32 protein-coding genes (2 of these 32 only partly in view) are annotated in these 57671 nt (G+C 58.7%); 16 read left to right on the forward strand and 16 right to left on the reverse strand.

Translation table 11 applies throughout. The features are described 5' to 3' along the window. Together LJX92_RS05325 and LJX92_RS05330 are read right to left on the reverse strand one after the other, a co-directional pair. Positions 1–510, reverse strand: partial view of a siderophore-interacting protein gene (locus LJX92_RS05325; RefSeq protein ID WP_103733390.1) — the 5' portion only. 258 nt of this gene lie to the left of the window's left edge; the window shows 510 of its 768 coding nt (coding positions 1–510); the start codon lies at positions 508–510; the stop codon falls past the left edge of the window. Then, positions 507–1016 carry a PadR family transcriptional regulator gene (locus LJX92_RS05330; protein ID WP_005785185.1) on the reverse strand — a complete coding sequence of 170 codons (510 nt, stop codon included), beginning with the start codon at positions 1014–1016 and terminating at the stop codon, positions 507–509. Before LJX92_RS05330 ends, LJX92_RS05325 begins: the two co-directional genes overlap by 4 nt. 493 nt (positions 1017–1509) lie before the next feature. Here LJX92_RS05330 and LJX92_RS05335 point away from each other — a divergent pair, with 493 nt between their 5' ends. The 5 genes from LJX92_RS05335 to LJX92_RS05355 all read left to right on the forward strand — a co-directional run bounded on the left by LJX92_RS05335 (position 1510) and on the right by LJX92_RS05355 (position 7208). Then, entirely contained in the window at positions 1510–2007 is a 498-nt protein-coding gene (locus LJX92_RS05335; protein ID WP_032877593.1) for a CS1 type fimbrial major subunit, read from the forward strand. A 108-nt stretch (positions 2008–2115) separates the two neighbouring features. After that, positions 2116–4638 (forward strand): CS1-pili formation C-terminal domain-containing protein, encoded by a 2523-nt coding sequence (locus tag LJX92_RS05340; RefSeq protein ID WP_228309380.1) that lies wholly within the window; start codon positions 2116–2118, stop codon positions 4636–4638. 19 nt (positions 4639–4657) lie between these two features. Further along, a complete protein-coding gene (locus LJX92_RS05345; RefSeq protein ID WP_032877589.1) occupies positions 4658–5902 on the forward strand; it encodes a hypothetical protein in 1245 nt (414 codons plus the stop codon). Positions 5903–5961: 59 nt separating this feature from the next. Then, the gene (locus tag LJX92_RS05350; protein WP_148853375.1) at positions 5962–6720 is read left to right on the forward strand and encodes a molecular chaperone; all 759 of its coding nucleotides are present in this window, start codon (positions 5962–5964) and stop codon (positions 6718–6720) included. A 5-nt stretch (positions 6721–6725) separates the two neighbouring features. Further along, entirely contained in the window at positions 6726–7208 is a 483-nt protein-coding gene (locus tag LJX92_RS05355; protein WP_078820401.1) for a CS1 type fimbrial major subunit, read from the forward strand. Here LJX92_RS05355 and LJX92_RS05360 read toward each other — a convergent pair whose 3' ends face one another. The 4 genes from LJX92_RS05360 to LJX92_RS05375 form a co-directional block, all read right to left on the reverse strand. Then, on the reverse strand, positions 7209–12389 hold the full coding sequence (locus LJX92_RS05360; protein ID WP_228309381.1) for a dermonecrotic toxin domain-containing protein: 5181 nt from the start codon (positions 12387–12389) through the stop codon (positions 7209–7211). A gap of 207 nt (positions 12390–12596) precedes the next feature. Next, positions 12597–17675, reverse strand: a complete 5079-nt coding sequence (locus tag LJX92_RS05365; protein ID WP_228309382.1) for a dermonecrotic toxin domain-containing protein — start codon at positions 17673–17675, stop codon at positions 12597–12599. Between the two features lie 83 nt (positions 17676–17758). After that, complete coding sequence (locus LJX92_RS05370) at positions 17759–20851, reverse strand: transglycosylase domain-containing protein (protein ID WP_228309383.1); 3093 nt, start codon at positions 20849–20851, stop codon at positions 17759–17761. Positions 20852–20931: 80 nt separating this feature from the next. Continuing rightward, positions 20932–25968 carry a hypothetical protein gene (locus tag LJX92_RS05375; protein WP_228309384.1) on the reverse strand — a complete coding sequence of 1679 codons (5037 nt, stop codon included), beginning with the start codon at positions 25966–25968 and terminating at the stop codon, positions 20932–20934. Positions 25969–26419: 451 nt separating this feature from the next. On the opposite strand from LJX92_RS05375, the gene LJX92_RS05380 reads away from it, so the two are divergent. The 3 genes from LJX92_RS05380 to LJX92_RS05390 all read left to right on the forward strand — a co-directional run bounded on the left by LJX92_RS05380 (position 26420) and on the right by LJX92_RS05390 (position 35384). Continuing rightward, positions 26420–27841 (forward strand): amino acid permease, encoded by a 1422-nt coding sequence (locus LJX92_RS05380; RefSeq protein WP_078820379.1) that lies wholly within the window; start codon positions 26420–26422, stop codon positions 27839–27841. 258 nt (positions 27842–28099) lie between these two features. After that, the gene (locus tag LJX92_RS05385) at positions 28100–30124 is read left to right on the forward strand and encodes a M3 family metallopeptidase (protein WP_228309385.1); all 2025 of its coding nucleotides are present in this window, start codon (positions 28100–28102) and stop codon (positions 30122–30124) included. 85 nt (positions 30125–30209) lie between these two features. After that, positions 30210–35384: a dermonecrotic toxin domain-containing protein gene (locus LJX92_RS05390; protein WP_228309386.1), complete on the forward strand. Its 5175-nt coding sequence runs from the start codon at positions 30210–30212 to the stop codon at positions 35382–35384. A gap of 54 nt (positions 35385–35438) precedes the next feature. Here the strand turns inward: LJX92_RS05390 and LJX92_RS05395 are convergent, their stop codons facing one another. Beyond that, the gene (locus LJX92_RS05395; protein ID WP_148853368.1) at positions 35439–36578 is read right to left on the reverse strand and encodes an OpgC domain-containing protein; all 1140 of its coding nucleotides are present in this window, start codon (positions 36576–36578) and stop codon (positions 35439–35441) included. Positions 36579–36800: 222 nt separating this feature from the next. Here LJX92_RS05395 and LJX92_RS05400 point away from each other — a divergent pair, with 222 nt between their 5' ends. Genes LJX92_RS05400 through LJX92_RS05410 form a run of 3 tightly spaced genes read left to right on the forward strand, consistent with a single transcriptional unit; the run spans position 36801 to position 39704 of the window. Continuing rightward, the gene (locus LJX92_RS05400; protein WP_032877571.1) at positions 36801–37175 is read left to right on the forward strand and encodes a GtrA family protein; all 375 of its coding nucleotides are present in this window, start codon (positions 36801–36803) and stop codon (positions 37173–37175) included. Continuing rightward, on the forward strand, positions 37172–38146 hold the full coding sequence (locus LJX92_RS05405) for a glycosyltransferase family 2 protein (protein WP_032877569.1): 975 nt from the start codon (positions 37172–37174) through the stop codon (positions 38144–38146). Before LJX92_RS05400 ends, LJX92_RS05405 begins: the two co-directional genes overlap by 4 nt. Next, complete coding sequence (locus LJX92_RS05410; RefSeq protein WP_228309387.1) at positions 38133–39704, forward strand: glycosyltransferase family 39 protein; 1572 nt, start codon at positions 38133–38135, stop codon at positions 39702–39704. Before LJX92_RS05405 ends, LJX92_RS05410 begins: the two co-directional genes overlap by 14 nt. Positions 39705–39740: 36 nt before the next feature. On the opposite strand, the gene LJX92_RS05415 is transcribed toward LJX92_RS05410, so the two are convergent. From LJX92_RS05415 to LJX92_RS05425, 3 genes are all read right to left on the reverse strand, one after another. Next, positions 39741–42005 carry a glycoside hydrolase family 3 N-terminal domain-containing protein gene (locus tag LJX92_RS05415; RefSeq protein ID WP_323134843.1) on the reverse strand — a complete coding sequence of 755 codons (2265 nt, stop codon included), beginning with the start codon at positions 42003–42005 and terminating at the stop codon, positions 39741–39743. A 78-nt stretch (positions 42006–42083) separates the two neighbouring features. Further along, positions 42084–42368 carry a putative quinol monooxygenase gene (locus LJX92_RS05420; protein ID WP_032877566.1) on the reverse strand — a complete coding sequence of 95 codons (285 nt, stop codon included), beginning with the start codon at positions 42366–42368 and terminating at the stop codon, positions 42084–42086. 12 nt (positions 42369–42380) lie between these two features. After that, positions 42381–44000, reverse strand: coding sequence for an FMN-binding glutamate synthase family protein (locus tag LJX92_RS05425; protein ID WP_078820385.1), 1620 nt, complete (start codon positions 43998–44000; stop codon positions 42381–42383). A gap of 238 nt (positions 44001–44238) precedes the next feature. Here LJX92_RS05425 and LJX92_RS05430 point away from each other — a divergent pair, with 238 nt between their 5' ends. Both LJX92_RS05430 and LJX92_RS05435 read left to right on the forward strand, forming a co-directional pair. Further along, entirely contained in the window at positions 44239–45117 is an 879-nt protein-coding gene (locus LJX92_RS05430) for a hypothetical protein (RefSeq protein ID WP_228309388.1), read from the forward strand. Between the two features lie 178 nt (positions 45118–45295). Further along, the gene (locus tag LJX92_RS05435) at positions 45296–45565 is read left to right on the forward strand and encodes a type B 50S ribosomal protein L31 (RefSeq protein WP_078820386.1); all 270 of its coding nucleotides are present in this window, start codon (positions 45296–45298) and stop codon (positions 45563–45565) included. A gap of 20 nt (positions 45566–45585) precedes the next feature. On the opposite strand, the gene LJX92_RS05440 is transcribed toward LJX92_RS05435, so the two are convergent. Genes LJX92_RS05440 through LJX92_RS05455 form a run of 4 tightly spaced genes read right to left on the reverse strand, consistent with a single transcriptional unit; the run spans position 45586 to position 51644 of the window. After that, positions 45586–46965, reverse strand: a complete 1380-nt coding sequence (locus LJX92_RS05440) for an ATP-binding protein (protein WP_032877560.1) — start codon at positions 46963–46965, stop codon at positions 45586–45588. Continuing rightward, positions 46962–48779 (reverse strand): DAHL domain-containing protein, encoded by a 1818-nt coding sequence (locus LJX92_RS05445; protein WP_228309389.1) that lies wholly within the window; start codon positions 48777–48779, stop codon positions 46962–46964. Before LJX92_RS05445 ends, LJX92_RS05440 begins: the two co-directional genes overlap by 4 nt. After that, positions 48776–49744, reverse strand: a complete 969-nt coding sequence (locus tag LJX92_RS05450) for a cytochrome-c peroxidase (RefSeq protein WP_103733401.1) — start codon at positions 49742–49744, stop codon at positions 48776–48778. The genes LJX92_RS05445 and LJX92_RS05450 overlap by 4 nt, the downstream gene beginning before the upstream one ends. Before the next feature lie 25 nt (positions 49745–49769). Continuing rightward, the gene (locus LJX92_RS05455; RefSeq protein WP_228309390.1) at positions 49770–51644 is read right to left on the reverse strand and encodes a putative bifunctional diguanylate cyclase/phosphodiesterase; all 1875 of its coding nucleotides are present in this window, start codon (positions 51642–51644) and stop codon (positions 49770–49772) included. Between the two features lie 217 nt (positions 51645–51861). Between LJX92_RS05455 and LJX92_RS05460 the strand changes: the two genes are divergently transcribed. Genes LJX92_RS05460 through LJX92_RS05470 form a run of 3 tightly spaced genes read left to right on the forward strand, consistent with a single transcriptional unit; the run spans position 51862 to position 54088 of the window. After that, the gene (locus LJX92_RS05460; RefSeq protein WP_032877556.1) at positions 51862–53175 is read left to right on the forward strand and encodes an HD domain-containing phosphohydrolase; all 1314 of its coding nucleotides are present in this window, start codon (positions 51862–51864) and stop codon (positions 53173–53175) included. Then, entirely contained in the window at positions 53172–53585 is a 414-nt protein-coding gene (locus LJX92_RS05465; RefSeq protein ID WP_032877555.1) for an NUDIX hydrolase, read from the forward strand. Before LJX92_RS05460 ends, LJX92_RS05465 begins: the two co-directional genes overlap by 4 nt. Further along, positions 53582–54088 (forward strand): GNAT family N-acetyltransferase, encoded by a 507-nt coding sequence (locus tag LJX92_RS05470; RefSeq protein ID WP_032877554.1) that lies wholly within the window; start codon positions 53582–53584, stop codon positions 54086–54088. Before LJX92_RS05465 ends, LJX92_RS05470 begins: the two co-directional genes overlap by 4 nt. 413 nt (positions 54089–54501) lie before the next feature. Here LJX92_RS05470 and metR read toward each other — a convergent pair whose 3' ends face one another. Beyond that, positions 54502–55419: a transcriptional regulator MetR gene (metR, locus tag LJX92_RS05475; RefSeq protein WP_005785216.1), complete on the reverse strand. Its 918-nt coding sequence runs from the start codon at positions 55417–55419 to the stop codon at positions 54502–54504. A gap of 78 nt (positions 55420–55497) precedes the next feature. Then, positions 55498–57671, reverse strand: the end of a protein-coding gene (locus LJX92_RS05480) for a dermonecrotic toxin domain-containing protein (protein ID WP_228309391.1). 3397 nt of this gene lie beyond the right edge of the window; the window shows 2174 of its 5571 coding nt (coding positions 3398–5571); its start codon lies beyond the right edge, outside the window; the stop codon is at positions 55498–55500.

The following is a 57671-nucleotide window of genomic DNA, read 5'->3' on the forward strand; positions in this document are numbered from 1 at the left end:
TTCAATCACCGCAAGCACCTTGCGCCCAGCGGGCAACTCCTCCAGACGCCGCGCAATGGCGGGCAGGGCAGTTTCGTCGCCGATCAGCAGGTAGCTGTCGAAAATGTCCGGCACGATCATCGAGCCCCGTGGCCCACCGATATACAGGTGCTGCCCGACCTGCGCCTGCTCGGCCCAGGTGGACGCAGGGCCATCGCCATGCAGCACGAAGTCGATATCCAGCTCGCCGGTTTCCAGGTCGTAGCGCCGTGGCGTGTAGTCGCGCATGGCCGGTTGCGGGCCGTCGCCCTTGATGGCGAACGTCGGGCTTTCAAGCGCTGCTTGCTCGGCGGCGTTCTGCGGGAACAGCAGTTTGATGTGATCGTCGCTGCCCAGGCTGATAAAGCCCTCCAGCTCAGGCCCGCCCAGTGTGATGCGGCGCATGCGCGGGGTGATGTCCACCACCCGCAGAACTTCCAGGCGGCGGCGTTTGATTTCGTGGGTCACGCGATGAATGGCTTGTGTGTTCATTGGTCTGTCCCGTCGGCAATGGCTTGAGCGGTGCGATTGAGCAGCGCCGCGACACGAATGATTTCTTCCGGGCTCCAGTGCCCGTTGTGCGAATGCAAGGCGTGGCGCAGGTTGTGCACCGCCTCATGGATCTGGGGTGGGCGGTCGTGGCCACGCAGCGAGCGCTTGCTGACATCCAGGCGCATGCGCACGCCATCCAGGGCAACGGCTTGTTCGCTTAAGAAGAGACGACCGGCGTCGGTGATTGTGTAGCGTTTTTTTCCACCATCGGCGTCGCCGCTGATCAGCTCGCTCTCTTCAAGAAAGGTCAGGGTGGGGTAGATCACGCCGGGACTGGGGCTGTAGGCGCCGTCGAACAGGCTCTCGATGCGGCGGATCAGGTCGTAGCCATGGCAAGGTTGCTCGGCGATCAATGACAACAGCAGCAGCTTCAGGTCGCCGGGGGCGAATACCCGTGGGCCGCGGCCGCCGCGTTTTTCAAATTCGCCGCGATGCTCGTGTTTCATGCGCAAGTCCTCTGAACAGGTTTAGATATAACTTAAGATATATCTTTGCTGAAATGGTAGTCCTTGGCGACCAACGGTCAACGGGGTAGGCACGGGTTTCGGTCATAAGTGAAACAAGTCCGATTGGATCTTTTCTATTTATAGAGTTATAACTTTAATTAGAGTCATGACTCGAATTCTTATCTGGCTCGTGGTTGTGCAGGCGCTTTTGAGTTAGTGTGGTCTGCGTCTTACAGTAACTTCCTTATCGTGTTTTTAAGTGTGTAGCCTGTTTCCTACGGATACTTTTAAAGTTTTGGCGAAATGCCATCTTTTTCGCTCGACTCCTGTTTACAAGGGCTACGCTCATTTTAGAATGCGCCTGCATACCTGCCTCTAGTTTCGATTGATCATTGTTTGGCATTGCTTGTTCCAACTAATCGGCAATGTAATTCGTTGTTAGGGATCTCCTTGGCAATGAACCAATCAATGTTGTCAACTACAGGTATTGACCATGTTCAAGAAGTTTGCTGTTGCTGTTCCCCTGGCTGTTCTGGCGCTGTCTTCCTCGGTAACCGCTATCGCTGCCGGTGAAGCCAGCCACACCGTCAACCTCAAGGCAAACATCCCGACCACCGTGTTCCACGCCCAGCCGCGTGATCCGAACTGGGGCCGTGACGAGACCATGACCTACAACCTGGTCAGCGGTGAATTGGCTCCCCTGAGCGCCATCTACGACATCAAGAACACCAACGGTTCGGTTGCCGCCTACATCGAAGGTGGCCCGGCGGTGCTGTTCAACGGTGATGCCGCGCAGAACATCCCGGTTACCACCACCCTCAACGGGGTGACCCTCACCGGCACGCCACAGGAAGTGGTCAACGAAGCCGACTCCACCCCAGGCGTGGGTGCGGAAATGCGCATCGCTGCCGCCAAGCCTACGGCGACTCAGCGCGGTGCCTACACCACCACCATTCCGGTGGTATTCGACGCCGTACTGCCAGCCCTGTGATGCCAATGAGTGCCTGTTAATCACGGGCATTCACTTGCAGGTCGGCTGATTCCCTTCTCTGTCCGCCGACCTGGTTTTTTTATCTCTTGGCATTCAGGGTATCCGTCCATGTTTCCGATGACGCCTATCGCGGTTGCGCTTGCGCTGTTGATGTGTACGAGTGCGCTGGCTGCACCCGCTGCCTCCGGCGCTGCAACCCCTGGCAGCTTGATTACCCAGGCCCAAGGCCTGCCCGCAGGTTTCAGTGATCACTTTTTCGACGTGCCGTTGGCGGTGCGTGTGGACCTTGACCAGCAACCGCTGGGCGAGGCTCTGATTGTGCTGTCACGGGATGATCGCGTGACCTTGCTCGAATTTACCGACACCGGCGACAGCAAAGTCCCGGCCGCTACCCGTGATACCTGGCAAGCCGTGTTGGAAAAAGGCGTGGCCCTGGGCGCCTGCACCCAGGCCTGCCCGGAAAAAATGATCTCGGCGTTCTACAACCTGGAAAACTCCCAGTTGTCGATCCTGACCCAGGACGTCGAACGCAGTGACGACATTCCGCGTTTCTATGACCAGCCCGAAGGCGGCAGCCTGGGGCTGATCATTAACAACCAGCTCAACCTCAACGGCAGCCAGGAAGACAGCCTGGGCGGTCGCTATGGCTTGCAAGCCAGTTCCAGCGTGGGTAACTGGAGCCAGGTATTCAACCTGCAACTGGCGCGTCAGAGTGGCGACAACGAACCCATGCGCCACGCGATTCACGAGCTGTACACCCAGCGCGAACTCGAAGGGCAATTTTTCCGCCTGGGTCACTTCACCCCCAATTCCGACGGCCTGACCCGTCAACTGCGCAGCTTCGGCGCCAGCCCCGATACGGCGTTGGGTCTGATGTACGGCAGCTCCGACAGCCTGGCCATTAACAATTCCAAGCCCAGCGTGTATCCGATCTACGTTACCGCCAACCGTCAAGCGGCGGTGGAGATCTACCGCAACGGCTTGCTGATCAATACCCAGGCGGTAGCGGCAGGACTGCAAACCCTCGATACACGGCCACTGCCCGGCGGCATCTATGAAGTGGAAGTGCGCCTGGTGGAAGACGGCCTCACCACCAGCACCACCCAGGAGCTGGTGTACAAGCCCAGTAACTGGCGCAACGCCGAAGACCGCTGGCGCTACAACCTGTTCGCCGGGCGCGAGACCAAGTTGTTCAGCAACTGGGACGAACAGGCTTCGGGTGCAATGACGGCCGGTGCGTCGCTCAACTATCTGGTACACCCGCGCGTGATCCTTGGCCTGTCGGCCCGCCAGGTGCGCGAGCAACTCCAGTACGGCGGGTCGATGGACTGGACGGTGGCCAACAACACCAGCGTCTATGCCAACCTGTACCAGACCCAGGAACATGGCACCGGCATGGACCTGCAAGGGCTCTACACCTTGGGCTCAACCAACCTGGTGTTCAGCCATAACCGCAGCTGGCTAGACACGCGTGACACCTACGAAACACTGCCGGACGGTACGCGTCTGCGCCGCAATACCTTCGTGGGCGAGGCCAGCAACACCGCGTTGTCGGTCAACCACCGCCTCGACGCGAAAAACACCCTGAACATGCGCCTGTCCCACAGTGAGGGCAATATCGAGGGCGCGGGGTTGGACCTGGGCTGGAGCCGCCACGACAACCTGTTCGGCAGCGATGCCAACTGGCGCTTCTCGGTGTTCGATCGGCCCGGTAGCGCTGGCACCAACGATGCGCGCAATCGCGGCGTGGACGTGAGCGTCAGCATGAACCTGGGCCGCGATGGCCGGCAGATTTCCGGCAGCATCGGCACCCGTACCGCCCGTGATGGCGGGCGCGACAATAACGCTTCGGTGACCCTGCGCCAGGACCTCACCGACCACGCGCTGCAAAGCGTCTCGGCGACAGCGATCACCGATACCTATGGTGTCGGCCTGTCGGGCATGGCCAGCTTCAATACAGACGCGTTCAGTGGCGACGGCTTTGTGCAGCGCAGCTCCTTCAATGGCGACCTGAGTGGTGGTTTGAACCTCAACAGCACCTTTGTCGCCGGTGCCGGCAAGATGCTGCTGAGCAGCCAATACCAGGGTAACGGTGCCGGGATGATCATCGACGTGGAAACCGACCTCGATGAAATCGCTCTGCGCGCCGACGACCTGGGCGGTGGCGGCGCCATCTTGCGGCCCGGGCGCAACTACGTGCCGGTCTCGGCCTACAAGAGCAGCAGCGTGAGCTTCGATTTTGAAGGCAATCACCCGCCCGCCGCCAATATCCAGCCGACCCGCGCCAGCTATCACCTGAACAAAGGCGGCGTGGACTACCGGAAAATCACCGTGATGAAAACCGTCACCGTGCTCGGCCGCTTGTTGGATGAACGTGGTGCACCGCTCAAGGGCCATCACGTGATCAACCATGCCAGCCGTGGAGTCAGCGAAGTGGACGGGTTCTTCTCGATGGAAATGAGTTCCAGCGCACCCACCTTGCAAGTGCGCTACCAAAACCAGTTGCTCTGTCAGTTCCGCCTGGATCCTGCTAACGCACCGAATGAAAGTGACGTGTTGATGATCGGCGATTTGCGCTGCACCAAGGACACGCTCGCAGAAGCGACCCACAACGCCGAAACCGCTGGTTGATGGCATGGACTGGATTTTTATGAACGTGAAAAACGCAACAAGAACAGGCTTGAAGCAGTGTGCGTTCGCGCTGGCGCTGGTCAGCATGAGCCTGCCTGCGCATGCGCTGGTGCAAAACATCACGGCGGTGTTTCGTCCTGACCCGTCGAACCCGATGGTCAACAAGTTTCAGAACACCACGCCCCACAGTGGCGTGTGTGCGTGGCACGTACCAGCCAGGTGTGAGGCGCTGAATACCTTCAGTATTCGTGATCCGGCATTCAGGGCAAACTCGGTAGAGCCGATCGAGGCCAACCATGAAGATCCGCGAAAAGGCGCCTATTTCAAAGTGCCTTCATCTTGGCGTGATGTGCAGGTGACCCATGTCGGGACGGGTGAGGTTGAAACCGTTCAAATGCGCATTGCGGGTATTGGTACACGTTGGGATGTGCCGCGCCCTCCTGGCGTCAGCGGGTGGGCCAACGGAGGGACCGGTTGGAGCTACCTATGGACGTACGGTGCGCCTCCCTGCCAGGGGGTTAACTACTTGGCGGCATCCGCCAATTTCGCACTGTTTTTCTGGATCGTCCCGGAGGGCGTGGGGGCTTGTACGGTAAACCCGGGCACCACTTTTCCGCGCTTGGCCTACAACCACTTGGAGTACGGCTACGAACTCAAAACCCCTAACCCGCTAGGCATGGCCAGCGGCGAATACCGGGGCTCCCTGACTTACAGCATCGGGCCGGGCGGGGATTTTGATTTCGGTGACGTGATGGCGTCGACTGAAAGCGCCCTGACTTTCAATTTTCAATTGTCGGTGGAGCACGAGCTCAAGGTTGATCTCCCGCCGGGCGGCAACCGTATCGAGTTGCTACCCGAAGGCGGTTGGCAAGCCTGGCTCAACCGTGGGCGCCAGCCAGCGCGGTTGTTCCGTGACCAGACCTTCGTCATTTCCGCCAGTGGGCGTTTCAAGATGCAGCTCGAATGCAGCCTTGCGGTGGGCAACACCTGTGGCTTGCGCAACGGCGCGGGGGACCAGGTGCCGTTGCAGGTGGCTGTCAGCCTGCCATTTGGCATGCAGGACCAGGCCGGGCAAGCCGTCAACAAGCTGCCCCTGCGCCTGGATGGCGTGGGCACCGAGCTGTTCCAGCCGGTATTTTATGTGAACAACCGCTCCGGAAAACTGCACTTTGAAGTCGAAAGCGGCGACGTCAAAGACATGCTCGAGCATCCGGGCAGCACCTATTCGGGCGTGGTCACGGTGATCTGGGATTCAGAAGTCTGAGTGGGCACTGGCCGTATATCAGCCGTTGGCTGGGTTCAATCTATAAGGCGTAATCAAACATGAAACATGCAGTGTTAGCGGTGGGGCTGTTCCTGATGTCGTTGGGTGCTCATGCGGGGCCGGCGATCAACGTTGGGGTGGTCTATGACTATCTGGACGGCGACCGCAGCTCTTACCTCAAGCGGGTCTACAACGGCGGCACCAGTACCGCGTTTATCAAGGTCAATGTGCTGGAGATCGTCTACAACGCCGACGGCACGTCCCGGGAAGTGCCCGTCGCGTCGATGACCGACGCCAAAGGCAGCACCACCAATCGCGACGGCCTGATGGCCAGCCCGGCGCGCCTGATCGTACCGGCCGGTGGGCGTCAGGGCACACGGTTGCTGTACATGGGCGAACGCGACACCGAACGTTACTTTCGTGTGCGCTTCATCCCGGTGGTACCGGAAAAGGAAGATGACTTTGCCGTGACCGATCAAGAGCGTGCCGAGTACAAAGACGCGCTGGCGGCCGGGGTCAATGTCATGGCGGGCTACGGCACGGTGTTTTTCGTCAGGCCCAAGGACACCCGTTTCGATACGCAAATCAGCGAGACCAGCAGCCAGTACACCCTGCGTAATGCGGGCAACAGCGTGGTGGTGCTCGATGAGTTCCGCGATTGTTCGGTGGCGAAAAAGACCGACTGTGAGGCCACCACCAAGCACCACATCCTGCCCGGTCGCCAGTTGGTGCTCGAGAAAAAGCCGGAGCGCCAGTTCAACTTCCAGATGATCGAGGGCCGCAACAAAAAACCGATGTCGGTCAGCAGTAACGGGTGATGACTATGTTCAAGCAACTAACGGTACTGGCGGTACTGATGGCGCCTGTGCTGATGGGCGAACGGGCGCTGGCGTTCCAGGAGCGCCACACGTTTGATGTGTCGGTGACCATCCCGATCCATGAGGCTTATGTGCTGCCCTCCGAGCCCGACTGGATTGGGCAGGACCAGGTGCTGGCCTGGGATCTGGCGACTGCCCGGCTGGGACGCCTGCGCAAGAACTTCGACGTGAAGAACATCAATGGCGGGGTGGCCGCGCGCCTGGGTGATACGCCTTACCTGTTGAGTGGCCGCAACCGTATCGAACTGCAGGTGTTGTTCAATCGGGTGCCGCTGACGCTGGATTCGACCCTGGTCCTCAGCGCCGACGAGGCACGTGCCGGCCGCCGCGCCGAGCTGGAAATTGCCGCCATCGAACCGGCGGACGGTTACAAGGGCGGCGAGTATTACGGCACGGTGCACCTGTTGTTTGATTTTCCGGCGCCTTGATCAAGTCCGGTTCCTGCGGGTCCCCGCGCGGTTCAAGGCCTCGCGGGTCAGGTCCCGCAGCCACTGTGTGTGACGGTAGCCCAACTCGTTGAGTGTCGTATCGAACAGGGTTGAGCTCATGGGATCACCGGATAACACGCTGCTTTCGTCCAGCTCCAGCGCCTGTGCCAAGCTGCGCAGTTTTTCCCGCCGGGGTTCCTGATCGGCCTCGGGCAGGTCTTGCGAGTCTGCGTATTGCTGTTGCAGCGCTTGCAGTTCGTCGAGTTGAGCATATTTCAGGTCGAAGGCGGTGTCATTGTTCCATTTGGCGGTGGGGTTGTGCTGCTCAAGGTAACGCTCCCAGCCGTTGTCCAGCAGCATCTGATTCACCAGCCCGTCACCTTCTTCAAGCCTGGCGACTGCGTTGGCAACTTTCTCGATCTGTTCGGGTGTCACGTCAGCCAGGGTACGATAGGTCATATGGGTAGATAACCACGGTAGGTCCAGTCGGTCTGCCAGTGTGCTGCGATAGGCCAGATGAATGCCCGCCTCATCGACCTCTCCATGTTCGCCGTCGACGACCTGCGACCATAGCCGCTGCCCCTTCCCCCCCTGTTCTTTGGGTTTGAGGCGCTGGGCGATATCTTCACCAATGGCTTTGCCCATGTAAGCATCGCGCGCGGCTCCACGGGCCAGTACCACCAGCCTGGCCTCCAGTTCCTGTGGCGATGTGCTGGTCCGATAGGCTTCGCTGGCGAGTACTTCGATGCCCAGTTTCTGAAAGATCAGCGCGCCCGCATCGGGGCACAATCCAGGGTAGCGGGTATCCTTGAACACGCGGTCGCGTAATTCGCTGTCGGCTTCCACTGCTCTGAGCAGGCGCCAGACTCTCTGGCTCAGTTCAGGGTGATTGCTCTGGTAGGCCAAGCGGTCCTCCTCGGCTTGAAACGCATCCGGCTCCTCAAGGGACTTGATCACTTCAAACAAGCCCTGGGAGCCCGGCTCTTTTTCAATCTCATCCCAGAGTTGCCGGTGGCGTTCAACCTCTTCAGTCTTGATGTAGGTGAGCCAGGGCGTGCTCTCGCCTTTGGGGGCGTAGAAGCGCAGCGGGTCCAACCCCACGGACTCGCGGTATTCGGCGAGCAAGTCTTGAAAGTCCGAGGTGAGCTTGCCCTGGTCCAGGCGTGTACGAGCAATGATGTCGGCATCATCCGAGCCTGGCGCCACATGGGGTAACTGGGTGATCGGGTTCTCGCTCAGGTCCAATTGGAACCCCCGTGGCCGGGATTGGCCCACCAGCCCGGCAGGCCAATCCTTGATGTGTGTGTCGCGCAGGTTCAGCAAGGTCAAGTTTGGCATCTGGCTGATATCCGGCGGTTGCCCCAATGGGTTGCCGGCCATCTCAAGTTGTTTGAGGCGCTTGAGGCGTTTGAGCGTGGCAATGGCCGAGTCATCCAGCACCAGAGCATTTTTTTCCAAGTGTAATCGCCGCAGGCGTTTGAGGTTGCCGAGAGTCTCGGGTAACTGGGTGATGCGGTTATGGCTCAGGTCGAGGTCGCGCAGATGAGGGAAGTTGTTCAGGAAGGCGGCGTGACTGTCTGCAAAATCGCAACCGCGCAGGTCCACGTCGCTGATGTGGTTCAGCGGCACGCTAAGGGTAGGTAGCTCATCGGGCATGTTGGTGTTGAATAAATCGAGGGCGATGCCACCTCGGTGTTCGAAACTCTCGTCCAGGTGAACAGTCAGGCCATTGCTCCAGCCGTCGTAAAGACGGATTGCTACTACGGCCCGACGCTTGCGTGCTTCTGACTCCAATGGCGTGCCTTCCCAGCGGGTCGGGCCTTTGATGTAGGTATCGAGCTGATGGAATAACTGTTGTTTTTGTGCCTCCATTTGCGTCAGCGTTTGCTCGCCTTCAATTGTTCCCAGCGTGTTTGATAAGCGGCGAATACCCTCTCTGCTCATGGCGGGAAGTAGCTGTTTGATGCGCTCCTCAATGGTTTTTGGTTGCATGTCGTAGCTGTCGGTGCGGCTCATTTTGCACGATGCGCCTCCACCCAGAAGTACCTCGACCTCTGGGGCGGGCTGCCTGCTCACAGGCGGTTCGGCCAACGCCTGGCGTCGCTCGGACGGTGTCTGATTGTGCTCGATCACCCATTGCCTGAACCGTTCACCTTCGCCGACGGCATAGGGCGGGGTGCGCTGCGGAACCTGCGCCAGGGTCCAGAGCACAGACTCGTACAGATCGGCTGTGTGATTCAGCGACTTGGGTTCGGCATCGAATACTTCATAAGCCCCTTGAGCGTTACGCACCAGGGTACGTACCTGGGGTGCATCGTGTTCACCGACACTACAGCGCAGGGACCCAGTGGGGCTGTTGTCACGTATATCGATTTTCAGGCCGCTGAATGAGTCGCTATGCAAGCGCAGGGTATTGAGTACCAACCGTTCGCTTTGCGCTGACGGTTGCAGGGGAGGGTAAAGCCCTTCGACTGCACGGCAGGCCTTGTTGTCGAAGGACAGTTCTCGAGCCAGGCCCTTGAGGCGCAAGGGCAGGCGCTGTTCGTCCGTCATTGCCTTTAATTCTTCAGGCCATGCCTGTTTGAGCAAGGCGTTGGCGCTGCTCAGCGGCAGCTCGGGAAAGGTCTGGCGTAGCAGGGCTATGTGCGGATCGCTGCTGGCTTGGCCCAATTGATAGTGACTGCTGGCAATGTGGCCGCCAAAGCCATCGACGTAACTGGCTAATTTGTCGCGCAGTGCCTGGGCCCGTTGTGCCTTGGGCAAGGTTTCGCCCAGCAGCGTATTGACCTGCTGTTCTTCGAGAAAACCCAGCACACGCTCCGGCAGTTTTGCCGCCATCACGTCGGCCAGGCTGATGGTCAGGGTATTGGCCGGCAGGGCGGTGGCATCGCCATACTTGCGCGAGTCGCCGCTCAGGTCGCTGTTGTGAAACACCTCCAGGGCTTTGCTTGGCGGCCAGCCGGGGAGTTCTGTGACGGCCTGTTCGAACCAGTAGGAATACGGCTCAAGTACCTGACCTGTGCGTATCCTGCCCGCCGATTCTTCGGCAAATCGGCCGGCGCGAAAGCGTTCGAGGGTATCGACCAGCAACGGCGGAGACGGTTGGTTGTGCACATACATATAGCGTAGATGGTCGGGCTCGCTGCCACTGATGATGCGGATCTGTTCGAGCTGTTCGGTGGTGAGCGTATGGGTGGCGGAGCTGATACGGCGCATCAGCGTGTGCTCGTCCCAGCTGCGCGGTTGTTCGCCTTCATGCACCCAGGCACCGTTGCCATTGAAGCGTACTTTCGGTCGGTAGGCTTGCGGCCGGTTGGGGTGCACGATCCGGTGGTGGGTCAGGTGCGGATCCGGCTTGACCTGATAGTGTTTGTCAGCATGTACCAGCCAGTGTTTTTGAGCATGCTGATACAGGCCTTGTGCGTCTGGCTCAATGCCTTTGGGCAGGCTGATGCTCTGCTGGTAAGGCGAAATATCCGGGTTCCACAAGCGTTGTTCGCCGCTGGCAAGTTCCACTGGGCGCAGGCTCTCGACGAATGGCGATAGCTTGAGGGTGAGGGTCTGGCCGACAGTTCCTGCCGCCGCCCAAGCCCCCAACTGCACCACCGCCTCCACTACCTCCATGACGTGACCGATGGCTTCCAGCCCTTTGCCCTGTGCCCAGTCAACGATGCCTTCGAACACATCGTTGGCCACCTGGTAGGCGGTGTAGGCGAGCATCAGCTCCCCCAGGAATGGCACGAATGGGGTGACCACCAGTAGCGCGGCATTAAAGATGTCCGACAGGATCTTGCTCAGGTTGTCCCACCAGGCCCAGCGTGCCATCAGGTCTGCATAGGCGGTGGTGATGGCAATTTCCCGGGTATCGTTGACGATCTTGTTGAGTTTGACCCGGTACAGGTAATGCCACAGCGTATCGGGCTCGGAGCGGCCTGAGGGCGGGCGGTTCTGGTAATCGTCAAAGATGTTTTGCACGCTGAAGTGCAACTGCGGCGTGTCGACCTTAAGGGTTTGCCAGCTGGGGCCGTTGTCGGTGCGTGCCTTTTGGTGCCACTGCACTTTGTACAGGCGGCTTTGCAATTCAGCGAAAAAATGTCCGCGTTGTTTGTGGTCGATAAATTGACTGAAGAACTGGCGGTAGGTCGCCTTGTTCGGCGTTTGGCCTGTTGCATCGAGGGGCGAGGGGTTGTCGCGCAATTGGCGCGTCAACTCGTTCATGAACGCGACCGGCGAGGCGTATTCCTTCAACGGATGCTCGGGGTCCTCGGGGATATAGGCAATCAAGCGTTCGATGTGTTTGTCGCGGCCTTGGGGCGCAGCAATCAATAGGACACCGCTCAACCGGGCATCCAGCAGGCTCAGGTTGTAGTAATCCACCGGTATGCCACCCAGGGATGGGGTGGGCTTGCCTTCGACGATATCAAAGAGCAAACGCCTCGCATCGGCTTTGATGTGCTGCTGTGCAAAGGCGATGCAGGCTGCATTTTTAAGCGAGGCTTTGTCGCAGGCAATCACTTTGAGCCGTAAGGAATCGGCCTGGACCGGATTGCTGAAGCCCAGGGTACTCAATAACCGTGTCTGGTATTGCCGGCCGATATCGAGCGAGCGGCACAGGTTTTTGAAACCCAGTGCCGTCAAGGGTTGACCACTGGTGCCGGAGGTCAGCGTCAGGATGTTTTGCTGGCCACGAGCGTCGACGCGGGACAAGAACGCATAGTCGGCAAACTGCTCACTGGCGCAAAAGTTATGCAGTGCGGCATCCAGCAACGACACGGTTCGGCTGGTCACACCTTTGTGCACCCCAATGACCCACCAGCTTTTCTTGGCGGGGGCATAAAGACGGATAAAGGTGTTTCTCACATCAATGTTGCCGTATTCCCGTAAGGCTTTTTTGAGCAGGCGCTCGGCGAATGAATACACGTCCTTCATGTATTTGAGTTGTTCATCCAAGGCGTTCCTGGCTGCCCAATGTTCGGCCATCGCCTCTCTGGGGGCAGGGTCTGCAGGCGCGTCCACAGCCTTGAGGCGGGTATAGACATAAGGGCTGGCGCCCCGCGCTGCGCGAACGCGTGTCAGCGTGGCAGTGCGGAGCCAATCCGGAATTGCACGCTGGATAAAGTCAAAATGAATACCCTGGCTGGCGTGGCTCGCAGCGTGTAGGTAGGGGCGTTCGAGTAACATGGTTTTGATGCCTTTAAGTGAACAGTCGGATGATCAACCCGATCTACACTAATCACCCTCACGAGGAGGGCAGGCCTACATAACCACTACATCGCCCTTGCTGCTGACGCACCGTCTGAGGTCGGTGGTGCCGGGTTGCGATGGAGGACCGATATGCCCCTCAACGCTCATGCTGAAGGATGAGCCATTGTGCAATGGGAGTGAGGGTTAAAAACCGGCGGCAACCATGGCCTCGCGGGTCAAGCGGCGGCCCAGTTCCTGTTCGTCGTAGAAACTCTTGAAAAACAGGCTCAAGTACCGTTCTTCCGTCATAGGCTCGCCGGTCAGGACTTGCTCATGGGGGACATTCAGCGCGTCTGCCAGGTCGAGCAGACGCTGCCGGAGTTGGGTACTGGTGGTCGAGCTCTTGCGCTCCGGTGGCAGTTGTTCATGGGCGGCCCAAGCGTTTTGAGCCAGGCGCAAGTCGTCGATGCTTTCACTGGCCTGTTCATGCTGGCATTTGATCTGTCGGAACGCCTCGGGACGGGTATTGAGCAAGTAGTCGCTCCAGAAAGACTGCTCAAGCATCTGGTTCACCAGCCCGTCGCCTTGCTCCTCCTCGATGACCTTGTCGTAAGCATTGGCCAGCTGCCAGTCTGCGACATTGCCGGCATCGCGGTATAGCATGTGGTCCGCCAACCAAGGCAGATCCAGGCGTTCCTTCAGTCCGGTCTGGTAGGCGCTGTACACTTCGACTTCATCCAGAGTGCCCGGAACACCGTCGACGACATCGGTGGTCAGCCGCAAAGAGGGGCCTTCGCTGCCATCCTCATTGAGTGTGGGGGTGTTGAGGCGAGTCTGGATGTCTTTCCTGGCGATCTGGTTGACCTTGTCCAGCCGGGCCTTTTGCTTGGCCAGCCGTACCAGCGCACCGGTCCGGGCTTGAGGGGTAGGCTCGCGCCAGGCCTCCAGCTTCATGGCTTCGATACCCATGGCGTTGAACAGCTGGGCGCCCGCATCGGCGCAGTGGGTCGGCATGGCGCTCAGGTTGAACAGCGCCGTGCGGGTTTGTTCGTCGCTGTCGGCGGCCCTTAGCAGACGCAAGACATTGGTGCGCAATTGTCTGAGGTTTTGGTTGTAGCGCAGCAGGTCGGCCGGGTCGTGGACGATGTCGGGGGTGGGTTGTCGCTGGCTTCTGATGACTTCAAAAAAACCCTGTGAGCCATGTTCCCGTTCGAGATCGTCCCAGATTTCCTGCCATCCCTGGCGTATTTCGGGTGTCAGGTGTTCGAGCCAGAATTGACTGTCCAGCTCGCCTCGGGGGGGATAGGTGCGATAAGGATCCAGACCCGCGGCGCGCCGGTAACTGACCAGTCGATCCTCGGCGTCGCGCTCCAGCTTGTTGTTGTCCAGGCGTGCGCGTGTCACCAGTTCGGCTTGCACCGAGCCGGGTTCGACGATCGGTACTTGGGTGATCGGCGTATTCAACAAATTCAGGTTGAAGTCGGGCGAGCGCGGCAGCTCGAGCAGCCCTATGGGCCAATCGCGGATTTGCGTGTTGTTGAGCGCCAGTATGCGCAGCTCCGGCATGCGGCTAATGTCCGCCGGTGTGACCAGGTGTTCATTGTGCGAGAGGATCAATACCCTCAGGTGGTGCAATTGCCTGAGGTGTTCCAGGTTCTGCGCACGCCAGCGAATCGGGTTTTCGGACAGGCCCAGATGGGTGAGTCGACGCATACCGCTGAGGGCCGATGGAAAAGTCTTCAGGTGCTTGCCGGTGATATCCAGCATACGCAGGTTAGGGAAATTGTGCAGGAACGGGCTGTCGGCGTCAGTGAAGTCGGTGCCTGCCAGGTTGAGGTTGGTGATGTGGTTCAACGCGGTGTCCAATCGAGGGAAGTTTTGCAAAAACCCGTAGATGGTTTCTCCACGCAGGTCCAGTTCGCTACCCACTCGACGCTCGCCGAAATCCGTTTCGTAGCCCTTGGACGATTGCTCCCAACTGCTTTGTATGAGCGCAGTCACTCGCTTCCTGAACAACTGCTCCGGGAGTGTTGCGCGACGTCTGTGGGTACCGGCAGCCGGTAGGTCCTGCCAATTTTTGAGGGCGCGGAGCAGGTCTTTTTTCTGGGTTTCAAGCTCCGTGAGTAGACGCTGTCCCTCGGCCGAGTCCAGCGACAGGGCGTAGGCCGCTACATCTTCTTCGCAAAGCGTCGGATAAAGCGACTTGAGGCGCTCGTCTACGCTGGCGCGCCCCAGCCTACGGCGCAGGGCGCTGAACATTGGCTTTTGCAGCAGATGTTGGGTCTCCAGGGGGGCGACTGTGAAGACCGGCGGTTCGGCCAACACGGTGCGGCGTTCGGCGGGTGGTTGCAAGGTGCGTGTGAGCCACTGGCGCAACGCCTCGCCATCACCCGGCGCAAAACCCAGGGTGCCAGGGGGGACGGCTTGCAGCACGGCTTCATACAGGTCCCAGGTATTCTCGACGCCGGCTTTGTGAACTGCATATCGCCCTGGTGCTGTGCGTACCAGCAGCGTCTCGGTCGCTGCCTCGTCCGGACCGACATGGCAACGCAGTTGCCCGTTCGGCACTTGCTCGCGGATGCTCAGGCGCAGGTTGGCGAACGCGTCACTGTGGATTCTCAGCGCGTTGAGCAGCAGCCGTTCGGTATCGGGTGTGGGCGCGTTGCCCGGGTAGAAACCTTCGTAGGCGTGGGTGGTTCGCGCTTCGAACTGTAATTCCCGGGCCTGATGCTTGAGCCGTAGCGGCAAACGCTTCTCGTCATTCATCAACTGCACTTCCGCCGGGCGGGCCTGGTTCAGTATCACTTGGGTCAGGGTGTCGGGCAGCTCGGGGAACTGGCGTTGCAGCAGTAACCCGTGGGCGCTTTTTGACTGGCGTTTGAAACCGTACAGGTGCTCGAAGATGTCCTCCTTGCGTGTGGTGATGTAGCGGCTCAGCTGTTCACGCAGGATTTGCACCCGCGCGTCATTGTCGGCGGGCAAGGGCTTGTCGAGTAGAGCGGTAAGCTCGGTTGTGTCCAGAAAGTCTACGACTCGTGGGATTAGCCGGCCTGCCAATAACGCTTCACGGCTGATGGCCAGCGTCGATTCCTGAGTTGCCTGCATTGCGCCATGGTGCATCGGCTCGCCGCTCAGGTCGGCGGCTTCGAACACCGCGACGGCTTTATCGGCCGGCCAGCCAGGCATTCGCGTTACCATGTCGGCGGACCAATAGGCGGCTTCACCGTTGTCGGCGGAGGGTTCGCTGAGAGCGTCGATCTGCTGCCGCAGTTCCAAGCGATTCAGGGTATCGGTCAATAGCGGCGGCGGGGCCTGGTTTTCGGCGTACATATGCCTCAACGCGCCGGGTTCGGTACCACTGATATCGTATAACTGTTGCAGGCGTGCAGGTGGCCAGGTGGCGGTGATGGGGCTCAGGCGCTGGAGCAGTTGTGAGTCGTCCCAGGCCCTGGGTTCTTCGCCCTCCAGCACCACGGCCCCCTGACCGTTAAGCACCACCTCGGGACGATAGGCGTGCGGGCGTTGTGGGTGGATGATCCGGTGCCGGCCGGTGTCGGGTTCCTGGCTGACCTCGTAGTGCTTGTTCTCCAGGCGCAGGATTTTTTTGCCTGCGTGCGAGTGAAACCCATGGGCATCGGGTTTCGAACCGGGGGCCAGGGTTACGGCTTCTTGTTCATAGGGGCTCAAGTCCGCATTCCATAAACGGGTTTTGCCGTCAGCCGGCGTCACAGGCTTCAAACCCTCGACAAAGGGGGACAGCTTAAGATGGGCCAGTTGCCCGGCGGCGCCGAACGCGATCAGTTGCACCACGTTCTCCGTCACCCCTGCCACATGTTCAATGGCCTCTATGCCCTGGCCTTCGGCCCAATCCAACAATCCTTCGAACACCTCGTCGGCGAGTTGGTAAGCGGTATAGGCCAGCATCAATTCGCCCAAAAACGGAACGAAGGGGGTCACCACTAATAGCGCCGCGTTGAGAATGTCCGAGAGGACTTTTTCTAGATTTTCCCACCAGGCCCAACGTGCCATGCGGTCGGCGTAGGCGGTTGCGATCGCCAGCTCACGGGCATCGTTGAGGATTTTATTGAGACTTTGCTGATACAGGTGCTCCCACAGTGGCGTGCGTACACGCGTCACGCTGAACTGCAGGTTGGGGTTGTCGCGGGGTGTTTCACGCCAGGTCGGCTGTGGATCGCCGGGCGCGTGTTGATGCCATTTCACCTGGCTCAAACGCGTGCCCAACTGGTTGAAAAAATGCCCCTGGTACTGATGCTCGACAAACCGGCTGAAGAATTGCTGGTAGTCGGTTTGCCGCAGTTGCCCGGTCAGTGCCTGCATGAACTCCACCGTCGAGGCATAGCGTTTGAGTGGGTGCTGCGGGTCATTCGGGATATAGGCGATCACGGGCGATGCCTGGCGACTGACTTCCAGGTCGGCGGCAATCAGTACCACGCCGGTCAAGGTGGCATCCATCAGGCTCAGGTCATGACAGTGCGCGGCCTTGCCGTCGAGCGTGAGGTTTTGCTGGCCCCTGACCAAGCCTGTGATCAACGCATGATCCAACGCCTGGATATCGCCCCTGATTAATGCCATGCGCGCAGCCACCTTGAGGGCGGCCTGCTGATTGAGCATCACCCGGGCTCGCAGCACGCCTTCGACCACCGGGGCGGTGCGGCCGAGATAGTTCTCAAGGTGCTGTTGGTACTGGGCGCCGATGTCCAGGCCGCGAACCAGCGTTTTGAACTGCTGGATCGACAGCCGGGCTTTCAGAGGGATGACATCGAAATGGCCCCGGGCGTCGGGCTGGGTGATGAATTGCGAATCGGCGGTAAACGCCTCGCTGTCGGCAAAGTTGTGCAGTGCCGCGTCCAGCAGCGACACCGTGCGGCTTTGCACACCACCGCTAAAATCCCCGACCCACCATGCCTGGTTGGCTGGGGCATAGAGCCGCAGGCAAGTGCTGCGGACATCGACGTCGAGGTTGTATTGCTGTTTCAGCGCGGCTTTCAACAACGGCTCGGCAAAGCCTTTGAGGTCGGTGACCGCGGCGAGTTTCTGGTCGACAAGGGTTTGGGTTTGCCAATGTTCGGCAATCGCGGTTTTCAATAATTGATGCTGGTGGGGCGAGGCACTTTTATACCAGGGCGCAATAGTTTTGCGGCTGGACTTCAAGGCGCTGGCGCGTGACGTCGACAGCGTTTTGACCCAGTTGGGGAGCGCGTCTCGGATGAGTGAGTAGTGTTGGCCTTTATCTTCGGGGGCAGAGGAAGCAGTCGCGGTCATGGTGGTTTTTGGGTGTAGTCAATCGGGCCCTCAGACTGGCCTGCGCCGGGGCTGTCCTGGCAGTAATTGTCTATCGTTGCCTATCAGTGCGTACTGACCACGGGCTGGCACAGCGTGTGGCTGCCTGGGTTTAGGTACGGCAGCAGAATTGGCGCCATGCCTTTGAGCACCTGCACGGGCAGCGCCGAGGTGAACTTGAAGGTTTGTGCCGAACTGCCTGGGACGAAGGCAGTGAGCGTACCGAAGTGCCGGTCACCGATATAGAACACAAAGGTGGCAGTGCGGTTGATCGCCTTGGAACTGAGTACCCGGCCGCCGGCGCCGATGGCTTCGATACGGTTGTCACCGGTGCCGGTCTTGCCGCCCATGGCCAGCGGTGTACCGTCGTCCAGCTTGAAACTGCCGGCCACGCGTTTGGCCGTACCGGCATCCACCACTTGGGACAAGGCCCCGCGCAGTGCTCGCGCCACTTCGAGCGGCATCACCCGTTTGCCTTCGGCGGGGTCGTTGATCACTTGGGTTTCATACGGTGTATCAGCGGCAAAGTGCAGGCTGTCGATACGCACCACCCGCGCACGCACGCCATCGTTGAGGATGATCCCCATCAATTCCGCGAGCGCCGCCGGGCGATCGCCGGAGCTGCCGATGGCCGTGGCCAGGGAGGGCACCAGATGGTCGAACGGATAGCCCACCGCCTGCCAGCGCTGATGAATATCGAGGAAGGCTTCGACCTCGAGCATGGTCCGGATACGACTGTCGCGGGCGCTCTGATGACGGCTCTTGAACAGCCAGCTGTAGACTTCCTGGCGCTCGAACTGGCTGGCTTTGACCACCTGACTGAAGGTTGCCTCGGGATGATTGAGCAGGTAGCCCATCAGCCACAGGTCCAGAGGGTGCACCTTGGCGATATAGCCCTGGTCGGGCAGGTCATAGTTGCCGGGGCCGTAAGCTTTGTAGAGATTTTGCAGGCGCTCATCGGTGAGTTTCTCATTGGTTTTGATGCCGTTCAGGTGCGCACGCACGAACAGGTCGAAGCTGCCCTGGCTGGCGTTGGGCAACAAGTAACGGTGCACGGCGGCCAGGCGGATCGGCGTGGGGCGCAGGCCGTCGAGAAAGGTGTCGAGGCGGTCCTGGGTGTCTTTCTTCTGGTATTTCTTCCAGAACTTGCGCAGGAACGTCGTGCCCTCGCGGTCGGCGAAGTCGGCAAGGTATTCCTGGCGGCGCGGGTCACTGTCGTCCTTGAGCAACTCGGCGCTGTTGTTGGCGCCCGCATAGGTGCTGAAACGCACCAGGTCACGCATCAGGCGAATGAACGGCAGGTTGATCGACTCGCGCAGGGCGTCGCGCAGGGTCGGGCTGCGGCCGTTGTCTTCGTTGCGAAAATTGTGGAAGCGATGCATACCGCCGCCGGTGAAAAAACCTTCGTTGGGGCTGGCCGAGTAAGTGCGGTCGAGGGCGGCGTCGAGCATGTTGGCCAAGGATTTATCCGGTGTCTGGATCAGATAGTCGACGGCCCAGCGGCTGATGCGGTCCTGTTCGGCGATGTCGACTTTCTTCAGTGCGGCGCTCGTTTGGGTGGCGTACTTGTCGTGCAGCTCGGTGATGATTTGCAGGTAGGTGGTCAGCACTCGCAGCTTGGCCGTGGAGCCTAGCTCGAGTTTGCTGCCTTCGTTGATATCGAAGGGCTGGTCGGTATTGTCGGTTTGTACACGTACCCGTGAGCCGTCCGGTGTCAGCTCGAACAGGGTGAAGCTGTAACGTACTTGCGCGGTACTGGTTGGGGTCAGCAGGCGATCGCCGAGCAGGCCGACCTGGCGTGCGTAGTCCGGCTCGGCGAGGCGTTTGAGGTAATCGCTGACCTGGGCCTGCAACGGCGCTTGCAGAGTGCTGGTGGCCGAGAGATCGAGGCGGTCCAGATCGTACAGGGGGCGGTCGAGCAGGGCGGCGAGGCGGGCGCGGGCCATGCTGATGCCTTTGGTCGTCTCGATGGGTTGCATTGTAGGTTGTTGCACCCAGTCGCGATAACTGACCTTGGACGTCAGCGCTGCCTGCAACAGCGCAGGGGCAATCACACCGTTGTGGGCCAGCAGCCGCAGATGGCTGTCGGTGAGTTGGGCCAGCTCTTCACGACCTTTGGCCAGGTAGTGAGAAGGGCGGCGTTGGGCAATGATCAACGACAACACCTGACGCAGGGCCAGACCTTGCTCGCTATTCACCGGGCCGACCAGCGCCTGATTGACCTGGTTGAAGTCGGCGCCGTACCACACTCGCAGCCCCTCGGCCAAACCGTGCACTTCGCCATGGCCGGGCACTGCCGACAGCGGCACGCTGTTGAGGTAGTCACGCAGGATATTCTGCCGCGCCGGTAAGGTTTGTGGCCCATTGCGATAGGCCCGCACGGCGGCAGAAAACATCTGTCGCAGTTTCTCGGTGCCCGACACGGTCAGGCCATCCGGAGAGTGGCGGTATTTTTCCAGCTGCGTGGCCAAGGTGCTGCCGCCGGCACTCTGTCCCGGCAGATGCAGCGCCTTTGCCACTTGCGACCACGCGGCGTTGGCAAAGCGCGGCCAGTCAACGGCAGGGTTGGCCTGGGGTTGACTGGGGTCGAGCAAGTCGCGGTTTTCAATGAACAGCAGGCTGCTGATCACCAGAGGCGGAATGGCGTCGAAGCTCTCATACAACTGTTGCGGGTACTTGTACTGGTAGAGCGGCACGGCTCGGCAATCGGTGATGGACAGCCCGGCCTGGATCTTTTCCGTGTAGGGCACGAACAGGCCCTTGGTGCTGTAGTCCATCAATTGCGGCGAAAAGCGTGCCTGGGCCTCGATTACATAGCCGCGTTTGAGCAAGCGCGGCAGGAAGGTGCCGAGGTCGCTGTAACCCAGGCGCCGGTCGAAAGGGCCGGCACCGGGATAGGCGATGGCATCGCTGGGGCCGGGTTGTACCTGGTAGGTGAGGGTACGGGCCAGGCGGCTGAGTTCCTGGGCCTGCAGGCGTGACGTGCGCATCTCTTTGGTGGCGGCAAACCCCAAGGCCACCAGCGCCATCAGCACGATCAACCAGAACAGCCGCCGTACATAACGGGGCTGGGGTTTATTTTTAGGTAAAGGCGCTGGGTCCGGACTGCCTTGTAGTTTCGCAGCCTTGCTTGATTCGGTTTGCCACAGTGCGCCCATAGTCGATTGACCCCTGCACGCAGATTGATCGGACTTGCCTGAAGCTTAGTCGCGGGTAGCCGGTTGGGGAAAAAATGTGTTCATGGCATCGGATATTTAATGCTGGTCTCCAGTATGTTCAGCCAGGTCGGGTCATTGGCCGGTGCCCAGCGACGGCTCACGCCATCATGGAAAAACACCATCTTGTCCTCCAGGTACCAGACGGTCATTTTTATCTTCAGTTGCCGTATATAGTCCTGCGCCGGACACGTAATGGATGCCCAGGGGTCGCAGATAGACAGGTTCGCCCAGTCGGCACCCTGGAAATCCAGAGTCTGGGTCAAGCCCGAAGGGACCGTACCCACCACCACAAAGGTATGACCCCGGCAGTACCACACGTGAGCGACGCCACCATTGGTTCGGATCATTTCACACGCCACATGGGCCATCTGGTCACAATTTCCCGCACCGGTCTTGAGAATGACCTCGGTGTAGTTCGGGTGGCCGATCTTGCTGTATTCCCACATCACAACGGGTTCAGCTTCTTGCAGTCGCAGGATTTCAGCCGGGGTCGCCCCGACGACGTTGTTTGATCTCAGGCCGGTTCTATCCACCACTGCCTGGGTGCTGACGTTGGCTTGCTCTGCGAGGTATTTATTGAGCGGGCTACCCGTGGCGGAGCTGGGTGGCCAGATGTCCAGTTGCACCGGCCGCGAGACCACATTGATATCCAGGCGCCTTCCCTCGTCCGAGGCGTTAAGCAGCAGTTCCCGCTGCTTGATGACCCTCAGGGTGCTGGCCTTTTTGCGGATATTTTCGATTTTTTTCGGCAAAAACCCGCGCTTGCTCAACTGTCGGTACAGGACTTCGAGGGTCGGCAGTGTGACCAGCGGTTGGTCGGGAATCATCCCGCCGGCTTGCAAGAACTGCATTTTGGTGTCGCAGTAGGCCCTGATCAGCGCTGTATCGTCGCCGCCTTGGCTGAAATCCAATTGCTGGAATTGCAAGGTGTCGGCGCCGCTGGGCGTTGCGTTTGTCCGGTAAAAAACACCCACATCGGGCTCGGCCACCCAGTAAGGTGTTGTCGTGTTGGGTAGGGTGATCTCCAGCGCCCGAAGGGTTCTGCGGTCATTGATGAGGTTCACCAGCCCATCGATTTCAACGACTTGGGTTTTACGGGTGAGCAGGTTGTCCAGGTCGTCTTCGGGCAAGCCGAACTGCGGCTCGCTGTCAATGCGCCTGCCGCTGACCTGCTGTTGGTAGATCAACGCTGAAGGTTGGGGGTGAGAGGTCAGCTCGAAGCCGTCGAAGTCCGGGGTGACATCATGCACGTTTCGGTAATAGACCAACTGGCGTTTGTTGCCGCCGGTCATCGGCGCCGGCTGGATGCGAATATGGTCGAGCGCCTGGACTCGACGTTTATGAATCGAATCCTTAAAGGCGTACAGCCTTTTGGTGAAACAGATGAGGGGCACCCCCGGGCTGCGCTTTGCTCTGCCGACGGGGCAGACCGAGTCGAAGTGGTCGGTGAGCTTGGCATGGGCCGCTGAGGTGAGTTCGTCCAGCTGGCTGGGGTGTTTATGGGACAAACGCCAGACGCGGCCTTGGTCCAACAAGTCGGTCGCGTCGACGCGTTGAATGAGCAAGGGCGCCGTGTCAAAAAAGGGCTCTACAACGAGCACCTTGTAGCCGTCGGCGAAGCTGACCGGTGTGACGGCCATCGTGGTGTCCAGTTGCAAACCTTCCAGCGCGGGACCGTACGGCCTTGCACTGAAGGGGTCAAAGGCATGCCAGGCGTTGGCGCGCCTGATCGCCAACAGAGGCGTCAGCCCCTCAGGGTGCATCAGAACGCCAGGCCTGACGTCGGCGCGGTTGATCAGCCGGGCGTAATCCATCGGCGTCCCATGGGCCAGACGTTGCTGGGCATGACGCAGTGCGCCCGCCAGTGCCCGCTGGCCTGAGTGGTTTAACCTGGCCAGGCCATAGGCCGTCAGGCGCACCAACGATGGCACCGCCTCCAGTGGGTTGAGCAACTCATTGATAAAGGTGGCGCTGAGTCTGGTCAGTTGCAGCAGTTTCAAGTAGGCCGGTGCGGGCTTGATCAGGCGGCCCCAGCCGCTGGTAATGAAGCCTTTGGTTGGCATGATCAGGCCAAGCATGTCGAAGAAACAGCCCAGTGTGCCATCGAGCACGCTTTTGATTTCCCCGGAGGCGAGGTCATGGCCGCAGGTCCAGAAGGGTATGAAGCCCAGCAGCGCCTCTAACAACTGCTCGCTGTTTTTTTTTCGCTCTTCAAGGGTGGTCAAGCCTTTGGCCTGGGCCACCCAGGTATCGATATCGATGAAAAAGTGGTGATTGACGATGGTGCTCGCCAACGTGAGGTTTCTTGGCGAGTCGAACGCCAGCGGACTAGCAATGGCCGGGAGCCCCTCGAAATGCCAGAGTTGATCCACGATAACGGTGCAATACCTTCCAGGTGTGGGTGGGCTGCCTTTGAAGTAGGCATCCTCATCAATGGCCAGGCGACTGCCCTCATGCAAATACGCGATCGGTCGTGTGCTGTGGGGGGAACCGGTGGTGACTTTGAGCGGGCGGCCTCCCAGTTCCAGGATGGCGGGAAGGCGGGTGTTTTGTTGCACTTGATTGAGCAGGGGAAACAGTTCGTAGTCATGGACGGTGTTGACTGCCGTACTACGCAGGATGAAGCCGAACCGGCCGGTACGGGCCATTTTCTCTCCGGGCTCTTCCTCGATCTGCGGCTTGCTGGCTGCTTGCCTCACCACGAGCAGTTGTACCGCCCCCTCGTGCAAGCGCTTGCGGTCGGCCAGTGGTAACTGCGACAGCAGGTAACTGATCGCTCGGATAAACGCCTCCTTGAGTCTTTGCGTGTAAGCACCAGCGGCCTCGCTGAACAGCGCGTTGACATCGCGCAACTGGCCAAAGTTTTTTTTCAGCAGGGCGAGGTCGAGTTCGGGGTCGGTTGAGCGCCATTTATCGTCAATGGGTTGCAGGTGGCCGCCCATATGCAGATCCGCCAACGACTGAAGCTTTACGCCCGTGGTCGGTCTGTAGGAGGGGAGCCGAAAGGGGCCTTGTCCTTCTTGCAGGCATTTTTTCTTCAGCCAGCGGTGGTTGGGGAAGACGCGTTTAAGGTCCCTCAAGGCCAGGCTGCGGCGCGTGATGAGCCTGCTGCGCAAGGTTTCGGCTGCGTCGTGCAAAGTCTTTATACGGGCCTTCAGGCGTTCTTTGATGGCGTCGAGTTCATCGGTTCGATAGGTCTGTGCAGGTCGCAGTTCGCCGTGGACGATTGCCCAGTCGATCAGAGTGGCGGTGGCGTAATGCTCGCGCCACAAGCGTTCCTGGTCCGTCGCCGGCTCCTGGATGGCAAGCGCGATGATGTCGCTGAACGCCAGCTGTCGTGTTGACCCGCAGGCGAGCTCTTCTGCCAGCATCACGCCTTGTTTGAACAGCATCCAGGCGTGGGAAGTCATGAAGTACAGCGAATCAGGGATGCCTTGCACCAAAAACTCCGGTGCGACACCCGCCAGCAACAGGTGTGCGGCCAACCCCGTGGTTTGGGGAGTAGCAACACCAGCCGCAATCAGGTGCAGCTCAAGTGAGCGGCGCAGGTCTGCATAACGATGCCCATGGTAATCGCTGTGGTTCAGGTTCAGGCCGGCGAGGGTGTATCGCGATTGTGCGGCCTGCGGGTCGAGACTGAGGATCAGCGCGGCAAGGACCAATGCGTCTCGACTGGTGTTGTTGGTCGTTTCACCGGGGGCGTGTCCAAACCAGCCCACGGCGCCGAGCAATGAGTCGGCCAGCTTCTGCGCACGGGGAGCGGCAAGCAGTTGTTGCAGTTGTTCATCCGGTGGCCCGGGCGGCAGACCGGCGGCCAGCAGGTTGAACAAACCGGAGCTGGGTTGTGGGACAAACGTGGCGCTGATATGGATCACCTTGGCGCGTTGTTCGGTTGAAAGGGTCAGCGCACCCGGTAGTGGCATACCCAGGGCTTCCCAGTAATTGCCCTGCTGGGGGCTAGCGAGCCGGGTGGTTTCGAGGCGTTGTCGATACTGGCGCAAGGCGACGTCGGAATGCGCCAGATCACTCACGGGCGGCACCGTCACCGGTTCGCTGCGCTGCAGTTGTTCCATCAGCTCCCAGGCCGCCTCGCGATTATCCGGCAACGGCAGGTCGTGCAAGCTGAGCAACTGTGCGAGGCTGAATTGGCCGTCCTGATGGACGAACAGGTTCATGGCCGCAGCGCAGGCTTGCAAGCGTTCAAGGCGATCGCCCAGCGGCAGCTGCGACAGTTGTTCATGGCTGATGTCTAGCCGTTGACCCCAGGGGCCGGCGCCTCTGATCGAGTGTTGCTGGTGGTCAAATTCGTACAGGCCTTGGGTCAGTGCATCGGGGCGAGTCAAGGCGAGAAACTGCGGATGCTCAGTGATCTCCCCGAGTAACGTTGCGGCGGTCTGCATGGTCACGGCCCAGAACGAGCCGCCAGCCAGCGGGAAACGGCAGCGGTACACACTCAACAGGTTGAATGTGTGTTCGTTCAGGTCGTCTTCGATGATCTGTGCATGCAGTGCATTGGCTGCCGCGTGCAGATCCTGATTCAGTCGCTCGAACGCGTCCGCGAGCGCAGGTTCGGTCCTACCCAGTGCGTCAATCAGCACGCCGCGTTGGGCAAGCGTAGTCGGTTGGGGGTAGCCGTGGAACCGCAGCACCTGACGGGCGCTCAGTGACAGGTTTGCGGCAGGGTAGGCCAGGCCGATGGCATCCGGGTCGATGATCAGGGCGATGGCCCGAATGGGCGGCGCGAGCTGCTGCCAGCCGCTGGCGTCCTCATAGGTGAAGGTGGCACCGTTGGCATACAGAGTGCCGTTGCGCACGTTCACTTCCATCGGGTTGAAACGCCGCTGCCCGGCCCAGGCCACGAAAGAGGGGTGGCCGAGGGCTTGGCGATAGAGCACAAGCCAGCAGCCGAGTGCACAGTGGGTCGGCACCGGGAGTGAGTCTGCGGCAGCGTAGGGTTCGGTCTTGAGGTGTGCAATTAGGGTGTCCAGCATTTGCCGATCGCCGTCCTGACGCTGGGATGGAGTCGGCTGCTCATGCCGGGTGGTCAATTCAGTCATCCATGAAGTCTCGTTGAAGGTAATGACAGAGCGTGCCGGTTGCGGGCGCAGTCTTCACCGGGACCTTTCGCCTTTTTCCATGGTTTGTATCGCTATGGCGTGAAAGCCTTGAGATAGAGCCCCTTGCAGTGACCATTGGGCGATGGTAGGGGCATGACGATGCACCCTGGCTGTGCAATACTCGCCGCCGTTTCGCCCCGTGGCCTTTCACGCGGGATCAGCTAATGCCCCTCCATAAACCGGCTTTTTCCCGCGAGGTACCGCTGAAATTGGCGTGTTTTATAGTGAAAGGCCCTGTGTCGAGGTTTTTATACTGCACGGCCCGCTGATCTTGCCCGGCAAGAAGGGTCCGTCCATGAGGCGGCCCCGGTTTCGACAAGGGCACAGGCTTACCGGCCTGCACCCCGCAAACTCGACGGACAATCCAATAACAAAATGAGGTTGTACCTTTATGCCAGTCGGCAACCCACTGCCCCATGGCGAGACCGCTCAAGGCGGCCCGCTCAAACGCGAACTCGGTGAACGGCATATTCGCCTGATGGCCCTTGGCGCCTGTATCGGTGTCGGCCTGTTCCTTGGTTCGGCCAAGGCCATTGAAATGGCCGGCCCGGCGATCATGCTTTCGTACATCATTGGCGGCCTGGCGATCCTGGTGATCATGCGCGCCCTAGGCGAAATGGCGGTGCACAACCCTGTCGCCGGCTCGTTCAGTCGTTACGCCCAAGACTATCTCGGCCCCTTGGCGGGCTTTCTCACCGGCTGGAACTATTGGTTCCTGTGGCTGGTGACCTGCGTGGCGGAAATCACCGCCGTGGCCGTGTACATGGGCGTCTGGTTTCCCGACACCCCACGCTGGATCTGGGCCCTGGCGGCGTTGATCAGCATGGGCACGATCAACCTGATCGCGGTCAAGGCGTTCGGTGAGTTCGAGTTCTGGTTCGCGCTGATCAAGATCGTCACCATCATTGCCATGGTCATCGGCGGCGTCGGCATCATCGCGTTTGGTTTTGGCAATGACGGCGTGGCGCTGGGCATTTCCAACCTGTGGGCCCACGGCGGCTTTATGCCCAATGGCATCACGGGAGTGTTGATGTCCTTGCAGATGGTGATGTTCGCCTACCTGGGCGTGGAGATGATCGGCCTGACCGCTGGTGAAGCGAAGAACCCGCAGAAGACCATTCCCAGTGCCATCGGCTCGGTGTTCTGGCGCATCCTGCTGTTCTACGTGGGGGCGTTGTTTGTGATCCTGTCGATCTACCCATGGAATGAAATCGGCACCCAGGGCAGCCCATTCGTGATGACCTTCGAGCGTCTGGGCATCAAGACCGCCGCGGGCATCATCAACTTCGTAGTGATCACCGCCGCGCTGTCGTCCTGCAACGGCGGCATCTTCAGCACCGGGCGTATGCTCTACAGCCTGGCGCAGAACGGCCAGGCACCTGCCACCTTCGGCACCACGTCGAGCAACGGCGTACCGCGCAAGGCGTTGCTGTTGTCGATCTTCGTACTGTTGCTGGGTGTGCTGCTCAATTACATGGTCCCGGAAAAAGTCTTTGTGTGGGTCACTTCCATTGCCACGTTCGGCGCGATCTGGACCTGGCTGATGATCCTGCTGGCCCAGCTCAAGTTCCGCAAAAGCCTGAGCCCGGCCGAAGCGGCTGGCCTCAAGTACCGCATGTGGTTGTACCCGGTCAGTTCCTACCTGGCGCTGGCGTTCCTGGTGATGGTGGTGGGGCTGATGGCGTACTTCCCCGATACCCGTGTGGCACTGTATGTGGGCCCGGTGTTCCTGGTGGTGTTGACCGTGCTGTTCTACGTGTTCAGGTTGCAGCCAAAGACCGTCGCTCAAGGGACGGTGCGTTCCGCGTCCTGATGTGTGTCTTGTGACAAAAAGCCCCACCCCGCTCTACCGCGGGGTGGGGCTTCTGACCGCCGTATTTTCTGCACGATCCTCTATTTGCGGTGAGGTGCCTGCCGCCCCTGGGGCCTGATATCGCGAGCACTGTGGCTGTGTATAACGCGGGGCATCCGGTTCCGCGCGTTATCGCTTTGCCCTTATCTATCTACCCCTCCAACGATAATTCATTCCCTAGGCTGGCTGCTTCGACAGCAACCTTTGAAGAGTGACTTCATGCCTGAAAGAAACCCTCTGCTACTGCCCTACGACTTGCCACCGTTCTCTGCCATCAGAGCAGAACACTTGGTTCCCGCCATTGAGCAAATCATCGCTGATAGCCGCAACACCACCGCCACGATCATTGCCAGCCAGTCGTTATTCCCCACGTGGGACGACCTGGTGCAAGTAGTGGAAGAGCTGGAGGCACGCCTGGACGGCTTTCTCAAAATCATTGAGTTGCTTGACTCCGTTCCCCAGGGGCCGACATGGAAGCTGGCATCACATCGCAGTTATGAGCTTGCAAGGCAGTATTGCGCCGAGCTGGCCGCGAACAATGATCTGTACCAGCTTCACCGACAACTTGCCGATAGCCCGCCCGCAGCCCTTTTCAATCAACAGCGCCACAGTGCATTGCATAAAATACTGCGCAAGTACCAGTTGGCGGGTCTTGATCTTTCGCCTGAGAATCAACGACGGCTCAAAACGTTGAACCTGCAAATCGAGGAGTTCAGCCAAGAGTTCCTGCGGCGTGTGAAAGACTCCGGCGACGCATGGCGTAAGCACATTCAAGATAAGGCGATGCTCAGTGGGTTGCCTGGCGCGACCCTGGCACGCATGGAGGCTGCGGCTCGGGACGCAGGCCTGGATGGCTGGTTATTAACCCTTTCCGAGCAGTCCTTTCAGGAGGTGATGAGCTACGCCGACCATCGAGCCTTGCGCCAGGAAATGATGGTGGCTTACTACAGCCGTGCCGTGAGCACCGGTCGCGACGACATTGCCACCGACAATGAACCGGTTCTGACAGTGTTGCTCGACAGCCGTCACCAGAAAGCACAATTGCTCGGCTATGCCAACTTCGCCGAACTGGCGTTGGTGGAGCAAATGGCGCAGACGACCGATGAGGTCACTGCATTTTTGCATCAGCAGATTGATCGGGCACGCATGACATTTGCCCATGAGGCACAACAACTGCAACGCTATGCCGCACAACGTGGGATCAATGCGCTGGAACCCTGGGATTACAACTATTATACGGAAAAGATTCGCCAGGACGTGGCGGGTGTCTCCCAAGACGCCGTGCGCAAATACTTCCCGTTGGAAACGGTGCTGCACCGCTTGTGCGCGTTCACCAAAACGCTGTTCGGCGTTGAGCTGATTGAACAAACCACCGTCGATACCTGGCACCCGGATGTGCGGGTATTCGAACTCAGGGAGTACGCCGAGCCCATTGGGTATTTGTTCATTGACCCTTATCGCCGTATGGCGGGCGGCGAGATTGGCGCCGCCTCAGGTTTGCGCAATCACCGGATGACCGCCGAGGGGCGTCCACAACGGCCTATAGCCGTGCTGCGCAGCCAGTTGCCACGACCGACAGCGACCCAGCCTTGCTTGCTGGATCACTTGCAATTGAGGGTCTTATTGCATGAGTTCGGCCACTGCCTGCAGCACCTGTTGACCGCCGCCCCCTACCGGGCGATTTCCGGTATGGGCCAATTAGGCCATGATACGACGGAGTTTTTCGGCCAGGTGCTGGAGCAATTCTGCTTTACTGCGTCGTTCCTGGTCTGGCTATCCGGCCATTTCCAGACAGGAGATCCCTTGCCTGACGATATGGCCACTCAAATGAGCCGATTTGCTCACACCCAGACCAGTCAGGAAACCGCCAGTATTTTGCTCACGGGTCTCGTCGACTTTGAGCTGCACCGTACCTACGGCGACGGGCGTACACCTCATGAGGTTTTCACCCATGCCAACAGTGAAATCGGGCATTTGCAGTGGCCTGATGGCACCCGCCCGATCAACAGTTTCGAACAACCGATGGGTAGCTATGGGGCCAAGATGTATTCCTACAAGTGGTTTGGTGTCTTGGCCCGCCAGGCTTTTGAACGGTTTGAGCGTGATGGCCTGTTCAACCCGGAGACCGGGAAAGCCTTCCGAGACGCGTTCATTACTGAGGGCGATACCGGTACGCTGTCGAGCGCACTTGCGCTTTTTCGGGGGGACGGCGTGGGATGTGTCGGGCATTCCACCGGGGCATGAAGCGCTGGTGCATATGTAGCCCCTCGGCTGAAACTTGAAACGCCAGAGTGATCTTCAGCAGCCAATCCGGCACGGAGAGCACTCGATGAGCACTGACACCCCATCGTATTTTTTCAGCGAAACCCAAACAGATCGCACGCAGCTAAGCGAGCGCCAACGCTCACGCAACTTTACCCTGAAGGACCTTGACTGGTTCGACTCGGTCTATCTGGCCACCGATGCTTTGCGGCGGGCGCACAAAGCGCCGATGCACGTCCAAACCCTGCAACTGAATGTGCTTGGTCAACCGGCTATTGAATTGGCGGGTGCATTCGTCATGAGCCCCGCCCCAGAAGGCGGGGTTGTTCTCTATACACCCGCTCGTGGTCTGGAAAAGCTGGAAAGCCATGAAATCCTCAAGACGCAACTGAAGTCGTGGCTCAAAGACTCGTCGCAGCGCCAAGCGTTGCTTGATTACCTTTCCATCTCCCAGCAAGTCACCCTGACGCCTACTGCAACCCTGACGATTACCGAACATACCGTGGCTGGCGCTGTCTTCGAAGCACAACATGCGACCCTCTCCAATAACCTGCTCGAAAATGCTCGTTTGATGCGCGAGGAGCTGCTCAAGCTGCCCAGTTTCACTTCTCTGCTGGATGAATACATTTCCTCTAAGTTGGCGCAGTCTTTTACGGGGGGCGATCAGCGCCAAATCCAAGTGCAGAGTTATGTCATCGACGCATCCAGCGAATCAGGCAATTCTGATTCGCCAACGTCCCGACACACGACCACCCGCTCCTTGAGCGAAACTGTCCTCAGGTATTTTGTCGCCAATGGCTGGCCTGTGGGTGAAACCCGGCGCTACCACAACCCCCAGCAGCCTACTCAGGAAGCTGATGATCAGTTGCGTTGGGACGTATCAGTCCAGGGATTGGCCCAGGGCTTGAAAGCATATATGAAGCAACAGCCCAAGACATTTTGGACGCTGCCGGCCGCCGCTGGGTTCTCACGGCTACAACTTTTTACCAACGCCATGGCCAATGCCTTTTTCACGGTGGCGCTGGAGCAACAACAGCAAACTACGATTACGGTTGAGCAGCGTCTGCAACTACAGGCCTTGCCGCTCAAGGCTGCGCTGCCTGCGACAACGCTTGCTCCTGCGATCGATGTTGAAAAGGCACTGCTGAGTGAGCCCGGACAGACCCCCGCCGAGCTGGCAGGCACACTTATCATCAGTAGTAACAAAAGCGACAATGGCTCGCCCTGGCTGCTCTATACCCCCCTCCAGGGCCTGCGATCGTTTACCGATCTGAGCGCCCTGAAAACCCACCTTCTCGATAGTCTCAACCCCCGGCAGCATGCCGATGCCTGGAGAAAGCATCTGTCCAGGCCGGAACGCTATAACGAAGTCGACCTGCTGGCCTGCGAAGTCACCAAAGGCCCCATCACCGGGGTTATTTTCCAACGCATCATGGAGGGCATCATTGAAAAACAAGGTCGCAACCTTGAATACGCCCTCGATCAGTATCGCCTGAGCCAGGGCACGATGGACCTCGATGCCCTGGTTGATCATGTGCTGGATGTACGTGGAATGATTGATCCAACATTACTGACCTTCGAACCCATGGGGCGTTGGAGTACCCAGTTGACAGAGACCTGGACGGCGACGGTGACTGAACCCAGGATTCCACCAACGCTTGCTGCAATGCGCACAACGGTGCATTTACTCGAAAACGTCACTGCCGAAATCGAACAACACCTATCGTTTCGCCCCTCGCTGGAGCGTTCCGTTATCACCTATCTCAATACCAAACTGTACGCTATCAAGCAGCAAGAGTTGCAGGCCGCGTGCCTCTCGGTACGCCAATACAGCAACCCTTCAAATGGCACTGACAAACCTCAACTGCTCTCATCGAGCAGTATGGTTGACTATTTTCTGGCGCGCTTATGTGGCGAAGTGGGTCCACTCATCGATCCGCTTAACACTCACGTCTATTCAACCCCTCCTGGCAAACCCGCCACCAAGGTCTCAGGTATGGACGCCGCTACCTTCAATACGCTGATCAACAGTGCAGTCGGTGGGTTTAAACAGTACCTGCGTAGAACCCACAGCGTGTCCCCCAACATGCAGCCCTTGCTGAGAAAGGCAATGGAGATGGGCTTGACAGGGGAAGTGCAAGTCAGGCTTTGGAACAACGCTTTATTGCCCCTCGACTACGAAGTGCTTTTGACCGTGTTAGGTATTTACGCCAGAGACTTACGCCCTGGCGTCAATGGGTTCCGCCCTGATGCGTTTTCTTTGCAGGTCGTACCGACTGGGCAGAATACCCCGCTGGTACTCAATAACTGTTTCGTGCTGACCGAGCGCGGCGGGCTTGATCTTCGATATTCGGGCCGCACGCTGCTGTGGACGCCCGCGTTGGGCCTGGAAAGCTTCTGCTCATTGAATGACTTCAAAGCAGAGATGGATCGACGCCTGGCAATCCCGAACGAGCGACAGGCTTTCCTGGCGAACCTGGCGCCACCGGACTGGGAGGCACAACCGAGCTATGCATTCAGTTCCCTTGAACTGATCGAAGACAACCTCGTTGAGCACTTGCAACGAACCTACGCTCAACAAAAAGACCGTGAACTGGCGCAAATCCTGTCCATGCAGCTATCGGTCGATCAGTTGCGTAAGCTCTGGCAGGTTCAAGCCACACAAAGCCTGGCGCCCACCAACGTGCAGCGTGCCAAGGACATGGTCCAGGCCATGATCCAGCAACAGGGTTTGCAATGGTTGGGCAAAGCCCATGCTGTGGATCAACAGCTGTACGTCGAATTGCTGGAGCAGTATCGAAACAACGTCACCGACCATCAGGATTACCTGCACGGGATCGACTCACTGGCTCAGTTCACGCTCAAGAAACTCAGCACGTTACTCAAGGACCTTGACGTTCAGGACAGCGTCACACCTGATGAAGTCGAAGTCGGGCTACCGGCGCAGGGCAGTACACCTGCCCGCAACCAGTCGCTGCTGGACTATGCCTTGAGTCATCAGTCGTACTGGAAGGATGAGGTGCCCCTCTTCGCCAGCACCGGTACAACGCCGTTGCCATCCACCCTGGATGCGCAGACGCTGAAAACGCGGATACAGGCGTTGAACATCAACGTGGCTTACCAAACATACATCAAGTCCTTCCTGGGCCCTGCCAGCCCGGGCTTCGAGCAACGCTATACGCGATTCGCCAAGCAACTGCCGTGGCAATTGATGCAATACGCTCACGGCATGAGGTTGCAAGACCAGCTTTCACCAACGGCCTTCGGGCTCATTCAACAGATCATGGATATGCCCGATGCGATCGCCCGTGCGACAGTAGTGAATGCCAACGCCATGATCCGCCCTCTGGAACTGCTGGTGGATGACGGGAAGAAAACCATCAAGATTCCCGGGGCTTATTTGATCGGCTCCGCCTCCGGTGACGAGGGGCCTCAAATCCTTTATGCCCCCTATAGTCCAGGCTACACCCTCAAGGAATACACCGTTGAGGCCGCACTCCGTGCCGAACTGACAGCCGCCGGCGCATTACAGCGTTGGGTTCGGCTGGGGGTCTCGACCGTTGACCAAGCGGCACTGACAAGCGCACTGGAGCAACCCCTGGCCAGCACCACCCTGCAGCTGGCAAGCAACCCCATCAACACGCCGCTGTTCAAACAGCTGTTCACCGACAATGTCGAGCTGCTGACAACGCTGTTGGGCTGCCAAAAAGCCGCTGATGCAGGCACTGCCTGGGATACGGCCAAGGCCGTGTTCTCTGAGGGCGTGCAGGCGGCCACTGTATTTTTTGCCGGCAAACTGGCCTACCCCCTGGTGGTCTGGCAGAGCTATAAACTGTTCAAGGCTTCTGCCGAGGAGCTGCAAAGCCACCAATGGCATGAGGCACTGGGTCATTTCATCGGTGGTGTCGCCGCGCTGGCCGATTTGAGCGATTCCATGCCTCCCGTATCAGAGGGCGGCATGCCCCCGGCACCCGAGCCGATCCCGCCGCCTTCCACACCTGCGACCTCTGTGGTGTCCTGGCCCGCGCTGGACATTACCGCTGCTTCCCGCACCCGGCTCCAGCGTTTCGAAGTCCTTGAGCCGAGCTTGGCCAGCCTGATCAAAGACACCTCACTCAACCTTTATCGATCGACCTCCAACCATTACTACGCGGCGGTGGCAGGGAAGGTGTTCGAAGTCATCAAGCATGGCCAGGGTTGGCGCATCATCGGTGATGGCGAAGTCGGTCCTGAGGTACAGCGCAACCCTCGACAACAGTGGATGCTCAGTAGCGCTGGCCCAGTGCTGACGGGGCGACGGACAATTGCGCGATTGCTTAATCGCTTCTACTCCGAGCCATTTGCGCGCTCGAGTATGAATGTATTGGCCAGCGGGATGCGCGAGATACGAGCGCTTTACGCTCGGGAATCCTGGCTTATCATCGATGCACTTGCCTTGGCGACGTTTTATGCAAAGAACGCCCAGGAAAATTTGCGCCTGATCACACAAACTCCCCTTGCTGCCCCTGAGCTGGTCAAACAGATCAAAACGTTTTTCGGCTTGCAGACGCTCGAGGTCGAACACCTTGAAAAAATTCAGGAGATCGTCGATACGGTCTGCACTGCGTTGATGGAGCCCTCACTGACCTCCTCGGACTCAACGCGATTTGTCATTGGCCGATCGCGGTTGCCGGCTCCTCAGGGTGGACACACGTTGATGGCCTTTACGATTGTCCCCGACCCCCTTCAACTGGTGTACTTGACCGAGACGTTTTTCAACCCGGGTCTGAAATACAGTCATTTGTTGACCAAGCCGTTCTATGTCAGCGCCCACGCCCGTGCGACCACCCTCATTCACGAAGTCACTCATCATGTCTGTGCGACGTTGGACTTGGCTTACGTGCATTCAGGCCATCCGTTTGATGACCTGATTGATCCGCAAACCCCTGAGGGCAGTAACACAAAAGCAGCCCTGGAAAAGCGCCATATTTCAAGACTGTCGCTCAATACTCCGACCCATGAGTTGTTCCAGGTTGTCGATGTTGCAACCGGCCTCAAATCAGACCCTGCCCAGGGCACGTCAACACAGCATGTGCTCGACAGGCTGCTCAGCGTCACAGGCACCCAGACCCTCGTCGATGCCCGGCGAGTTTTCCGTACCGATCCGCTTAAACGCATCCTTACGGTGCTTAACAACGCCGACTCCGTCGCCTACCTGATTGCACAATTGGGGCGTCGAAAAGAGAAACCTGTTGGCTTATGACTACAACGTCAGATCATCGCCCGGGCCGTTTGCTCCTGCGCAGCGAGGCGGGCATTAACTATTTGGCTTGTCTCGCTTCAAGGGGCGTGGCGTCTGGTTGAGGTGTTTGTTGAACTCCATCCAGGCCGCGAGGGCTGACATCAGCACCACACCGAGCAAGGCTGTGAGTAGTTGCATGAACACGGCGTCATCCGCCTGGGCATTGAGCATGTCCGCCAGTGGCGCCAGCACCACGCCCAGGCAGAACACTTCCAGGGAATAACGGCCCATCTGGCAAATCCGTTCAGCCAGACGGTTTTGCGTCCATTGCGGGTTTGGTAACAGCTTGGCGGTGACATAGGCCAGCGCCAGAAAGTGCACGAGACGCACCGGTGACAGGTTGGTCTTGCTGATGGGGTACAGCAGGTTGCTGAGCGTGGTGGGCATCACCGCATCATGGATTTCAGGCCAGAGCCACGACAGCGTGATCACGCCGGCTACCACCACATACAGCGCCGCCGCGACGAACAGCGGCTGGCGCTGTAAGGGGCGTGTCTCGGGCGCGCTGGGCCGCTGGCTGTAAATCGCCGCGGCGCCCCCCAGCACAAACAGCAATTGCCAGGTAACAGGGTTGAAATACCACACGCCATCGGCAATGGCGCGCAGGTTCCAGCCCATCCACGGCGCCATCAGGTATACCACCAGCGAGACACTCACCACGGCCCAGGGCGCGCGCACCATCAGCGGCAGCACCACGGACAAACCAGCCAGCAAGACGATGTACAACGGCAACGGATCCATCAGGTTGGGCTTGAAGCGCAACAGCAGTTCGTCGGTCAGTGCCTGTTGCGGGTGGGTGACGAAGTGCGTCAGGCCCATCTCCGCCACCAGGTCGCGAGTTTCTACATGGTTGTTGGCGAAGAACACGATACCCATCAGCATGGCCAGCAGGAAAATATGCACCACATACAACACCCAGGTGCGGCGCAGGATTTTCAGGCAGGCCATCCAATAACCTTCTCGCTGCATGACCTTGCCGTAGGCCAGCACCGAGGCGAACCCGGCGAGAAACACGAAGACCTCCGCCGCGTCGCTGAAGCCGAAGTTGCGCAGAGTGATCAGGCCAAGAGGGTTGTGGGGGACGTGATCCCAGAAAATGAAGATCAACGCCAGGCCCCGAAAAAAATCGATGCGCGGGTCGCGTCCGTTCAGCATGGCAGCGGGCTCTTGAACAAGTAGTTGAATGACGATAGGTGAGCGCGCGCGTTGTCGTACGCGGCACGTCGAGCGGGCGCAGGTTGGCGGTATTTGTAAGCAATTGCAAAGGTTGGATATTACTGAATGTCTCAGTTGTAGATAAGGGCACCTGTCAACCTTGACAGTAGACGCAAAAGGCGCGCCGTGGCTTGCTAACACGCAACCGCAAAGGACGACGGTATGGCCCGGCTATGGAAAGGTTTCACTCGTTACACAGTGATCGGTGTCGCCAATACGGTGATCCATTGGCAGTTGTTTTTTATGCTGCGGGCAGGGTTTGAGTTCAGCCAGGCGCTGAGCAATCTTCTGGCATTCTGTGTGGCGGCATCCTTCTCGTTTTATGTGAATGCCTTGTTCACCTTTGACATGCCGGTTTCCCTGGGCCGCTACCTGCTGTTCATGACGTGCATGGGAGTGCTAAGCCTGGGGGTAGGTTGGCTGGGTGATCATTTGCACATGCCAGGGCTTATCACTGTGCTGGTGTTTTCACTGTTCAGCCTGCTGTGCGGTTTTCTGCTGTCACGGTGGGTGGTGTTTCGCGAGCGTGGCCAATGAAGATCTCGTTGGTGGTACCGGTGTTCAACGAGGAACAGACGGTGGCCGATTTCTACCGTGCGGTTCGGCAAGAACCGTCGTTGCAGGCCCACACCGTTGAAATCGTATTTATCAACGATGGCAGCACCGACGGTACTGCCGAAGCCGCCGAGACGCTGGCGTTGGTTGATCACGACGTAATGCTGATCAACTTCTCACGCAATTTCGGTAAGGAAGCTGCCTTGTTCGCCGGGCTGGAATACGCCACGGGCGACGCGGTGGTACCGATGGATGTGGACCTGCAGGACCCGGTGGACGTCGTCCCACGGCTGATCGCCGAGTGGCAGCGGGGCGCCGATATGGTGCTGGCCAAACGGCGCGACCGCTCCAGCGACGGTTACCTCAAGCGTAACACCGCGTCGCTGTTCTACCGTTTGCTCAACCTTATCGCCTATACCCATATCGAAGAAAACGTCGGTGACTTCCGGTTGATGGACCGCAAGGTCGTGGACGTGATCAAGGCGCTGCCGGAACAGCAACTGTTCATGAAAGGCGTGCTGTCGTGGGCGGGGTTCACGGTGGCCATCGTTGAATACGATCGTGCTCCCAGAGCTGCGGGGCAGAGCAAGTTCAACGGCTGGAAACTGTGGAACCTGGCGCTGGACGGGATTACCTCGTTCAGTACCTTGCCGTTGCGGTTGTGGAGTTATATCGGCGGCGCAATTTCGTTATTGGCGTTGGTGTATGCCGGGTTTTTGATTGTGGACAAGGTGTTGTTTGGCAATGACGTGCCGGGGTATCCGTCGTTGATGACTGCGATTTTGTTTTTGGGCGGGGTGCAACTGATTGGGATTGGGATATTGGGGGAATATATAGGGCGGATTTATATAGAGGCGAAGCATCGGCCGCGGTATGTGGTCAAAAATACCGTGCGCAGTTTGAACTTTCAGGATGCGTCAGTGCAACGGGAAAGGAACCATGAAATCCGCTAGTGCGAGTGTGCAATATGTAGGCAATATAACGTACAGGGCATTGCTTCTGTTTACGGTTCTGTGTGTCGCTGGGTTGGTTCGGTTTTATCATCTTACGGACGCCTCTATTTGGTCAGATGAAGGGTTTAGCTTGATTTTGGCTACATGCTCGTTGTCGGATATTTGGTTGTTGAGCGGATTTGACGTTCATCCGCCACTTTATCATTTGATCTTGCATGGATGGATCATGTTGGTGGGGGGGGATGAGTTGGTCTGGACGCGTGGTCTAAGTGCTTCATTAGGGGTCTTGAATGTAGCGTTGGGGATCTGGTTGGTGCGCTTGGTTTCTAATGGGCGAGCCGCAATTGTCGCCGGTTTGTTATTAGCACTTTTGCCAATAGCTGTACGTTATAGTCAGGACGTCCGGATGTATAGTCTGTTGGGCGTGGAGCTGACGAGTGCCACGCTGGCCTTGGTTTACTGGGTGCGTAATCCAGAGCGAGCACGTTATTTGATTGTTTATGTATTGGCCGTAGTGGCCGCATTTTATACTCATTATTTTTCCATATTTTGTGTCGGGTCCCACTGGTTATATCTCCTTCTAGTACGCTGCCGTATTTTTGGAGGACAGCGCTACGTTTTTCGCCTCGATTGGTGGATGGCGAATATAGCGATCGTATTGCTTTACATGCCGTGGGTACCCTCATTAACGAAACATATCGCCAAGGGAACGCTGGGCTGGATTCAACCGGTGACGGTTTATAGTCTGCCGTCTGCGTTCTGGCGATTTATCACCCTGAATGATGGGTTGACGTATAGTTCATTAGTTTATTGGTTGTTGCCGATAATCATAGTTTTTTTGGGGGGAGTGGTCGTGCGAGGGGATAGCAGTCATCATAAATTTGGTCTATTGATGGTGCTATGTCTGTTTTCGACCTTGTTGGGGGCAATTGGAATATCTTTGTGGACCCCGCTATTTGTTGAGCGCTACCTGTTTTTTGCTGCGCTGATGTTGCCGATGGTTATCGCTATTGCTCTAGTGGGAATAAAAAATAAATTAGTCTTTTCTGTGGTTTTAGGGGTGTGTGTTTGTTTGGAAATTGCAGGGTTGAGGAATAATTATAATGGTTTTCATACGATGAATAACCCCTCGCGTGTGGCGGATAATAGGGTAGCTGAACTAATGGCAGATTTTAATAGTGGTGTCGCCGCTGGTGACATCTTAGTCGCAAGCGATGTCTACCTGTTTTATGCCGCTGAATATTATAGCGGGAAGTCAGTAACGGTACTGTTTTACACGCCACCGCTCAAGGAAGGTCGCTCAGGCCGTCCTGGCTTTAATGATTTTCACGCGCCCTTAATGAAGTTTAGTGATGAAATTTATCTCGATAACCTGCAAACATTGAAGAGCGCGCAACGAGTATGGTGGTTGGCTTTTGACCATGCATTTGAATCAGATGCAGCTCGTATTCCTGCAGATTGGCGCCTCCTCTGGAGTAAGGCTGCCGGAGATAATGTGCTTGCGCTCTATGTGATTTGTAGTGGCGAGCAAGCACAGTCCCAAGAGCGCTGTCGGTGAGTGATGAGAGGGTAAGGAAACAACCTGTGGGCATATTCAGTTTGGCACCGCCGGTGGGACTGATTGGCCTCGGATAGGCAACTGACGCGTATCGCTCACCTCAAAATTCGCCTGGTTGGCAGTAGTCGAATCCGGCCCGACGAAGACGGTAAAACCGCCAGCTTCGACCTTCGGTGAAAAATGCTCGTCGAGCAAGGCAAAGTCCTGTTGGCCCAGGGAGAAACTGACGCTGCGACTTTCGCCCGGTGCCAAATGAATTTTGCGAAAACCCCGTAGTCGGCGCACTGGGCGGGTGACGCTGGCAACGTCATCGCGCAGGTATAACTGGACGATTTCATCGCCTGCCCGTTTGCCGGTGTTGGTGACGGTGACCTCAACCCCCAGCGTTTGTGTGGACGCCAGTCGAGTGTGACTAAGGCGAGGGGAGGAGTAGCTGAACGAGGTGTAGCTCAGGCCGAAGCCAAATGGATAGAGCGGTGTCCAGGGCACATCGATATAGGCGGATGCGTAACTGCCATCACCGCTGGGTGGGCGGCCTGTATTTTTATGCGCGTAGTAAATGGGTATCTGCCCCACATGGCGAGGGAAGGTCATTGGCAGCTTGCCGCTGGGGTTGACGTCACCAAACAGCACATCGGCCACGGCATTTCCGGTTTCGCTGCCCAAAAACCAGGTTTCGAGCAATGCATGGGCTTGTTGCACTGAAGCATCGAGCACTAGGGGGCGGCCGTTCATGAGGACGATGACCAAGGGTTTCCCTGTCTCCAGTAATGAGTTTAGTAGCGCATTTTGCCCGCCCGGTAGACCGAGTTCGGCGCGGCTATGGGCTTCGCCGCTCTGTTCTGCGGTTTCTCCGAGTACGGCGATTATCAGGTCGCTGTCACGCGCGATTGTTTCGACCCGCGTGATGTCCTGGAGGTGCGGGCTGACGGGCGAAGCGCCGGGCAGGTAAGTAATCTCGGTGCCAGGGGCTACCGCATTGCGCAGGCCTTGCAAGACCGTGACGGAGTCTTCGGGGTTGGCAGCCCCGGCCCAAGGGCCGATGGTGGCGCTGGCGTCCGAAGCGAGGCTGCCGACCACCAGGACCTTGCCCGGTTGTTTGGAGAGCGGCAGCAGCGCGTCGTTGTTTTTTAGTAAGACGATAGATTTCTGTGCCGATTCTCGAGCCAGGGCACGGTGCTGTGGCGTTAGCTGGCTGGCCTGCTCGCGGGCTTCGTCGCTGTACCGGTAGGGATCATCGAACAGTCCCAGACGCTGCTTGGCTTTGAGGACGCGACGCACAGCGTCATCCAAGTTTTTACGCGACACCTGGCCGTTGCGCACCAGTGTCGGCAGGTGCAGGCGATAGGATTGACTGGCCATCTCGATATCCACCCCGGCATTGAACGCCAGTCGTGCGGTGTCGGCTGGCGTGCCGGCGATACCTTGTGGCCCCAGTTCCCAGACAGCATTGAAATCACTGACCAGCAAGCCGGCGAACCCCCACTGCTTGCGCAACAGACCGGTCAGCAGGGCGGTATGGCTGTGCATGGGAACGCCGGCCAGCTCGTTGAACGACGGCATGATTGCATCGACGCCGGCCGCGACGGCTGCCTGGAAGGGAGGCAAGTAAACCTCTCTCAGTGTCCGCTCCGACAGATCGGCGACGTTGTAGTCTCGACCGCCTTCGGCAGCCCCGTAGGCGACAAAGTGTTTTGCCGTAGCGAGCATGGATGAGATGTCAGGTGCACCTGCACCCTGGAACCCGTGCACAAGTGCGGCGGCCAATGCAGAGCCAAGGAACGGATCTTCGCCAGCACCTTCCACCACGCGGCCCCAACGCGGGTCACGGCTAATATCGACCATGGGCGCAAAGGTCCAATGCACGCCACTGGCGGTGGCCTCAACGGCCGCCACGCGAGCGGTTCGTTGGGCCAAGTCCGGGTCCCAGGCTGAGGCTAGCGCCAGGGGGACCGGGAACACTGTACGAAAACCGTGCACGACGTCATAAGCGAATAACAAGGGGATATGCAGCCGGGAACCGTTAACCACCTGCTCCTGCAACTGACGGGTAGCTTGCGCGCTGCTGGCCCCCAGTACCGAGCCCACGAGGGCCACTGGCATCTGCGTCTGTTCGCCTTGATCAATGACGGGGCCGGTAGGCGTGCTCTGGATACTGAGTTGGCTGAGCTGGCCGATTTTTTCTTCAAGGCTCATTTTCGCTAGTAGGTCCTCGACCGGATCATTCTGGGCTACGGCCACTAGCGGGAGGGAGACGAGTAGTAATGAGGCTAAACTTAAAGGCATGGTTGCGCCGTCCATGGGCAGGGTGTATGCCTTCAAGTATTTTGCATCCGAGCAGGATCATCTACTGTCAGAGTTGACAGTGCGGGGCTGTTTTCAGACAGGGGCCATCAGCAAAACCCGGCACGGCTTGGCCTGATACGCGTTGATCTGCGGCACCAACCGTTTGAAGTGCTCGGTCTGGCAGTGCGCATCCAGCGCCGCCTGATCAGGCCATTGTTCGATAAAGATAAAATGCCCTGGGTCTTTTTGATCGACAAACAGATCGTAGGCAACGCACAGCGGTTCCTGGCGGGTTTTTTCCACCAGTTCGGCGTACCACGGGCGCACGGTTTCCAGGTGCTCGGGCTTGATAAAGTCTTCAGCGATGACTTTCAACATGGTAAGCGTCCGTCAGGCAGCAGCGGTTTCATGGGGCTCAAAACTGTCTGCTCGCGCCATCTGCCACATGCGCGAATAGAACTCGCCGTTCACGTCTCCCGTGAGCAATTCGCCGGGCTTCAAGAACACATGCAGCTGCGAGAACAGTTTGATCTCTGTTGCCGACATGCGTCGCACCAAGTGCTTGGCCGACAACTGCGACGGATGATCGAGCCCTGCGGCGGCAAGCATTTCGGCCAGGGCGTGCAGCGTGTTGCGGTGGAAGTTGAACACACGCTGGGCCTTGTCCGGCACGACCAAGGCACGTTGGCGCAGTGGGTCTTGCGTGGCCACGCCGGTCGGGCATTTGTTGGTGTGGCATGACTGGGACTGGATGCAGCCAATGGCGAACATGAAGCCACGTGCCGAGTTGGCCCAGTCGGCGCCGATGGCCAGGACGCTGGCGATATCGAACGCACTGACAATCTTGCCGCTGGCGCCGAGTTTAATTTTGTCGCGCAGGTTCAGGCCCACCAGGGTGTTGTGCACAAACAGCAAACCCTCACGCAGCGGCACGCCGATATGGTCGGTGAACTCCACGGGGGCTGCGCCGGTGCCACCTTCCTTGCCATCGACCACGATAAAGTCGGGGAGGATGCCGGTTTCGAGCATGGCCTTGGCGATGCCCATGAATTCCCACGGGTGGCCCAGACAGAACTTGAAACCCACGGGTTTGCCGCCGGACAGTTCACGCAATTGGGCGATGAAGTGCATCAGTTCGATGGGCGTGGAAAACGCACTGTGGCGTGACGGCGAGATGCAGTCTTCGCCCATCATGATGCCGCGGGTGTCGGCGATTTCCTGGGTGACCTTGTGCTTGGGCAGGATCCCGCCATGGCCGGGCTTGGCACCCTGGCTCATCTTGATTTCAATCATGCGCACTTGCGGGTTTTGCGCCTGCGTGGCGAAGCGCTCCGGGTCGAAACGGCCGTCGCTGGTGCGGCAGCCGAAGTAGCCGCTGCCCAGTTCCCAGGTCAGGTCGCCACCGTTTTCACGGTGGTAGGGGCTGATGCTGCCTTCACCGGTGTCGTGGGCAAAGTTGCCGAGTTTGGCACCTTGGTTGAGCGCGCGAATTGCGTTGGCGCTCAGCGAGCCGAAGCTCATGGCCGAGATGTTGAACACCGACGCCGAGTACGGTTGTGTGCACTGCGGGCCGCCGACCATCACGCGAAATGCGCTGGGGTCGCTCAACGGTGCCGGGCGCATGGAGTGGCCGATAAATTCGAAGCCCGACTGGTATACATCGATCAAGGTGCCGAAGGGCTTGTCTGCGGTTTCGTTCTTGGCGCGCGAATACACCAGCGAACGCTGGGCCCGAGAGAAGGGCAGGGCGTCGCTGTCGGATTCGAGCAGGTATTGGCGGATTTCCGGGCGGATGCCTTCCACCAGGTAACGGATATTGCCCAGGATCGGGTAGTTGCGGCGCACCGCGTGGGGGCTTTGCAGCAGGTCGAAAATGCCGATCAGGCTGAGGATGCCGGTGACCAGAGTAATGGGCCACAACCATTCGTGTTCGATAAAGGGCAGGCTGGCGAGGGTGAAAATGACGCACACAGCAAAGAAGGCGTAGCGGCTTAACAAGGACAGGCTCATACGGTTTCCTTGGGTTCGGACTCTTCAGGTCGATCACCCATTCTGCACCTCTGGATTAAGCACGGACAAGGATTGATCGCTCAGTCGCGTATTTGTGCGTCTATGCATCAGTCCAGACAAAAAAAGCTATCAGCCTCATAGAGGAACTTATGACTGCCCAATCACCATTCATCGAATGTAAGACTAAGGACGCTGTTAATCAGAAGGAATGTATAACAACAGAGCGAGAGACTTACCTATGTCTATATCGATATCGGCATCGAACAATACTCATCATGCCTCGATTTATATCCCGATCATTCCCAACTGGGATAAAAGCCAATTAACCGGCTCCCAACGAGAGCAAGTCGCCCAAGAACATCAACGAATGGAAGGTATCGAGAAACCTGAGCGGAATGTGAGTCGCAAGCCGGAAATCTCCACTGGCCGTCCACCGGGTGATACCCGCACTGCGGACGAAATCATCAACGACAATCCGATCCTCAAAAACCTCGGCCATCAAAAAGATATTAATCGTCCATTGGCTTACAAACTTCTGGGTGATTGGACGAGCAACAATAAAGACCCTGAGTCACGAGCGGATGCCGCATTCAACGCTGCGCGGGTGCTTAACTATATCGATACGTCTTTATCGACTACAGGCGAACACCGAGGCAAAGCCCATGACAATGGCGACCTTGAAGGCATCACCCGTAGCGGTGATGCGCGGCACGGCACGCCGGCAGGCATGTGGAAGGACTTTACGGAGCAAGGTTATTCAGCCCTACGGCACCATCATCGCTTGGACAGTACCAACGACCGCCATGTCACCCAGGGCGGCGCCAACAAAGATAACCTGCAGCATGTTTCCGGTAAGATCGGCAAGAGAACCTGGTTTATCCCGGGGCTGAGCAATATTCTCCTGGGCATCAGCGACTCAAATGCGGGGTTGGCGGAGGCTGTGAAGGGGGCCAAGAAGGGGTTCGATAAAACTCGGGCTGATGGTTTTGACCAGGCACTTTTCAGTGCTGCGAGGGGGAATTTGGTGGGGGTCGTTCAAGGCTATGTCAACGCAGTGAAGCACAACGAAGCCACGCCTGATTTGGTTAAGTCAAAACTCGGGGCGACCGGCAGTTGAGTCGGATTGGTTTGAACCGATGAGCTCAATCATGGATTAGCTCGATTTCCTGGAAAGGGACCTCCAGGAAACGGCTAGAACTTTTCCTGCTGGTATTATTGCAATCGGTTCTCGTTTGTAGGTGTTTTTAGTGTTACTGTATAACATGTCTAATGCACCCAAACGCCCCGGAGGCCTTATGAAAGCTGGTATCCACCCCGACTACCGCACCGTACTGTTCCACGACACCGCCGCCGACGTGTACTTCCTCATCGGCTCCACTGCCGACAGCGACCGCACCCACACACACAGCGACGGCAACACCTATCCCTATATCCCGTTGGATGTTTCAAGTGCTTCGCACCCGGTCTACACCGGCCAACAGCGCAAGACCCAAGCCGAAGGCCGCATTGCCGGCTTCAACAAGCGCTTTGCCTCGTTTGGGTCGACCCCGAAAGCCGACGCGTGAGGATGATTCGGCGGCGTGCCCTACGCCGCCTTCTGGCGAATCGGCAACACCACGCGAAATGTCGTGCCCCTGCCCAGTTCGCTGCTGACGGAGATATCCCCGCCGTGTTTCTTGATGATGCCGTAGGACAGAGACAATCCCAGTCCAGTCCCTTCGCCCACAGGCTTGGTGGTAAAGAACGGGTCGAAAATCTTCTGTAAGCTTTCAGGGGCAATTCCGCAGCCGTTATCGGCCACTTCCAGCCAGATATTCTCGCCTTCCACGCCGTTGCTGATGGTAATGGTGCCACGCTGGGGCCCCATGGCCTGGGCCGCATTGATCACCAGGTTCATCACTACCTGATTGAGCTGCGAGGCCAGGCATTCGATGTCCGGCAGGGGCGTGTAGTGCTTGACCACGTCGGCCTTGTACTTGAGTTCGCTGGCGACGATGTTCAGGGTCGAATCGATGCCTTGCTGCAGGTCAGCCAGTTGCCAGGTCTGGTCGTTATCCACGCGTGAGAAGTTCTTCAGGTCTTTGACGATCTGCACGACACGGCCAATCCCTTCCTTGGATTCGCGGATCAGGATCGGTATGTCTTCCTTGAGGAAATCCAGTTCCAGGTCGGTGCGCAAAACCTTTAGCTGATCCCGCTGTTCTGGCGCCGCGAGGTGTTCCTCGCTGCGTTGATAGGCGTCGAGCATCTGTTGCAGCTGCGTGAAGTAGCTGTCGAGCGTGCTGAGGTTGGAGGAAATAAACCCCACCGGGTTGTTGATTTCATGGGCGACGCCGGCGGCGAGCTGCCCAAGGGAGGCGAGCTTTTCCGACTGCACCAGTTGGCTTTCCAGATGCTTGCGCTCGTTGATTTCCAATTGCAGCGCCTGGGTGCGTTCTTCAACCAGTTGTTCCAGCAGAGATGTTTGCAGCGACGCACGCCGGGCCATGTCCCATTTATTGGCCAAGGTATTGGCCATTTGTTGCACTTCAATATTGTCGAACGGTTTTTTCAGGATCAGCAAACGGTCATGGGCCTGCAGGCGCAACAGCAGGTCTTCCCAGGAGTAATCCGAGTACGCGGTGCACACCACCACTTGCAACTCGGGTGCGACCTGCCATAACGCCTCGATCGTCTTCGCGCCGTCCCAGCCTTGGGGCATGCGCATGTCAACGAACGCCAGTGCATAAGGACGCTGCTGCGCCATGGCGCTGGTGAGCAAGCCCAGGCCCTCTTCGCCGCCATAGGCCGAATGCAGTTCGAACGCCTGGGCCTGGGGCTTGGCCGCGTCACCAAACAGTGCCGACTCCATGTCATCCAGCGCCTGGTTGGGCGCAGTATCCGGCATCAGGATCTTGCGAAAATCCTCATGAATGGACGGTGTGTCATCGATCAGCAGGACGCGCCGGTTGGGAGGTTGGTTCATGAGCTGCTTCCGGCAAGGGTCAGGGGAATGGTCAAGGTGAATACCGCGCCGAGGCCCGGCCCGTCGCTGTGAGCACTGAGCTGGCCGTGCATTTGCACCGCGGCCAGGGCGCAGCTGTGCAGGCCGAAGCCATGGCCTTCTTTGCGCGTGGTAAAACCATGGGTGAAGATCCGTGTCATGTTCTCGGGTGGTATGCCTTCGCCATCGTCCTTCACACTGATCTTCAAGGTATCTTCACCCTGGGCCTCGACCTTCAGCGTGATTTGCCGTGGCCTCTCGGAAAGGTTGGACATGGCGTACTTGGCGTTGCTGATCAGGTTGACCATGATCAGCAGCAGGCGATGCTTGTCGCCGAGGATCTGCGGTACCTGTGCGTATTCCTTGACCACAGTGACGTGGTGACGGCTCAGCGCGCCGGCGTTCATGCGCAGGGCATCGTCCATCAAGGCGCCGATATTGATTGGCTCCAGCAATGTGGCGGCGCCGGCATAGGATTGCTGGGTCGAGACGATGTCCTTGATGTGATCGATGCTTTTGCTCAGTTGCGCCAGCTCATCGCTCATGCCCTGTTGCTCCATGGCGATCGCTTCCACCAGTTGGTTGAGGTAGCCGGGCAGCAATTTGCCCTTTGCATCTTCGGTGAGAAAGGTGCCCAGGTCGCCCTGGTGTGCGTTGATCAATTGCATCGCTTTGCCCAGGCCCAGCGCTTTGCTGCCGCGCAGTTTACGGCTGACCAGCTCGGCAGAAATATTCACGCTGTTGAGCACGTTGCCGACGTTGTGCAGCACGTTGGTGGCGATCTCTGCCATGCCTGCCTGGCGGGCGCTGTCCAGCAGTTCGCTCTGGGCATCCTTGAGTTGTTGGGTGCGCCGTTCCACCCGTTGCTCCAGGGTTTCGTTGGCCGATTGCAAGGCGCGATTGACGCGGTTGATCTCGGCGAAACTGCGCAGCAGACGCACCGCCAGGTAGAGCAACAGCACCACCAGCAGCGTCGAGAAGATCAGCAGGTAGCGATGATATTGATGGTCAACGAGGTCCGCGGTCTGCTGGTCCTGATTGAGGTGGGTGGTCAGGTCATCGAGGCGCTCGGCCACCGGCACGGCGGCAATGCGTTCGAGGAGGCTGTTGACCAGCGGCTGCTCGCGCAGGATCAGCGAAATATGGTTGCTGAGGATATCCACCGGCGCCTGGAACTCACTGGGCAGGCTCTGTTTGTTGATCGCCAGTTTGCCCAGGCCCACCAGGATATCGGCGGCGCGTTCATCGCTGGTGACCTGGGCAAACTCCAGGCTGCTGAGCAGCAGGTCGTAAGTGTCGGTGGCCACGCCTTGCAGTTGCAGCCGGCCTTGATCGTCAATCTGGTTGAATTGGGCTTGAATGTCGTCTTCGGCGGTCGGCAAAAACGCCAGCGAGTTGCGCAACACGGCGTTGTGGGACTTGAACTGATCCACCAGTCGGGCTTTTTCCTGGATGGCGGCCACATACGCTGCCTGGCTGGCTTGCCAACTCGGCAGGTCGGCAGGGTTGTGGTAGGTGTCGCGGCCTTGTAGTTCAGACCAGATACGGGTCATGTCCGAGAGGGGCGTGACCAGCGGATCGTAGTTGTGGGTAATCGCGATCCGGGCCTTGAGCACTTCACTGTCCCATTGGGCATTGAGTTGCTGAAGCTGGCGGATCAGGTCCCGGGACTGGGTATAAGTGGCTGTTTGGTCGCGGGAAGATTTGAGGTACAAAAACACCAGTGTAGAGGCCAATAACAAGGCTATCAGGCCCAGCAGCATCTGGCTGGCACGACGGCGCGAGAAACGTCTCATAGCGGCTTGCCCGCCCATTCGCCGGTCAAGGTTCTGAGAAACTGGATAATCAGCTCCTTGTCTTCCTGAGAAGGATTGCGCCCCAACTGATACTTGAACATCACGTCAACCGCCTCTTCAAGCGTCTTGGCCGAGGCGTCGTGGAAGTAAGGTGCGGTGACGGCCACATTGCGCAGGCTGGGCACCTTGAACACGTGGCGGTCCTCTTCATCGCCGGTCAGCAGGTAGCGGCCCAGGTCCGATTCGACCGGGTTGCCTCGTGCCTTGAAGTAATCGTCCATCACGCCGAATTTCTGCAACATATTGCCGCCGATATTCACGCCCTGATGGCAGGCAATACAGCCGTACTCCTTGAAACGCTGGTAGCCGTATTTTTCCTTGATCGTCAGTATCTCGGTGTTGCCCAGCAGGTACTGGTCGAACCGCGAGTTGGGCGTCAGCAGCGTGCGCTCGTAACTCGCCAGCGCATCCTGCACGTTGGCGGCACTGACGCCATCGGCATACACCTGCGCGAAGGCGCGCTGGTAATCAGGGTAGGCGGACAGGTTGTATTCCACAGCTTTCCAGTCGCTGCCCATTTCCACCGGGCTGATGACCGCGTGCTCGATCTGCGCTTGAAGGGTGTCCACCCGGCCATTCCAGAACTGCTTGAAGTTCAGGCTGGCGTTGAACACGGTGGGCGTATTGAGTGGCACCGGCTTGCCATCCAGGCCAAGGGAGAAAGGTTTGTTGTCGGCGCCGCCGGTTTCCAGGTGATGGCAGCTGGCGCAGGACAAGCTGTTATTGGCCGATAAGCGCGGATCATTGAACAGCCGACGGCCCAGCTCAACCTTGGCCGGATCCTGTAGGGGAACACTCGGCAACGGCTTTAGGGCTTCGTCCAGCGGTGCGGCCGCGAGTACTGCGCCGGTGCACAGGCCCAACGCGAGCACAAGGCTGAATCGGGTAGTTGAAACGTTGCTCAAGCGAGCACTCCTTGCAGGCCTAGGGCTATGGATGGGGCATCAGTGTCGCGCAACCCACTTGCAGCAACTGCACGAAATCCTTGGGGGGCAACGCCTTGCTGAAGAGAAAACCCTGGCCCTCTTCACACTTGTGGGCCTTGAGGAAATTGAGTTGCTCGACGGTTTCCACGCCTTCGGCAATGATGTTCAGCTCCAGGCTCTTGCCCATGCCGATGATAGCGCTGATCAGTTGTTCGTCCTGGTTATTTACGCTGAGGCCGCGCACGAAGGACTGGTCGATTTTCAGCACATCGATGGGAAAGCGCCGCAGGTAGCTCAGACTCGAATAGCCGGTACCGAAATCATCCAGCGCCAGACGCACGCCCATGGCCTTGATTCTGCGCAGGGTATCTACGGTCTCGTCGACATTCTGCATCAGCACGCTTTCGGTGATTTCCAGCTCCAGCTGGGCGGGCGGCAGGCCGGTTTGCTTGAGGATGGCGGCCAGGTTGTCGACGAAGTCCCGTTGGCGAAAGTCGATCGCCGAGATGTTCACCGACATGCGCAGCGGCGCCAGGCCCAGATCCCGCCAGGCTTGGGCTTGCTCGCAGGCCTGGCGCAACACCCACTGGGTCAGGCGCACGATCAGCCCGCTGTCTTCGGCCACCGGAATGAACTGCGCCGGGCTGATCCAGCCTGACTGCGGTTCAAACCAGCGGGTCAACGCCTCGGCGCCGACGATCCGCCCGGACGCCAGATCCAGCTTGGGTTGGTAATGCAGGACGAACTCATGGCGTTCCAGGGCCTGGCGCATCGCGCTCTCCAGGTTTTGCTGGTGCTGGGCGCGGCGGTTCATGTCTTCGGTGTAAAAGCTGAAGTCGTTGGGGCCACGTTCCTTGCTGGTGCGCATGGCGGTTTCGGCGTGCTTGATCAGTTGCACCGCATTGGTACTGTCATTGGGGTAAATGCTGATACCCAGGCTTGCGGTGACGTTCAGGTCGTGCCCCGCAATATGACGCGTTGCGCTGACGGCGCTGAGCAGTTTTTGCGCAATGTGTTGGGTTTGCTGAGGGTGTTGGATATCGTTGAGCAGGATCACGAACTCATCGGCGCCGTAGCGAAACGTTGAATCCGAAGCGCGTACCGTCGCCACCAGGCTGCGACTGACGTGCTGCAGCACTTCATCGCCCACCGGATAGCCGAGGGCGTTGTTGATGCGTTTGAAGCGGTCCAGCCCGATAAACATCACCGCCAGTTGCGAGTCATGCCGCCGGCCCAGGGCGATGGCCTGGGTCAGCCGGTCGCCGAATAACGTGCTGTTGGGCAACTCGGTGAGGGCATCGTATTGCAACAGGTGCGAGACCTTGAGCAGTTCCTGCACGCGTTCTTCAATGATGCGTTCCAGGCCGAGCACCTTGTGGGCCACGTCCTGGGCCAGTTGCCATTTCCAGGTCAGTGCGCTGGCCATCTGGCGGATTTCCAAGGGGTCGAAAGGTTTTTTCAGGATCAGCAACTGATCGCTGTATTTCAGTCGCGCTTCGATGGCCTCAAAGGAATAGTCGGAGTAGGCGGTGCACAGGGCGATTTGCAGGTTGGGGTCGACGTTCCATAGCTGTTCGATGGTTTGCAGCCCGTCCCAGCCGGGCGGCATGCGCATGTCGATAAACACCATGGCGTAGGGGGCGTTGTCCGCCAGCGCCTTGTTCACCAGCGCCAGCGCTTCCTGACCCTGGTAGGCGGAATCCAGCTCGAACGCTTGGCGCAACGGTGCAGTGGTACCGAACAGGGTCGACTCCAGGGTGTCGAGGGAGGGCTTGCCGTCTTCATCGGCGCAGAGGATCTTGCGAAAGTCCTGATGGATCGAGGCGGTGTCATCGACGATGAGGATGCGACGGTTGGCCCGTTCACCTTGGGTGTTCATGGCGCGTCTGGCCTAGGCAAAAGATTTGATTGCATAGCGATTCCTTCCCTGGCTGGACTGCGTAGCTCGGTGCCAACTGGCAGTGACAGCATAGTCGAACTCCTTGATATCGACGGCCACTTGGCGTCAAATCAACAGCGCTGTGCGCCGGGAGCCGGTACGGCACGCCCCCGCGTCAATCTAGCTTAACTTCGTTCAATTTGAAGGCAGAGTCACCATGGATGAACAACTCGCTACGAAGTCTGCCGTTTTGCTGGTTGACGATGAGGAATCGATCCTCAATAGCCTGCGCCGCTTGCTGCGCGGCCAGCCTTACGAGGTGTTATTGGCCACCAGCGGCACCCAGGCGCTGGAGATCATGGCCAGTCGGCCCGTGGATTTGGTGATGAGCGATGCGCGTATGCCCGGTATGGACGGGGCCACGCTTCTGGCGCAGGTTCACCGCCTGTATCCCGCCACCGGCCGCATCCTGCTCACCGGTTACGCAGACCATGACACCATCATCAAGGCAATCAATGATGGGCAGATCCACCGCTACATCAGCAAGCCCTGGAATGACGCAGAGCTGATACTGGTGCTGCAGCAGTGCCTCGAACACCAGCGGCTCCAACACCTGACCCGCGAGCAGAACGAGCAGCTCAAAGCGCTCAACGCCACCCTGGAAAAACGCGTGACCGCGCGCACCGCCGAGTTGCAGCAGACCGCCGATATGCTCGACCTGGCCTATGACGAGCTCAAGCGCAGCTACGTGACCGGCACTGAAGTGTTTTCGCTGTTGGCCAACCTGCGCTTGCCCAAGAACAAGCAGACCAACCGCGCGTTGATCGAGCTGATCCGCGTGTGCTGTTCCGCCCAGTCCCTGGACGAAGCCAGCACCCGCGACCTGACCATGGCCGCCGCGCTGTACAACATCGGCAAGCTGAGCTGGAGCGACAGCATGATGGTGTCGCCGGCGGACAAGCTGCACAGCACCGACCGCGCGCAGTATCGCGAGTACCCGACGCAAAGCGAATCACTGTTGATGACCCTGGAGCCGATGAAGGATGCAGCGCGGATCATTCGTCATCACCAGGAGCGCTGGGACGGCTCCGGGTTTCCCGACCACCTCAAGGGCGAGGCCATTCCGGCGGGGGCGCGGTTGTTGAAGCTGGCGGTGGATTTCATCGAGCTGCAAAAGGGCTTGATCCTGGAGCGGCACCTGAACAGCGACGAAGCGCTGCTGTATATCCGCAAATACGCCGGGCGTTTGTATGACCCGACGCTGGTGGAAGACTTTGTGCTGGCCTGCGCGGCTTTCCTCAGTGACGTGACCCTGGGCGACCCCACGGTCAAAGTCCTCACTACCCGCGAACTTGAAGCCGGGATGGTGCTGGCCCGCAACCTCAATGCCGACAACGGCATGTTGCTGCTCAACGCCGGCAAGGTGTTGAACCTGCCGCTGGTAGACAAGCTGATTGCCTTCGAAGCCATGGAGGGTGCCAAATACAGCATATTCATCAAACAACCGGACGAGACCTCGATTCCTTCATGAGCCATTCAACTATCCGCATCGCCGCCGCCGTCCTGATCGATAAAAACGGCCAAACCCTGCTGGTACGCAAGCGCGGCACCCGGGCCTTCATGCAGCCTGGCGGCAAGATCGACGCTGACGAAACCCCGCTCCAGGCGTTGGCTCGTGAGCTGCACGAAGAGCTGAACCTGCACATCAATCCGCAAGAAGCCGTGTACCTCGGCCAATTCTCGAGCCGGGCCGCAAACGAGCCGGGTTTTATGGTGCAGGCCGATATGTACCAGCTGCATATCGACGTGGCGGTCGAACCGGCGGCTGAAATAGAAGAAATATGCTGGATCGACCCCATGGGCGACGGTGGCCTGGAGTTGGCGCCGCTGACGCGTGAGTTCATCCTGCCGCATTATCGTGCTTCCTTGCTCAGCGCATGATGATTCGCCCGCTGCAGGCTAGCGATGCCCTGGCGTATCGGGCGTTGATGCTTGAGGCTTATGGCGCTTATCCCCAGGCGTTTACCTCCAGTGTTGCCGAGCGCGCCGCGATGCCCCTGAGCTGGTGGGAAAAACGCGTGAGCAGCGCGCTGGATCACCTGCTTGGCGCATTCGAGGGCGACCAATTGGCGGGTATCGTCGGCCTGGCGTTCGAACCGCGGGAGAAGGCGTGGCACAAGGCGACATTATTCGGCATGTATGTGAGCGCGGCTTATCAACAGCGAGGCTTGGGCCGGCAACTGGTAGAGGCCGCGCTGGAGGAGGCCCGTAGGCACCCGCGGCTGGAGCTGATCCAACTGACTGTCACTGCCGGGAATGAGGCAGCGTTTGCGCTGTACCAGCGTTGCGGCTTCATTCAGTACGGCTTGGAGCCGTTGGCGGTGCGGGTAGGTGAGGAGTATTTCGACAAGATCCACATGTGGCGTGAGTTAAAAGATCAGTGATATCCAATGTGGGAGGGGCGGTGCGACGGTTCGACTTGCCCCCGATGGCGGCCTCAGGGTTGGTTGGGATGCTGGATCAGACTGAGTACATATCCGTTATTTGGGTAACGGCTGCTATTGGTTCCGCTCTTACAGCGGGTCACTTTGGAAAAGAGCCCCAAAGTAACCAAAGGGCTCTTGCCCCACCACTCGGCACCTCGCCCAGGCTCGGTGTGCCCGTAATCCGCCAGGGATTAGGGGGGCCGCCGCCACGCGCCATCCATGGCGCGGGGCGGCTAAACCGGCATCCCTGCCGGTTTACCCCCCAAATCCCTATCGAATTCCGGCCAGCGTGGTTTAACGGGGCGCCTGAGATCAAAAGCAGATCAAGAGCGGCTCGCTTCGCATCGTGGTTAGGGGGGCTGCGAAGTCGCTTAACGCACTGCGCTGACCCCATCCAGGGTGGAAAACGACGTGTCCTTGGCCGTCAGCAAGAAGTCGCGCATGTACGGCGCGTCCAACATGTCCGCCCGAATGCCCGCGTACAGCGTGGCGAACAGACCTTTCTCGCCCAGGCGCTTGGCCTTCACATACCCGCGTGAGCTGTACTCATGCAGCGCCCAGTGGGGCATACCGCAGACGCCTCGGCCGCTGGCCACCAGTTGCATCATCATCACCGTCAGCTCCGAGGTGCGTACCAGGGCGGGTTCCACGTCGGCCGGTTCCAGGAAGCGGGTGAAGATGTCCAGGCGGTCTCTTTCCACCGGGTAGGTGATCAGGGTTTCCGTCAGCAGATCTTCCGGCACGATGTATGACTTGTTCGCCAGCGGGTGCTGGTTGGCCACGGCCAACATGGCTTCGTAGGTGAACAGCGGCACATAGGTGATACCCGGCAGCTCCAGCGGGTCGGAAGTCACCACCAGGTCCAGGTCGCCACGGGCCAGGGCCGGCAGGGGGGCGAAGGCAAAGCCGGAGGCCAGGTCGAGCTCGACCTCCGGCCACGCATCGCGGAACTGGTCGATAGTCGGCATCAGCCACTGGAAGCAGCTGTGGCATTCGATGGCCATGTGCAGGCGCCCGGCGGTGCCGCCTGCCAGCCGTGCGATGTCGCGTTCGGCGCCACGCAGCAAGGGCAGGGTGGCGTCCGCCAGTTGCAGCAGACGCAGACCTGCGCTGGTGAAGCGCACAGGCTTGGTCTTGCGCGCGAACAGCGGCATGCCCAGGCGCTCTTCCAGTTCCTTGAACTGGTGGGACAAGGCGGACTGTGTCAGGTGCAGGCGCTCGGCTGCCTCTACCAGGCTGTCGGCTTCACGCAGGGCATGCAGTGTTTTTAGATGACGGATTTCCAGCACTGTCGCCTCCATGAATAGTATTTGCGCACAATGATAATTCATTGAAAGCTCTTCATGTTGGCCGCCCACCTATTGGGCTTACTTCAGCGCCTGGAAGTGCATTCTGGCGAAGGGCTTTTCGATAGACCCACGCCAGATTTTAGTGTCTGCAAATGCCAGTCCCTCTGCTGCGGCTTGCCATTTCATTCCCAGGTAGCGTTGTTCAAAGCGCTTTAAATGCGCCTTGGGGAAACTGTCGAACGAGGACTGCAGCGCGTCATAGTGAAAGTGCGCGTACCAGATCGGTTGGTCAGCCTTAGCCTGCCGGTTCGAGTCGTAGATCTCGTATTCCTGCAGGTAGTCGTCTTTGCCGTCAGGGCGTTTGTCCCTGAGCTTTTTACGCGCGCCGATTTTTCGAATCACCACTCGGCCTTTACCGGCCAGATAGTCCAGGTAGCCTTCAGTCGGCGTTGGGCTTTCCAGGCTGCGTTGGATCCGTAAGGCTTCGCCTGCCTGTTCAAGCGCAGTTGCACGAGTGCGTAATTGATCGACAATCGGGTTGCCCGCGTCCAGGCTTTGCACGTTGTTGGCGCGAATCCTGAGTTGTTTGGCTTCGGTGACCAGCCTGTGTTCGAGGTTGATCGGCTCCATGGTTTTGTACCCTCGCACCTGCTTTTCAAAAGCATCCACTGCGTCCAGGCGGGTACGGGCATCCGCAAGCGTGGCGCGGCGGTCGGTGGGCAGCGCAGGCGGGGCGGCGGCAGGTTGGCTCTGGGTCGGGTTCAAACGGTAGGTGTTGCTGTCGCCAACCCTATCCCATACCTCAGTGGGATTGCCGTCGGCGTCGCTGATGATGAATTGTCGCGGTGATTGTTGCCCGGCGGGTTTTTCGGTGCCTATCAATAGTTGCCCGTCCTCGGTTTCAAAGGCCTTCCGAGTAGCGTTTGGATTGGGCTCGGAGGCGGGTTTCTTGATGGCCCGTTCGGCTTTTCGAATCAAGCGGTCAAGGTCTTTTTGCATGAGTTGGAAAAAGTTCGGATCGAAATGATCTGGTGACCTCTCGTTCCAGGCACTCAGATCACGTGAGAATTCTTCATAGACCTTGATGCAGTTCTGCAATATTCGATTGCGTTCGACCCGGCTGATATTGGCTTCGGGTAGGGTCATGTGCGCGGTTAGAGCGCGGCTGACGTTGTGCCTGGCCTGATTCACCGCAGTTTCCTGGTAGATCCAGTCAATGCCCACGGTTTGCTGTCGGCGGGTGATGGGGTGCAACAGTTGGCCGCTGCGCATACTGGTAATGCGCAGGTCGGTAAATTTCTGCTTCCAATGAGCCAGGTTGGCCGCGACCTCTGTGCGCGCCGCTCTGGCGGTAATGCGTTTGCTCCAGGTGCCCATGTCCTTCATCGAGCGCTCTATCACGTTAAGATCATCAAGTATGTTCAGGCGGCATTGCCTCACTTCATTGAGCAGTGTTTGAGTGATGGGGGAGGCTGGAGACAGGTTATCCAGTTGCTGGGTGATCGCGATGGATCGGTCAAGTGACGCCACGGAACGGTTGCTGGCATGGTGAATCAGGTGATTGAGTCGGTCCGACACAATGTGGGCTGTTTTACTCAGTTCTGCTGCATAGTTGAAGTCGGGTAGGCGGACTTGCTGTTGCTGGGCCAGTTCGAGCGACGTATACATCTTCTTGGCGCTTTCGATGTCCCTGGCCAGGTCGACATCCAGGGCTTTGCTGTCTGTTGTTCTTTGAGTGGACGTGGTTGAGGGGGTTGGATAGTCGCTTGCGTATTTTCTTAACTTTGCGGTGCTGGCATCGACTTGGGTCTTAAGGTTGTTGTATTGGGTTGTCACATCGTTACCGAGCGTAGCGCGCTGCGTATTGACCTCCAGCGCGGGTGCCGGGAGTTGCCGATTGACCGCCGGTGGAACGCTGCCCGGCTGGGCTTCCCCACGCCCTCTGCGCCGGCTGCCACCGCCATAAACGGTGTTGCGACCACCATGCAGCGCTCCGTAAGTGTCCCATTGCAGGGCAGGGTCCAGCTCAACGACCACACTGTCGTACCTGTTTCTGGCAATCAGGCGCATTTCTCCGGTGCCGGCGTCGTACCTGACTCTGTAATAACGCCCTTCACTGAAGATGAAGTAATCGCCGGACACGTTATGGCGCAAGGTGTGGCGATAGGGCCCGGTCAACACCGGTTGCAGGCTGCCGCTTGCAAGGGGGTCGGGGTGTTCGAAGCCAGCGAAGCGCTGGCGAGTGGTGGTGC

It is taken from the genome of Pseudomonas sp. HN8-3, assembly GCF_020790195.1.
GTDB lineage: Bacteria > Pseudomonadota > Gammaproteobacteria > Pseudomonadales > Pseudomonadaceae > Aquipseudomonas > Aquipseudomonas synxantha_A.

Bases quoted from the DNA above. Each gene is read 5' to 3' on its own strand.
- LJX92_RS05330 (WP_005785185.1), bottom strand. From the start codon at position 1,016: ATGAAACACGAGCATCGCGGCGAATTTGAAAAACGCGGCGGCCGCGGC.
- LJX92_RS05335 (WP_032877593.1), top strand. From the start codon at position 1,510: ATGTTCAAGAAGTTTGCTGTTGCTGTTCCCCTGGCTGTTCTGGCGCTG.
- LJX92_RS05340 (WP_228309380.1), top strand. From the start codon at position 2,116: ATGTTTCCGATGACGCCTATCGCGGTTGCGCTTGCGCTGTTGATGTGT.
- LJX92_RS05345 (WP_032877589.1), top strand. From the start codon at position 4,658: ATGAACGTGAAAAACGCAACAAGAACAGGCTTGAAGCAGTGTGCGTTC.
- LJX92_RS05350 (WP_148853375.1), top strand. From the start codon at position 5,962: ATGAAACATGCAGTGTTAGCGGTGGGGCTGTTCCTGATGTCGTTGGGT.
- LJX92_RS05355 (WP_078820401.1), top strand. From the start codon at position 6,726: ATGTTCAAGCAACTAACGGTACTGGCGGTACTGATGGCGCCTGTGCTG.
- LJX92_RS05360 (WP_228309381.1), bottom strand. From the start codon at position 12,389: ATGTTACTCGAACGCCCCTACCTACACGCTGCGAGCCACGCCAGCCAG.
- LJX92_RS05365 (WP_228309382.1), bottom strand. From the start codon at position 17,675: ATGACCGCGACTGCTTCCTCTGCCCCCGAAGATAAAGGCCAACACTAC.
- LJX92_RS05370 (WP_228309383.1), bottom strand. From the start codon at position 20,851: ATGGGCGCACTGTGGCAAACCGAATCAAGCAAGGCTGCGAAACTACAA.
- LJX92_RS05375 (WP_228309384.1), bottom strand. From the start codon at position 25,968: ATGACTGAATTGACCACCCGGCATGAGCAGCCGACTCCATCCCAGCGT.
- LJX92_RS05380 (WP_078820379.1), top strand. From the start codon at position 26,420: ATGCCAGTCGGCAACCCACTGCCCCATGGCGAGACCGCTCAAGGCGGC.
- LJX92_RS05385 (WP_228309385.1), top strand. From the start codon at position 28,100: ATGCCTGAAAGAAACCCTCTGCTACTGCCCTACGACTTGCCACCGTTC.
- LJX92_RS05390 (WP_228309386.1), top strand. From the start codon at position 30,210: ATGAGCACTGACACCCCATCGTATTTTTTCAGCGAAACCCAAACAGAT.
- LJX92_RS05395 (WP_148853368.1), bottom strand. From the start codon at position 36,578: ATGCTGAACGGACGCGACCCGCGCATCGATTTTTTTCGGGGCCTGGCG.
- LJX92_RS05400 (WP_032877571.1), top strand. From the start codon at position 36,801: ATGGCCCGGCTATGGAAAGGTTTCACTCGTTACACAGTGATCGGTGTC.
- LJX92_RS05405 (WP_032877569.1), top strand. From the start codon at position 37,172: ATGAAGATCTCGTTGGTGGTACCGGTGTTCAACGAGGAACAGACGGTG.
- LJX92_RS05410 (WP_228309387.1), top strand. From the start codon at position 38,133: ATGAAATCCGCTAGTGCGAGTGTGCAATATGTAGGCAATATAACGTAC.
- LJX92_RS05415 (WP_323134843.1), bottom strand. From the start codon at position 42,005: ATGGACGGCGCAACCATGCCTTTAAGTTTAGCCTCATTACTACTCGTC.
- LJX92_RS05420 (WP_032877566.1), bottom strand. From the start codon at position 42,368: ATGTTGAAAGTCATCGCTGAAGACTTTATCAAGCCCGAGCACCTGGAA.
- LJX92_RS05425 (WP_078820385.1), bottom strand. From the start codon at position 44,000: ATGAGCCTGTCCTTGTTAAGCCGCTACGCCTTCTTTGCTGTGTGCGTC.
- LJX92_RS05430 (WP_228309388.1), top strand. From the start codon at position 44,239: ATGTCTATATCGATATCGGCATCGAACAATACTCATCATGCCTCGATT.
- LJX92_RS05435 (WP_078820386.1), top strand. From the start codon at position 45,296: ATGAAAGCTGGTATCCACCCCGACTACCGCACCGTACTGTTCCACGAC.
- LJX92_RS05440 (WP_032877560.1), bottom strand. From the start codon at position 46,965: ATGAACCAACCTCCCAACCGGCGCGTCCTGCTGATCGATGACACACCG.
- LJX92_RS05445 (WP_228309389.1), bottom strand. From the start codon at position 48,779: ATGAGACGTTTCTCGCGCCGTCGTGCCAGCCAGATGCTGCTGGGCCTG.
- LJX92_RS05455 (WP_228309390.1), bottom strand. From the start codon at position 51,644: ATGAACACCCAAGGTGAACGGGCCAACCGTCGCATCCTCATCGTCGAT.
- LJX92_RS05460 (WP_032877556.1), top strand. From the start codon at position 51,862: ATGGATGAACAACTCGCTACGAAGTCTGCCGTTTTGCTGGTTGACGAT.
- LJX92_RS05465 (WP_032877555.1), top strand. From the start codon at position 53,172: ATGAGCCATTCAACTATCCGCATCGCCGCCGCCGTCCTGATCGATAAA.
- LJX92_RS05470 (WP_032877554.1), top strand. From the start codon at position 53,582: ATGATGATTCGCCCGCTGCAGGCTAGCGATGCCCTGGCGTATCGGGCG.